At 70.9% G+C, this 50,981-nt stretch carries 49 protein-coding genes (1 of these 49 only partly in view); 27 read left to right on the forward strand and 22 right to left on the reverse strand.

Features of this window, described 5'->3' with window-relative positions; all coding sequences use genetic code 11:
• A protein-coding gene (locus Ato02nite_RS07840) for a VOC family protein (protein ID WP_213005732.1) crosses the window boundary here: on the forward strand, positions 1–73 show its 3' end. 389 nt of this gene lie to the left of the window's left edge; the window shows 73 of its 462 coding nt (coding positions 390–462); its start codon lies beyond the left edge, outside the window; its stop codon occupies positions 71–73.
• Positions 74–110: 37 nt separating this feature from the next.
• Positions 111–419: an STAS domain-containing protein gene (locus Ato02nite_RS07845; RefSeq protein ID WP_213005733.1), complete on the forward strand. Its 309-nt coding sequence runs from the start codon at positions 111–113 to the stop codon at positions 417–419.
• Here Ato02nite_RS07845 and Ato02nite_RS07850 read toward each other — a convergent pair.
• From Ato02nite_RS07850 to Ato02nite_RS07875, 6 genes are all read right to left on the reverse strand, one after another.
• Positions 390–707 carry a DUF3817 domain-containing protein gene (locus tag Ato02nite_RS07850; RefSeq protein WP_213005734.1) on the reverse strand — a complete coding sequence of 106 codons (318 nt, stop codon included), beginning with the start codon at positions 705–707 and terminating at the stop codon, positions 390–392. The two genes, Ato02nite_RS07845 and Ato02nite_RS07850, sit on opposite strands and share 30 nt — an antisense overlap.
• Positions 708–754: 47 nt before the next feature.
• Positions 755–3,490, reverse strand: a complete 2,736-nt coding sequence (locus Ato02nite_RS07855) for a TIR domain-containing protein (protein ID WP_213005735.1) — start codon at positions 3,488–3,490, stop codon at positions 755–757.
• A 112-nt stretch (positions 3,491–3,602) separates the two neighbouring features.
• Positions 3,603–4,427: an RNA polymerase sigma factor SigJ gene (gene sigJ / locus Ato02nite_RS07860; RefSeq protein WP_246606262.1), complete on the reverse strand. Its 825-nt coding sequence runs from the start codon at positions 4,425–4,427 to the stop codon at positions 3,603–3,605.
• Positions 4,424–4,861 (reverse strand): carboxymuconolactone decarboxylase family protein, encoded by a 438-nt coding sequence (locus tag Ato02nite_RS07865; RefSeq protein WP_246606266.1) that lies wholly within the window; start codon positions 4,859–4,861, stop codon positions 4,424–4,426. The genes sigJ and Ato02nite_RS07865 overlap by 4 nt, the downstream gene beginning before the upstream one ends.
• Positions 4,862–4,898: 37 nt before the next feature.
• Positions 4,899–5,873: an adenosine deaminase gene (gene add, locus Ato02nite_RS07870; RefSeq protein ID WP_213005736.1), complete on the reverse strand. Its 975-nt coding sequence runs from the start codon at positions 5,871–5,873 to the stop codon at positions 4,899–4,901.
• The gene (locus Ato02nite_RS07875) at positions 5,866–7,101 is read right to left on the reverse strand and encodes a cytochrome P450 (protein WP_213005737.1); all 1,236 of its coding nucleotides are present in this window, start codon (positions 7,099–7,101) and stop codon (positions 5,866–5,868) included. The genes add and Ato02nite_RS07875 overlap by 8 nt, the downstream gene beginning before the upstream one ends.
• 76 nt (positions 7,102–7,177) lie before the next feature.
• Here Ato02nite_RS07875 and Ato02nite_RS07880 point away from each other — a divergent pair, with 76 nt between their 5' ends.
• Positions 7,178–8,134, forward strand: a complete 957-nt coding sequence (locus Ato02nite_RS07880) for an Lrp/AsnC family transcriptional regulator (RefSeq protein WP_213005738.1) — start codon at positions 7,178–7,180, stop codon at positions 8,132–8,134.
• Positions 8,135–8,305: 171 nt separating this feature from the next.
• Positions 8,306–8,848: a hypothetical protein gene (locus tag Ato02nite_RS51395; protein ID WP_246606268.1), complete on the forward strand. Its 543-nt coding sequence runs from the start codon at positions 8,306–8,308 to the stop codon at positions 8,846–8,848.
• A gap of 117 nt (positions 8,849–8,965) precedes the next feature.
• On the opposite strand, the gene Ato02nite_RS07890 is transcribed toward Ato02nite_RS51395, so the two are convergent.
• Together Ato02nite_RS07890 and Ato02nite_RS07895 are read right to left on the reverse strand one after the other, a co-directional pair.
• A complete protein-coding gene (locus Ato02nite_RS07890) occupies positions 8,966–9,310 on the reverse strand; it encodes a histone-like nucleoid-structuring protein Lsr2 (protein ID WP_213005739.1) in 345 nt (114 codons plus the stop codon).
• A 141-nt stretch (positions 9,311–9,451) separates the two neighbouring features.
• Entirely contained in the window at positions 9,452–9,901 is a 450-nt protein-coding gene (locus tag Ato02nite_RS07895) for a hypothetical protein (protein ID WP_213005740.1), read from the reverse strand.
• Positions 9,902–10,354: 453 nt separating this feature from the next.
• On the opposite strand from Ato02nite_RS07895, the gene Ato02nite_RS07900 reads away from it, so the two are divergent.
• Positions 10,355–10,807, forward strand: coding sequence for a hypothetical protein (locus Ato02nite_RS07900; RefSeq protein ID WP_213005741.1), 453 nt, complete (start codon positions 10,355–10,357; stop codon positions 10,805–10,807).
• A 322-nt stretch (positions 10,808–11,129) separates the two neighbouring features.
• Positions 11,130–12,119, forward strand: a complete 990-nt coding sequence (locus Ato02nite_RS07905; protein ID WP_213005742.1) for a hypothetical protein — start codon at positions 11,130–11,132, stop codon at positions 12,117–12,119.
• Here the strand turns inward: Ato02nite_RS07905 and Ato02nite_RS07910 are convergent.
• Complete coding sequence (locus Ato02nite_RS07910) at positions 12,096–12,725, reverse strand: hypothetical protein (RefSeq protein WP_213005743.1); 630 nt, start codon at positions 12,723–12,725, stop codon at positions 12,096–12,098. The two genes, Ato02nite_RS07905 and Ato02nite_RS07910, sit on opposite strands and share 24 nt — an antisense overlap.
• Positions 12,726–12,936: 211 nt before the next feature.
• Between Ato02nite_RS07910 and Ato02nite_RS07915 the strand changes: the two genes are divergently transcribed.
• Positions 12,937–14,193 carry an MFS transporter gene (locus tag Ato02nite_RS07915; protein ID WP_246606270.1) on the forward strand — a complete coding sequence of 419 codons (1,257 nt, stop codon included), beginning with the start codon at positions 12,937–12,939 and terminating at the stop codon, positions 14,191–14,193.
• Positions 14,194–14,241: 48 nt separating this feature from the next.
• Here the strand turns inward: Ato02nite_RS07915 and Ato02nite_RS07920 are convergent, their stop codons facing one another.
• Genes Ato02nite_RS07920 through Ato02nite_RS07945 form a run of 6 tightly spaced genes read right to left on the reverse strand, consistent with a single transcriptional unit; the run spans position 14,242 to position 19,104 of the window.
• A complete protein-coding gene (locus Ato02nite_RS07920; protein ID WP_213005744.1) occupies positions 14,242–15,198 on the reverse strand; it encodes a TIGR03885 family FMN-dependent LLM class oxidoreductase in 957 nt (318 codons plus the stop codon).
• A 57-nt stretch (positions 15,199–15,255) separates the two neighbouring features.
• Positions 15,256–15,825 carry a peroxiredoxin family protein gene (locus tag Ato02nite_RS07925; RefSeq protein ID WP_213005745.1) on the reverse strand — a complete coding sequence of 190 codons (570 nt, stop codon included), beginning with the start codon at positions 15,823–15,825 and terminating at the stop codon, positions 15,256–15,258.
• Between the two features lie 25 nt (positions 15,826–15,850).
• Entirely contained in the window at positions 15,851–16,462 is a 612-nt protein-coding gene (locus Ato02nite_RS07930; protein ID WP_213005746.1) for a GAF and ANTAR domain-containing protein, read from the reverse strand.
• 37 nt (positions 16,463–16,499) lie between these two features.
• On the reverse strand, positions 16,500–17,183 hold the full coding sequence (locus Ato02nite_RS52445; protein WP_281419705.1) for a DivIVA domain-containing protein: 684 nt from the start codon (positions 17,181–17,183) through the stop codon (positions 16,500–16,502).
• Positions 17,184–17,230: 47 nt separating this feature from the next.
• On the reverse strand, positions 17,231–17,866 hold the full coding sequence (locus tag Ato02nite_RS07940; RefSeq protein WP_213005747.1) for a LuxR C-terminal-related transcriptional regulator: 636 nt from the start codon (positions 17,864–17,866) through the stop codon (positions 17,231–17,233).
• Positions 17,839–19,104 (reverse strand): sensor histidine kinase, encoded by a 1,266-nt coding sequence (locus Ato02nite_RS07945; protein ID WP_213005748.1) that lies wholly within the window; start codon positions 19,102–19,104, stop codon positions 17,839–17,841. Before Ato02nite_RS07945 ends, Ato02nite_RS07940 begins: the two co-directional genes overlap by 28 nt.
• A 92-nt stretch (positions 19,105–19,196) precedes the next feature.
• Here Ato02nite_RS07945 and Ato02nite_RS07950 point away from each other — a divergent pair, with 92 nt between their 5' ends.
• Complete coding sequence (locus tag Ato02nite_RS07950) at positions 19,197–20,210, forward strand: fatty acid desaturase family protein (protein WP_213005749.1); 1,014 nt, start codon at positions 19,197–19,199, stop codon at positions 20,208–20,210.
• 4 nt (positions 20,211–20,214) lie between these two features.
• Here the strand turns inward: Ato02nite_RS07950 and Ato02nite_RS07955 are convergent, their stop codons facing one another.
• Both Ato02nite_RS07955 and Ato02nite_RS07960 read right to left on the reverse strand, forming a co-directional pair.
• Complete coding sequence (locus Ato02nite_RS07955; protein WP_213005750.1) at positions 20,215–21,297, reverse strand: ATP-binding protein; 1,083 nt, start codon at positions 21,295–21,297, stop codon at positions 20,215–20,217.
• A gap of 32 nt (positions 21,298–21,329) precedes the next feature.
• A complete protein-coding gene (locus Ato02nite_RS07960; protein ID WP_213005752.1) occupies positions 21,330–22,046 on the reverse strand; it encodes a GAF and ANTAR domain-containing protein in 717 nt (238 codons plus the stop codon).
• Between the two features lie 215 nt (positions 22,047–22,261).
• Between Ato02nite_RS07960 and Ato02nite_RS07965 the strand changes: the two genes are divergently transcribed.
• Genes Ato02nite_RS07965 through Ato02nite_RS52450 form a run of 3 tightly spaced genes read left to right on the forward strand, consistent with a single transcriptional unit; the run spans position 22,262 to position 27,168 of the window.
• Positions 22,262–23,599, forward strand: a complete 1,338-nt coding sequence (locus Ato02nite_RS07965; protein WP_213005753.1) for a dihydrolipoyl dehydrogenase family protein — start codon at positions 22,262–22,264, stop codon at positions 23,597–23,599.
• Positions 23,596–24,318, forward strand: a complete 723-nt coding sequence (locus Ato02nite_RS07970) for an SDR family oxidoreductase (RefSeq protein ID WP_213005754.1) — start codon at positions 23,596–23,598, stop codon at positions 24,316–24,318. The genes Ato02nite_RS07965 and Ato02nite_RS07970 overlap by 4 nt, the downstream gene beginning before the upstream one ends.
• 57 nt (positions 24,319–24,375) lie before the next feature.
• Positions 24,376–27,168, forward strand: a complete 2,793-nt coding sequence (locus Ato02nite_RS52450) for an AAA family ATPase (protein ID WP_213005755.1) — start codon at positions 24,376–24,378, stop codon at positions 27,166–27,168.
• Here the strand turns inward: Ato02nite_RS52450 and Ato02nite_RS07980 are convergent.
• Positions 27,153–27,947, reverse strand: a complete 795-nt coding sequence (locus Ato02nite_RS07980; RefSeq protein ID WP_213005756.1) for a nuclear transport factor 2 family protein — start codon at positions 27,945–27,947, stop codon at positions 27,153–27,155. The genes Ato02nite_RS52450 and Ato02nite_RS07980 overlap by 16 nt on opposite strands.
• Before the next feature lie 74 nt (positions 27,948–28,021).
• Positions 28,022–29,560, reverse strand: coding sequence for a M4 family metallopeptidase (locus Ato02nite_RS07985; protein ID WP_213005757.1), 1,539 nt, complete (start codon positions 29,558–29,560; stop codon positions 28,022–28,024).
• Between the two features lie 277 nt (positions 29,561–29,837).
• On the opposite strand from Ato02nite_RS07985, the gene Ato02nite_RS07990 reads away from it, so the two are divergent.
• The 15 genes from Ato02nite_RS07990 (at position 29,838) to Ato02nite_RS08060 (ending at position 45,478) form a co-directional block, all read left to right on the forward strand.
• The gene (locus Ato02nite_RS07990; RefSeq protein WP_213005758.1) at positions 29,838–30,590 is read left to right on the forward strand and encodes an SDR family NAD(P)-dependent oxidoreductase; all 753 of its coding nucleotides are present in this window, start codon (positions 29,838–29,840) and stop codon (positions 30,588–30,590) included.
• A 15-nt stretch (positions 30,591–30,605) separates the two neighbouring features.
• On the forward strand, positions 30,606–32,159 hold the full coding sequence (locus Ato02nite_RS07995; protein WP_213005759.1) for a rhodanese-like domain-containing protein: 1,554 nt from the start codon (positions 30,606–30,608) through the stop codon (positions 32,157–32,159).
• Positions 32,156–33,013: an ABC transporter permease gene (locus tag Ato02nite_RS08000; RefSeq protein WP_213005760.1), complete on the forward strand. Its 858-nt coding sequence runs from the start codon at positions 32,156–32,158 to the stop codon at positions 33,011–33,013. The genes Ato02nite_RS07995 and Ato02nite_RS08000 overlap by 4 nt, the downstream gene beginning before the upstream one ends.
• Entirely contained in the window at positions 32,997–33,701 is a 705-nt protein-coding gene (locus Ato02nite_RS08005; RefSeq protein ID WP_213005761.1) for an ABC transporter ATP-binding protein, read from the forward strand. Before Ato02nite_RS08000 ends, Ato02nite_RS08005 begins: the two co-directional genes overlap by 17 nt.
• The gene (locus tag Ato02nite_RS08010) at positions 33,698–34,723 is read left to right on the forward strand and encodes an ABC transporter substrate-binding protein (protein ID WP_213005762.1); all 1,026 of its coding nucleotides are present in this window, start codon (positions 33,698–33,700) and stop codon (positions 34,721–34,723) included. Before Ato02nite_RS08005 ends, Ato02nite_RS08010 begins: the two co-directional genes overlap by 4 nt.
• The gene (locus Ato02nite_RS08015; protein ID WP_213005763.1) at positions 34,720–35,988 is read left to right on the forward strand and encodes an NtaA/DmoA family FMN-dependent monooxygenase; all 1,269 of its coding nucleotides are present in this window, start codon (positions 34,720–34,722) and stop codon (positions 35,986–35,988) included. The genes Ato02nite_RS08010 and Ato02nite_RS08015 overlap by 4 nt, the downstream gene beginning before the upstream one ends.
• On the forward strand, positions 35,985–37,295 hold the full coding sequence (locus Ato02nite_RS08020) for an LLM class flavin-dependent oxidoreductase (RefSeq protein WP_213005764.1): 1,311 nt from the start codon (positions 35,985–35,987) through the stop codon (positions 37,293–37,295). Before Ato02nite_RS08015 ends, Ato02nite_RS08020 begins: the two co-directional genes overlap by 4 nt.
• Positions 37,292–38,269 (forward strand): aldo/keto reductase, encoded by a 978-nt coding sequence (locus tag Ato02nite_RS08025; RefSeq protein WP_246606271.1) that lies wholly within the window; start codon positions 37,292–37,294, stop codon positions 38,267–38,269. Before Ato02nite_RS08020 ends, Ato02nite_RS08025 begins: the two co-directional genes overlap by 4 nt.
• A complete protein-coding gene (locus Ato02nite_RS08030) occupies positions 38,266–39,855 on the forward strand; it encodes a rhodanese-like domain-containing protein (protein WP_213005765.1) in 1,590 nt (529 codons plus the stop codon). Before Ato02nite_RS08025 ends, Ato02nite_RS08030 begins: the two co-directional genes overlap by 4 nt.
• Entirely contained in the window at positions 39,852–41,030 is a 1,179-nt protein-coding gene (locus tag Ato02nite_RS08035) for an acyl-CoA dehydrogenase family protein (protein WP_213005766.1), read from the forward strand. Before Ato02nite_RS08030 ends, Ato02nite_RS08035 begins: the two co-directional genes overlap by 4 nt.
• A gap of 90 nt (positions 41,031–41,120) precedes the next feature.
• The gene (locus Ato02nite_RS08040) at positions 41,121–41,513 is read left to right on the forward strand and encodes a DUF3500 domain-containing protein (RefSeq protein ID WP_213005767.1); all 393 of its coding nucleotides are present in this window, start codon (positions 41,121–41,123) and stop codon (positions 41,511–41,513) included.
• A complete protein-coding gene (locus tag Ato02nite_RS08045) occupies positions 41,510–41,827 on the forward strand; it encodes a hypothetical protein (protein ID WP_213005768.1) in 318 nt (105 codons plus the stop codon). Before Ato02nite_RS08040 ends, Ato02nite_RS08045 begins: the two co-directional genes overlap by 4 nt.
• Entirely contained in the window at positions 41,781–42,137 is a 357-nt protein-coding gene (locus Ato02nite_RS08050; protein WP_213005769.1) for a hypothetical protein, read from the forward strand. The genes Ato02nite_RS08045 and Ato02nite_RS08050 overlap by 47 nt, the downstream gene beginning before the upstream one ends.
• A gap of 55 nt (positions 42,138–42,192) precedes the next feature.
• On the forward strand, positions 42,193–45,117 hold the full coding sequence (locus Ato02nite_RS08055) for an MGH1-like glycoside hydrolase domain-containing protein (protein ID WP_246606274.1): 2,925 nt from the start codon (positions 42,193–42,195) through the stop codon (positions 45,115–45,117).
• Between the two features lie 16 nt (positions 45,118–45,133).
• Positions 45,134–45,478 (forward strand): immunity 53 family protein, encoded by a 345-nt coding sequence (locus Ato02nite_RS08060; RefSeq protein WP_213005770.1) that lies wholly within the window; start codon positions 45,134–45,136, stop codon positions 45,476–45,478.
• Positions 45,479–46,077: 599 nt separating this feature from the next.
• Here Ato02nite_RS08060 and Ato02nite_RS51410 read toward each other — a convergent pair.
• Positions 46,078–48,249 (reverse strand): DUF6055 domain-containing protein, encoded by a 2,172-nt coding sequence (locus Ato02nite_RS51410; RefSeq protein ID WP_246606275.1) that lies wholly within the window; start codon positions 48,247–48,249, stop codon positions 46,078–46,080.
• Between the two features lie 245 nt (positions 48,250–48,494).
• The gene (locus tag Ato02nite_RS08070; RefSeq protein WP_213005771.1) at positions 48,495–49,877 is read right to left on the reverse strand and encodes an APC family permease; all 1,383 of its coding nucleotides are present in this window, start codon (positions 49,875–49,877) and stop codon (positions 48,495–48,497) included.
• Between the two features lie 48 nt (positions 49,878–49,925).
• Here Ato02nite_RS08070 and Ato02nite_RS08075 point away from each other — a divergent pair, with 48 nt between their 5' ends.
• Positions 49,926–50,336, forward strand: coding sequence for a universal stress protein (locus tag Ato02nite_RS08075; protein WP_213005772.1), 411 nt, complete (start codon positions 49,926–49,928; stop codon positions 50,334–50,336).
• Between the two features lie 45 nt (positions 50,337–50,381).
• On the opposite strand, the gene Ato02nite_RS08080 is transcribed toward Ato02nite_RS08075, so the two are convergent.
• On the reverse strand, positions 50,382–50,981 hold a 600-nt coding region (locus Ato02nite_RS08080; RefSeq protein ID WP_213005773.1), incomplete at its 5' end, for a M4 family metallopeptidase.

Consider the following 50,981-nt stretch of genomic DNA (forward strand, 5'->3'; position numbering starts at 1 on the left):
GCCCGCTCCCCCGCTCAGCTTCGGCTTCATCGTGATGGCCGACCCCGAGGGCAACGAGTTCTGCCTGGACTGACGTTTAGCGCCGGCCCGTTCCGGGTACGGCGCCCGCCATGTCTTTGGAGTATCGCATCGAACGCCACGGCGACACGACGACAGTCGTACCGTCCGGCGACATCAGCCTGGAGACGGTGGAGATACTCCGCGGGGTGCTGCGCACCGCGGTGGCGACCCACGACGCCGGAAAGATCGACGTCGACATGACCGCCGTGACCTTCCTCGACTCCTCCGGGATCGGGGTGCTGGTCGCGGCGCAACGGGCCGCCGCCGCGCGCGGCACCGAACTCATGCTGCGCGACCCCGGCCCGATCGTCCGGATGGTCCTCGAGGTGTCACACCTGGACACGGTCCTGGTGCGCTGACACCGGCCGGCGCCCGGCCACCCACCGCTCGAAGATGACGGTGGTGAGCGGCGGGATCGAGGCGGCCAGACCGACCAGCGTGCGCAGCAGCGACCAGCGCTCGGCCCGGGCCACCCAGACGGTCGCCACCAGGTAGGCGACGAACAGCGCACCGTGCAGCCGCCCGAACAGCCACACCCCCGCCTCGGTGGTGTGGCTGACATGCTTGAGGTACATGCCGACCAGCAGCCCGGTCCAGGAGACCGCCTCAGCAACGGCAGCGATCCGGAAAGCTGTTGACGCGCGCATGCCTGACTCCTCCATGATCTTGGCTGGCCAGATTACCCGGCTGTCCGTCAGGAGGAGCAGGACAGGTCGGCAGGCGGGTCGGTTCCGACGAGCTGGCGCCACTCGGTCGGTGCCAGGGTGCGATTCGGCCAGGTGCACGCCGTCGTGGCCCACTCGGCGGGATTGATCGTCCAGCCGGTGGGGCGGGCACCCGGGGCGGCGATCCACCAGCGGTCCCCGGGACCGTTCGCGGTTCCGGCGAAGGCCGGATCGCGGGCCTTGGTGTCGAATCCCTCACTCGGGGTGTCCGGCAGAGCCGCCACCTCGCCGAGCAGCGTACGGCTCGGCATGTCCCAGATGCGCAGGCGATCGCCGTCGGTGAGACCGGCGAGCATCCGGCCGTCGGCCGTGAAGTGCAGCTGGTTCGCGGCGCCGCTGAGGCGGCCCAGCAGGCCCCGGTGCGGATCCCACAGCTCGACGGAGTTCTCGGCGGACACCGCCAGCAGGCCGGTGCCGGGTTGGAACTCGAGCACTCCCGGGGCGATCGTTCCGGTTGCCTCGGCCGTGGCCGTCCGGTTGCCGGACGTCATGTCGAACCAGTGGATGGCACCGGTGTCCGCGGCAACCGCGATCATGTTCAGGGCGGGGTCGACCGCGGCTTTCCTGACCCCGTCCGCCCCCGCCGGCAGCCGCAGCTTCCGAAGAACCTTGCCGGTGGCCACGTCGACCAGGGCCGGCTCGTCCTCGTTGCCGGACCACACCAGCACGATGGAGCCGGTCACCGGACGGACGCCGAACGCGCGAACCTGGATGCTCCGTGGCGACCGGACCCGCGGGGGCGGGCATCCGTTCGGCGCGGGCAGCACCTCCAGAACATCATCGGTCGCGCTGACCAGATACTTCCCGTCGGCGGTGAAAGCCAGATCGATGACGTACCGCAGCGGCACGGCGCGGACACGTCCGTCGGCGGGACGGCAGCGGAGGGTGTTGCCGTCCAGCCAGACCGTCGCGCGGCCGTGCGGGTGGACCGCCAGCTCGACGCCGCACGCCTTGCAGGCGTAATCGCCGACCTGGTCCGGCAGCGCTGTCGTGAGCCGCCCCCACCGGTCCAGATCGAACAGGATCGCCGTGCCGGCTCCGGTGGCCAGCAGGCGGCGGCCGTCGGGGCTGAAGGTCAGCGACGTGGCATCGGCGAAACCGGGCAACTCCTCGGTCGCGCCGCCGGCTTCGACGGTGTAGATCGACCGGCCGAACCGGACGGCGACCCGGCGGCCGGTCTCGTCCACCGCGACCACCTGGCTGGCGAGCACCGGCGAGCGGAACGAGACGGCCGCATCAAGACGGGGAACGTAGCCGTGGCCGGCACCGTAGATCATCCAGTAGAAGCTGCGGCCGCCGGCTGACCAGGCCGACCCGGTGGTGGCGTCCTGGGGCATCGGCCCCTCCCGGACGTCCGTCCGCCGGGGCCGCGCGGCGAGCCGCCAGATCTCCGCCCGGCCCCTCTCGTAGCCGACCTGAACGAGGTCGTCACCGAGGAAACCGACGGCGGCGATCTCCCCGTCGATCCCGAAGCGGGGGTGGCCATCCCCGGCTATCCGGGCACGGCGGTGGCCGGAGTCCATGGCCAGGATGTCGGCCCCGCCGGTCGTCGCGATCGCGATCGTGCGGCGGTCCGGGGCGATGGCCGCGGCCACCGGCGCCGGTTGTCCCGGCACGCTCCACTTCAGGGTGGTGCCCGACCACAACCGGACCGTTCCCGCCTGATCAGCGGCCACCACCGACCCGCCGTCCGCGGACACGGCGACCACCGCGATCGGCGAGGATCCGGCGCCGCCGAGAAACTCTTCGGCGGACGCGGAACGGTCGAGGCGCGACACCGAGCCGTCGGCCCGCCCCATCACGATGTCACCGGTCTCGGCGAACGCCACGCCGGTGACCTCGGCGGGCTGCGGAACGAAACGGACCAGGTGCGGGCTGGCCGTGACGGCGGCGAACAGCGCGGATTGGGTCCGCAGGCTCGGGTCGCGCCGCATCGCCTGCGCGGACAGGAGCATGGCGGTGTCCACTCTCGTGGCCGCCACGCTCTGCGCCGCCATCGCCAGCGTGCGGGACTCGGCCAGCGCGGTCTGTTCGACGGCGGCATCGCGCTGCCGGACTGCCAGCACGCCGCCGGTCGCCGCGGCCACCAGCAGGACGGTGAGGACCGCGATGACCAGGCGGGTCAGCCGCAGCACGCCGCGGTGCCGAGCCAGGTCGAGGCCGACCAGGTCGTCCTTCGGTACGCCGTGCAGCGCGGCGGCGAACGTGGCGGCGGCGTCGAGCAGACGGGAATCGCGGGCCGACAGCACTGGTTCGGTGCGCGCCCAGCGCAGGTCGACCCAGAGCGGCTCGCCCGAGTAGGCGCCGGTGAGAAGGCCGGGCAGCGCGCAGTCCGGCCCCGACTCGACGACGTGGTCCAGGCCCCATCGCAGGTCGCCGCCGGTCAGCGCGATCAGAAGGGTGGCCGGCTCGCGGTTGCTCAGCCACCACGCCACCTCCCGCTGAACCCAGGCGGAGCCCGCCGCTTCGGGCGACGCGAGAAGCACGAAGTAGCGGGATCGGACCAGGGCGGCCTCGATGGCCGGCCACAGCCCCGGCGCCGCGGCGAGGTTCGTGCGGTCGCGGAAAACGCGCAGCGCCCGGCGGCGATACCAGGGTCTGGTCAGGTCTTCCAGCGCCCGCTGCAGCGCAGGCGCCAGTGACCCGTCGACGGCGTGGCTGTAGGAGATGAACGCGTCGAATTCCCCATCGGCGGCTCGTTCCATTGCTCCTCGCCGGGTGTGGTCGGTCCGGGGGCGGAATTGCCCGCGACCAGCATGAACCAACGCCGACTGATTTCGGGGGATCTGGTAGGAATGGCCGATCGTGCCGGACAGGTTACGTCGCACTCAACATCTTGTCGGGGTTGGCCACCACGTAGATGCCGCGGATCAGGCCGTCGGCCGTGTCGAGCAGCAGCAGGTGCCGCGACACCGGGTAGGTGACCAGGAACGCCGGCAACCCATTCAAAACCAAGGATTCAACCGAGAATTGCGGCATACGCGAATAGATGCTGCCGAAGAAGCGGGCCACCTTGGCCGGCGTGTAAATCGGGTTGAGCGCGGTGCGCACCCGGCCGCCGCCGTCCGACCAGGAGACGACGTCGGCGTGCAGGAGGCTGCGCAGCGTGGCCAGGTCACCGTCCCGGGCGGCCGCGACGAAGCTCTTGAGCAGCCGCTCGTGCTCCTGGGGCGCGGGGGTGAACCGCGCGTGGTCGCTGCGCAGGGCCTCCTGCGCGCGGTGCAGCAATTGCCGGCAGTCGGTCTCCGTGCGGCCGACGATCTCCGCGACCTCCTCGTAGGGCACGTCGAACGCGGTGCGCAGCACGTAGACCGCCCGCTGCGGCGGGGTGAGCTGCTCCATCAGGTGCAGTACGGCGTACGACAGATCGGTGGTGTCGACCGCCTCGGCGGGAGCCGGCTCGGGCAGCCATTCCCCCACGTAGCTCTCCCGGCGGGCCTGCCGGGCCCGCAGATGGTCGACGGCGAGCCGCGCCACCACCCGGGTCAGGTAGCGGCGCGGCTGTTCGACATTGCTGCGGTCGGCGCCGGCCCAGCGCAGGTAGGCCTCCTGCAGGACGTCCTCGGCGTCGTGCAGGCTGCCCACCATCCGGTAGGCGAGCCCGAGCAGCATGGGCCGGTGCCGGACGAACTCGTCGGTCACGCCAGCGGCGGCGGAGGCTGTCGCGTCGAGATCACGATCCGGTTCCACACGTTGATGGTGCCAATAGCGATGATGAGGTTGGCGACCTCCTCCTCGGACCACTCCTTCGCGGCCTCGGCCCACACCTCGTCGGAGACCTCGACCCGGGTCACCGCGTCGGTCAGCGCCAGGGCGGCCCGCTCCTTCGGGGTGAAGAAGCCGGCCGCCTCCCGCCAGGCCGCCACTGCGAACAGCCGGCGCTGGTTCTCCCCGTCGGCGAGGGCCTCGGTGGTGTGCATGTCGATGCAGAAGGCACAGCCGTTCAGCACCGACGCCCGGATCTTGATGAGGTGCAGCACGGTGGGTTCGACGTTGGCCCGCCCGTACTTCTCGAGCTGAGCCACCGCCGCGTAGCCGGCCGGAACCACGTCCGCCAGCGCCATTCGTTGAGTCATGCGAACACGACGGAGGCGGCCGGCCCCGGCGTGACAATCACGCGGGTGACGGCGGCCACAGGTCGATCGCGGCCAGGGCGGTCTCCTTGACGGTGGCCGGGGCGGCGCTCGCCTGGACGGACGTGCGGGCACAGGCGGCCAGGAGGGTGTCGTCCAGGCCGAGGTCGTGGCGGGCCACCTCGTACTCGTGCCGGACGCCGACGCCGAACAGGGTCGGGTCGTCGGCGTTGATCGAGCAGCGCACACCCGCCGCGAGCAGGGCCGGCAGCGGGTGGGCGGCCAGGCTCGGCACAACGCCGAGCAGCAGGTTCGAGGTCGGGCAGACGTCCAGGACGGTGCCGGTCGCGGCCAGCTCGGCGACCAGGGCCGGGTCCTCCACCGATCGGACGCCGTGCTGCACGCGGTCGGCGCCGAGCAGGGTCACCGCCTCGCGCACCGACTCCGGGCCGACCAGCTCGCCGGCGTGCGGGACGGCGAGCAGCCCGGCGTCGCGGGCCGTCACGAACGCCTTCTGGAAGTCGCGGGCCGGGAAGCCGCGCTCCTCGGCGTGCAGGCCCAGGCCGACCACGCCCCGGCCGGCGTGCCGGGCCGCGGCCGAGGCCAGCTCGAGGGCGGCGTCGGGACCGGCGGTGCGGTCGATCGCCACGATGACGCCGGTCCACACGCCGTGTTTCGCGGCGGCGTCGGCCGCGAAACCGCACAGTGCCTCGATCGCCGCGTCCAGCGACCCGAACACCGGCGTGTACCAGCTCGGGGTGGTGGCCAGCTCGATCGCGACGACCCCGTCGGCGGCGGCGTCCTCGACCGCCTCCTCGATCAGCCGGGCCAGCCGGGCCGGCGAGTCGAGCAGCGTGGTCAGCCCGTAGTAGGCGGTCACGAACTCGGTGAACCCGGTGTACTCGAAGCTGGATCGGGCCGGCCGGCCGGAGAACTCGGCCATGGTGGCCGGCCGCATCGTCGCCTCCAGATGGATGTGCAGGTGGGCCTTGGGCAGGGCGCGCAGGTCACGCACGGTTTTCCTCCGGGATGCGTACGGGTAGGGAGGCCAGCGACATGAGCACCTCGCTCTGGATCCAGCCGGGTGGGCCGGCCGGGCGGAGCCCGGGGTAACGGGCCGCCAGGTAGCGCAGCGCCTCCTCGATCTCGACCTGGGCGAGGCCGGCGCCGATGCAGTAGTGCGGGCCGCCGCCGAAGACGAGCGATCGGCGCTGGTCGGCCCGGCCCGGGTCGAAGTCGAGCGGCGAGGCGAAGACGGTTTCGTCGTGGTGGCCGGAGAGCACCGAGCAGCGCACCCAGGTGCCGGCCGGCACCGCGAGACCGTCGATCACCGTGTCGGTCAGGGCCTTGCGGTTGATGTAGCCGACCCGCGGCGTGAGCCGCTCGGCCTCGACCGCGGCGCCGGCCGCCAGGGCCGGGTCGGCGGCCAGCCGCTGCCAGCGGGCCGGGTCGGCCAGCGTGTGCATGAGGGTGACGCCGAGCTGGCTGGCGGTGTTGTCGGTGCTGGCCGACAGCAGTTCGGCGGCCACTCCGGTCAGCTCCTCGTCGGTCAGGGCGCCCGCCTCGTGCCGGCCGAGCATCGCCGACAGAAGGTCGTCACCCGGGTCGGCCCGGCGCTCTTCGATGAGGCTCAGGACGTACGCCTCAAGCCCTCGACCTGCCTCGATGATCTCGTCGCGGTGGGCCGGATCCTGCAAGAAGACCTTGAGGAGGGAATCGGACCAGGCGCACAGCCGGGCCGCGTCCGCGGCCGGCGCGCCCACCATCCGGGTGAAAACCAGGCCCGGCAGGGGTACGCACAGGGCCGTGACCAGGTCGATCACTGTTCCGGGGGCGGGGTCGCCGATCAGCTCCCGGCACGTGTCCCGGATGAACGGGAGCCACTGCTCCACCCGGGCCGGCGCGAACCAGGCGGCGGCCGCTCCCCGCAGCCGGGTGTGGTCGCGGCCGTGCACGGAGAGCATGCCGCTCAGGCCGGTCGCTCCCGGTGCCGTGTCGCCGAGGCCGGCGACGGCCTTGAGGTCGGCGACGTCCGGGACCAGGCGGCGGTCGGTAAGGAACCGCCAGACCTGGTCGTAACGCAGGATCTCGAGGCCGCGACGGCTGCGGAACGCCCAGTCGGCCGCGCGGTGGGCGGCGAGGAAGGCCGCCGGGTCCTCAGCGAGGAGCGGATCGTCCACGTCCATCCAGGCAAGGTCGTCCACGCCGCGCGGGGCCGCCGATTCTTTGGTTCCGAGCGCCATGACAACAAAAAACACGGGATTAGTGTCGCCCGACCGCCATTGATGTTTCGGATTTGTAACATGCCACCATTGCGGCGTGGACGATCTGGACGAACGGCTCATCGGCGAACTGGCCCACGACGGCCGCGCGTCGTTCCGCACCCTCGCCGACCGCACCGGCATCTCCCCCAGCGCCGCCCGGACCCGGGTCACCCGGCTGATCGACTCGGGCGTCGTCGGCGTCTTCGCCCAGGCCCACCCGGCCGTCCTCGGCCAGCCGGTGATCCACCTGCTCACCCTCACCGGCCGCACCGGCGACCTGCCCGACCCCGACACGGTGCCGGCCCTGGACGGCTCCGCGTGGATCGCGCGGGTCACCACCGCCCCGGCCCTGCTCGTCCAGATGTCCACCCCCGACCTGGACACCGTGCGCGCCGAGATGGCCCACCTGGGCACGCTGCCCTGGGTCGAGCACGTGCGGGCCGACATCTACGTACGCCTGCACGCCGGTCCCGGCGCGGGCGGCCTCACCCACACCCAGCCGGGCCCGTGGACCGCCGAGGCCCGCCCGCTGGACGACACCGACCTGGCCCTGGTGGCCCGGTTGCGCACCGACGGCCGAGCCGCGTACACCGATCTCGCGGCCGCCGTCGGCCGGTCGGTCGCCGCTACCCGGGCCCGGGTCCTGCACCTGCTGGCCGGCGGAGCGGTCCGGCTGACCACCGTCGTGCGGCACCCGGCCGGGCCGGCCGAACAGGCCCAGCTGGCCCTGCGCGCCGACGCACACCGGCGCGCCTCGCTCCTGACCACGCTGACCGGCACGCCTGGCGTCGACTACATCGCCGAGTCCACCGGCGATCACGACCTGCACTGCTCGATCGGCGCCCCGACGGTGCCGGAGCTGGCCGCCCTGACCACGACGCTGGCCGCGCTGCCCGGCGTGCTGTCCCACACGGTCCAGCCGGTCCGCGTTCTGCGGCACCGTCTGGCCTGGACGTCCGGCGTCGTCGAGCAGCGCCTGCCACCACCGCACGCCCGCGTGGCCCACGCCTGATCCAACGGTCGTCCGCATCGGAGGACTGCCACCGCAGGCTGGTCGATCTCGACGGAGCCCGCCTGCGGGACTTCCCCGACGACGTGGCCGCACTGCTCGACGACCGCGGTCGGCGAGGACAACTACCCCGGCGACAGCAAGCCGGCCAACAGCGGGCCGGGTGACCGGGGTGTGCTCAACGCCATGGCGTCCAACCACTTCAACGTCGCTGACGCCCTGGTCGGCGCCGCGCGGAAGCCACCGATCGTCTGGGTGCGCGGCGACCGGGACGTGATCGTGTCGGACACGTCGCTGTTCGACCGGGCGTACCTGGGTTCGCTCGGCGAAGTGCCGGAGTGGCCCGGCGCCGACGCATGCCCACCGCAACCGATGGTCGCCAGACCCGTGCGGTGCTGCGGCGATACGCGGGCGACGGTGGCAGCCTCCGTGAGGTCGTCTACGACAACTGCGGCCCCTCACCACACATCGAACGCCCGGCCGAGCTGCTCCGCCGCTTTTGCCGTGGACGCGCAACCGGCCTCGCCGGACGGAACTTTATCGCCTTCGGCGCCTCTGACGCGGACGCCTGCGCCGCTCGTGGGTGACATCAACTTCGGTCCGTGTCAGCACCGCAGAAGCGCTGAGATCATCTGTGGGCCGAGCAGCAAGGCCGGCGGCTACCAACGCAGCGGCATGGCAGTCGGCATTTTTCGAACGATTCCGTTTCCCGCGTGATTTGCCCGCAGTGCGGTTTGGTCCGTGTAACGCTCTTCGTTACACCTGCGCACGATCGGCGGCGGATCCGGATGCGACGGATGCCGGGCGGTTCCCCGGCAGTCCCGCGTCAGCCTGTCAGCGCTTGGCGTGGAAGGCCTCGACGATCGAAGCTGGAATACGCCCTCGCTCCGACACCTCGTGCCCGTTCTTGATGGCCCATCGGCGGATGGCCTGGTTCTGCTCGCGGCTTGTCCGGCTGGGCATCACCGCGGCGCGGGACCCGATCCGGCCATTCGAAGCGGCACGACCGACACGGGAAGCGACCGTGAGGTACGGGTCGAGTGCCTTGCGAAGCTTGCCGGCGTTCTTGTCCGACAGATCGATGGTGTAGTTGATGCCATCGAGTCCGAAATCGATCGTGCGGTCGGCGTCTCCGCCGTCGATGTCGTCGGTGAGTACCGTGATGATTTGCTTGGCCATAGTCTCTTACTCCCCGAAGTACGAAGGCGCGGTCAAATACGCCGATGCAGTCACCATAGCCGCTGCGGCCGTTTTTACGTTCGGCGCGTCGGCAATTCCGGGACTTGTACGCCTACTGTGCCCCGCTCACCACAGTCCGCGTTACTCCCACTGCCGGTTTCCGGCAGCAGGCACTGCAGAGGAGAGCAGTGCGGAAAGGCGGTCCAGTTCGCTGGCAGTGCCCAATTCGGTGCGGTTTTCAGGGTGTGTCACATACTCGCGGATCGCGGCCGCGAGGTAGGACGGCTCCGTGGTCAGCCTGATCCTGCGATTTCCTGGCTGTAACACCGCAGTGGCCGTGCCGGCACCCCGTCGATGAGACACAAGGTCGGGCGCGGCCTGCCACGGGGTGAGGTGGGTGCGTATCTGCCGGTAGCGCACACCGCCGGGTTCCAGGCGCACCGTGAAGCGATAGGGCGAACCGAGAATGAACAGCACGGCGGCACCGGCCACCGAGACCGGCAGGAATGCCCATCGAAACCTGGTCGCCACCCCGATCCAACCATCCAGGGCGGCGACAAGGCGGCCACGCCGACTCCCGATGTTGATCATGGTCACCGACCCTAGAGGCACCGGCAAGCCCAGCGGATCGGCGCTTCGGTCCGGCCACGCGCCAGCGATCAAGTGATCTGGCGTACGCCCCGCGCCGTCGTCATGCCGTCGTGTGGCGACCGAATGCGGCCATCGGCTCGCCGGTGGCCTTCTCGTAGCGCATGACCAATCGCAGTCCTGGGTGCTCGACAGCGCGCAGCGTCGCACTCGAGTCCAGGTCCACCCCGGTCTCGTCGCCCTTCGTCGGTGGGTCTTCAGGCGATGCCGCCACATCGACGATCCGACAATGCGCTCGGCGGGCGTGGTTTCTCCACAGGGCCGTCCAGGAAGAGTATCCCCCGCTCAACGGGATGCCTCCGGTCAGCGTGACATGAGAGAAGGCGATCGTAGGCTTGGAAGCGCCGATGCCCTACGGTCGAGCACATCGACACAATTTCGGCGGGGGCATTTCACATGGTCTTCAACCGGCCGCTGGTGAAGTGGGGTTTGCTTGGCGCGGTTGTCTTCGGGCTGCTGGCGGCCGGCGTCTTCTTCGTCGACGACAAGCTCCGCCAAGACATCGTTGAGCACGGCACCCGCACGCGGGCGGTCATCATCAGCGACCACGACGACGAGATCGACCACTGGTTCATGGTCAGCTACACCGTCCAGGGCAAGCAGCACAGCGCGAACCTCCGCCACCCCTGGGTCATGGACAAGGTCCGCGAGGGCCAGGAGTTGACCGTCTACGCCGACCGGGCGAATCCGGAACTGATCGCCACCGAGGACGGCTACGCAACGCCAGTGTGGACCTCTGCTCCTGGCGCACTCGCTGTCTTGGCGCTGCTCGGCGTCTTTGTGGCCGCCGTCGAAGGCTGGCGTTCCCTCCGCCGCGGAGGCCGAGCCGCTCCACGAGACACTCCCTGATCGAGGAACTATCTGGTTGTGCAGGACGATCTCCCGTCGGAGCGGCAGAATCGCTGGTCGGTATCGCGGCGTTTCGTCAACGTGGACTGGCGTATGCGGTGCGGCGCACCACAGTCGCACACGGCCGCATCGGTGCCACGCTATCGAGATCGGAAGTCCACCCTGCTCGGCCTCGTCACCGCCGCGGACGGACAGCGGGCGGCCCGTCGCATCACCTGGCGGCAAGGCCGCGCCGGCGTGGCGGACGGCCGCAGAAGATGTCCTCGCGGTTCGCGATCCTGCAGATCCGTCCGGCCGGGCGGGTGCTGGATATTCTCCCGCCGTGTCCCAGCTTCCCCGCAACGGATCCGGCGTCGACGTCGGCGCGATTGATCTCGATGTTGCGTCCGACGGAGGACCGGCGCGGCCCGGGCGGCAGTTCCGGCGAATGTTCCTGACCACTCTGCTGGCGGTCGCAGTGGGGCTGGTCGCGGTCGTCGGTTGGTTCGGCTGGCAGGTGGCGTCGCAGAAGGACGCGCGGCTCTCCACGCCCGGCACGGTCGGCTCGTTGCGGTTGGACGGTTCGGACGACGGGCGGTCGAAGGCCGCTCGACTGGGTGCGGAGTTGTCCAGCATCGTCGACCTCGACGCGACCGTGGGCGCGGTCTACCTGGACGGCACCGGCAAGGACGTGCTCTTCCTCGGCGGCACCAGAACGCTGTGGGCGCCGGGCAGCGTCTTGGACTCGGTGCTTGCCACGCTTGCCGACCACGACGGCTCCGCGCCGATGAACCTACATTCGGTCAATGCCGGCTCTCTCGGCGGAGTCATGAAATGCGGGTCGCTGAGCCGCGACGACGTGACCATCTGCGGCTGGCCGATCATGGGTGTCTGGCGCTGGCCAGGTTCAGCGGCCGCGGTGAACCCGAGTCCGCGCAACTCCTCCGCCAGATCAGAAACGCGAGCCAGACCCGTTCCTGACGGCATGCGTCCGGGCCGCGCTCAGCGGCGCCGGCCGGTCGAGGTCCGTCGGATCCGGCGCCGGCGGAACGTGACGATGGCGGTCGGTGTCGCGGCCGCCAGGAGTGCCCGGTGGCGACGGCGAGCAGCCGGCCCCTCTCCGGCGTGGGGCGAGGGCGGGATGCTCGGCCTCGTAGGCCGGGCAGGCGTACCGGATGAGCTGGTGGCCGCAGGTCACGCGTGCGCGGTAGGCCAGCGTGACTCATCCGCGTGGGCGATCCGGAAACCGGCTGACTCTGACTTACCGGCCGTCACCTTACGTAGGGAGCGGCGGCCCAAATTCGCTCGGTCAAACACGTTCCATTACTGTTGAGGCCGTAGCAGCAGCAACCAGATCGAGCAGGTAGCTGCTGGAATCCCCGGTGTGGCGGACCGCCTCTACCTGTTGCGGATATGCGCGCCGGTTGCCGCTTCTATAGTCGGTAGGCATCAGCCGTTCGATACGCTGTACCCGCCAGAGTCGTTGCACACTCCGTTGCGACGCCCGCTCCACCTCGTCAACCACGTAGCCGTCGGCAACGCTGACGCTGCCGCGCACTCGCACCCACGCGCCTCGGTCTGGAAGTGGCTCTTCCGGGTCCGAATCGGGATCGCGGTCGTTGACGCCTGCGATAACGCCCGGCCCGGCCGTAGCTTCGGTGACATAGACGGGGATGCCGACCACCTCGAGCAACCATCCGCCCAGCCGGCATGTGCTCGCGAACGGAACCGCGACGCCGGTAAGGATCAACTCGTCGGCTGTCCCGGCGTCGGCAGAACGGCGTACCGGCGCTTGGCGGCCCTCTTGATTCGAGACACGCGCTCGGTGGCGGCAATAGATTTCCAGAGCCAAAGGCACTTCAGTGCCCACTTCGGTGCGGAAATCAGAACTCTCGACCAACCCGGGTGCAACTAAGACACCGGGCAGAATCAATGACATCCACCCATTATCTGTCACCCGACGTGCGCGTTCTTATGGGGATGATGAGTGCACTCGTCAATGTCGAGCGCGAACCCGGGCTCCACCGGAGGACCAAACCCCCGGTACAAACATGCGAAGCCGACGCCCGGCAGTCGTGTTGCCGGCCGTGACGCACTCTACAGCCGGGTGGGACTGCGCCTACCCGGATGTCTTGCTTAGGCTGTGGGCCATGGCGGGGAGTTCATCGATGGGCGTCCTGCTTCCTCTGCGTTACGGGCCGTTCCGGTTGCTCGTCACCGGGCGCACGGTGTCGATGCTGGGCAACGCGATCGCGCCGATCGCGCTGGCGTTTGCCGTGCTCGACCTGACCGGCTCGGCCCGTGACCTCGGCCTGGTGGTTGGTGCTCGGTCGCTGACGAATGTGTTGTTCCTGCTCGTCGGGGGTGTCGTCGCCGACCGGCTGCCACGGAACCTGGTCATGGTCATCTCCAGTGTGGTCGCCGCGGCTACCCAGGCGTCGGTCGCCGCCACGGTGCTCACCGGGAGCGCCACCGTTCCGTTGCTGATGGCGCTCTCCGCCCTCAACGGCCTGTCGTCGGCGCTCGCCTGGCCCGCGGTGTCGGCGCTGCTGCCGCAAACCGTGCCTGAGGCGATCCGTAAGCAGGCCAACGCGCTCAATCGGCTCAGCGGCAACGCCGCGGCGATCGTCGGTGCGCCGGTCGGTGGCCTGCTGGTCGCCACGATCGGCCCCGGTTGGGGCCTCGCCGCCGACGCGGCGACGTTCGCCGTCAGCGGCCTCTGCTTCGCGGTGATCAAAGTTCCTGGTGTACGGGATACTGCCGCGCCCCGGCCCGGGGTGTTCGCCGGACTACGGGAGGGGTGGAGTGAGTTCATCGCACACACCTGGCTGTGGGTCGTGGTCATCGGTTTCATGTTTCTCAACGCCGCCACCGCCGCCAGCATGGGCGTACTCGGCCCGCTGGTCGCCGACGACTCGTTCGGGCGGCGTTCCTGGGGTTTCGTGCTCGCTGCTCAGACCGCCGGGCTGATCCTCGGTGCGGTCATCGCGATGCGCCTGCGCGTGCGCCGGCTGCTCGCCTTCGGCGTGCTCGCGATGACGGTCGAGGCTCTGCTCCCGGCGGCGATGGCGGTCGCCCCGAAGGTCGGGCTGCTGGTGGTCTGCGCCTTCATCGGGGGTCTCGGGCTCGAACAGTTCGGCATCGCCTGGGAGACCACGATGCAGGAGTACATTCCGGCGGAGAAACTTGCCCGGGTGTACTCGTACGACATGCTCGGTTCTGTCGTGGCGATCCCGATCGGCCAGGTGGTGATAGGCCCGGCCGCGCTCGCCTTCGGCACCGAGCCGACCCTGCTGATCGCCGCCGGCGTCATCCTGCTCTCCGTGCTCGGCATGCTGGCCAGCCGCGACGTTCGCAGCTTGCAACATCGGCCCGCCATACCGGCGATCGAGAATCAGCCGAACTGATCGAGGCGAACACGGCGGTCGCGGCCGGAGGTACGGCTGCGGCGCCCGTCAACGCAGGGCCGGCAGCACCTTGGCGCCGAAGGTCTCGATGAACGGCATCAGGTCCTGGCCGACGTGGTGCAGGTAGATGCGGTCGAAGCCGAGCGACGAATACCCGCGCAGCCACTCGATGTGCGCCTCGAGGTCGGCCGAGACGTTGACCACCTGGCGTACCTGTTCGAGTGTCACGTTCTCACTGATCACGTCGAACTGCTCGACCGTCTCGAGGTCCCAGCACACCGGCGGCCGGAAGACGTTGCTGCGCCACTGGTCGTGGGCGGTCGTCTCGGCCTCGTCCTCGGTCGGCGCCCAGCTCAGATGCACCTGCAGGCAGACCGGTCCGCGGCCGCCGGCGTCCCGGTACGAAGCGATCATCGCGCGCAGATGTTCGGTCGGGGCGTTGACGGTGACCAGCCCGTCGGCCCAGCCCGCGCACCAGGCGGCGGTCTTCGTGCTCACCGCGGCCCCGATCAGCGGGGGCGCCTCGGCCGGCCGGGTCCACAAGCGGGCCCGGTCCACGGTGATCAGACCGTCCCGGGTGACCTCGTCGCCGGCCAGCAGTGCGCGGATGACGTCCACCGACTCGAGCAGCCGGGCCTCCCGGATCTCTTTGCGCGGCCACGGGCCGCCGGTGATGTGCTCGTTGCTGTATTCGCCGCTGCCCAGCGCCGCCCAGAACCGGCCGGGGTACATGGCACCGAGGGTGCCGATCGCCTGCGCGATGATCGCCGGGTGGTAGCGCTGGCCCGGCGCGTTGACCACGCCGAACGAGAGGTTCGTGGCCTGCAGTGCCGCGCCCAGCCACGACCAGGCGAAGGCGGACTCCCCCTGCCGGCTGCTCCAGGGCGCGAAGTGGTCGGAACACATCGCGGCTTCGAAGCCGTGCCGTTCGGCCGCGATCACGGCGGCCAGGAGGTCGGCGGGCGGGATCTGCTCGTGCGAGGCATGGATTCCGTACTCCGTCATACGGGTCGCGTTACCCCGGCTCCGGCTCTTGCAACCAACCGGCGCCCCGAACGTGGCTCAGCGGGTGTCCCAGCCGTGGAAGTGGGAGCGGTCGCCGGCCTCCCACGCCTCGCGCAGGCCGGGGGTGCTCAGGTCCCAGTCGGGGCGGCTCTCGCGGGTGGCGTCGCGCAGGTCGCGCCACAGGTCGGGGACCGACGGGCGGCCCCAGAACCAGTAGCCGTTGTAGACGCTGTGCACGATCAGGCCGGGGCGCAGCACCAGGGTGTGCGGGATCATCGGGTTGTTGTCGGGGTCGGTGTACTCCTGGATGTCCAGGTCCTGCTGGACGGTGCGGCCGGGGTCGGAGAGGAACGGCCACTGGGCGCCCACCGACGCTCGGAACTCCTGCAGCGTGTGGTGTTCGTCGGTGGCGATGGTGACGATCTGGGTGTAGGCCACGGCGATCTTGGGGTAGAGGGCGGCCAGCTCCAGGTGCTGCTGGTGTTCCTTCGGGCAGTAGTGGCCGCGGGCCAGGGTGAGGATCATCGGGTCGCGGCCCTGCAGCTCGCTGAGGCTGCGGACCGTGCCGGTGTGGTCGGGAAGTGCGTAGTCGGGGAACACGCCGCCGGGGACGATGTCGGAACGCATACCTGACAGCCAAGCACTCCGCGGGTCAGCGGTGCGAGTCGAATCTCAGGTCGCCGGTCAGGACGTCCTCGACGATGTCGCCGAGTGGGCGGTTCTGGCCGGAGGCGTGCCGGCGCAGTCGGCGGGAGGCCGAGGCGGCGTTCGCGCCCATCTGGCCCATCACGATGCCGGTGGCTCGCTGGAGGCGGAAGTCGCCGCCGGCCGCGGGAGCGCCGTCGCCGATCAGCAGTGCGGCCGCCGCCGCGTACCTGGTCATCTCGATGCGGGCGGGCTCGGACAGCGGGCCGGGCGTGCTGCGGCACAGGTCGAGCACGGCCAGCGGGAAGCCGTCGAGCGGCACCGGGAAGGAGAACAGGGCCGCGGCGCCGTGCCGGCGGGCGAGGACCGTGAAGGCCGCCCAGCGCAGGGTCGCGGTGGTCGCGGCCAGGTCGTCGACGAGGACCGGGCGGGCTGTCCACGCCGCCTCGAACAGGGGCCCCTGACCGAGGCTGACCTGGAGTTGCTCGACGAAGTCGATGAACGGGCCGTCGACGCACACGACGCGGGCGTTGCCCAGCTCGTTCAGGATCGTCAGCCCGACGCCGGAGGAGAGGCCGACGGCGTTACGGGCTTGGCGACAGATGTCGTCGATGCTCACGGGCCCTCCGATCATGGGCGGCGCCGTGGGCTAAACGCTACACCCGAACCTGTTCGACCGCTGTGCCGTCGAGCAGCTGACCCTGCCGGGTGACGTGGTCGCGCAGGGCGTGCCGGTAGTTCTCGATGAACTCGGTCATCTCGTCGATCTCGCGGAGCAGGCCGGCCCGCTTGGTGCCCAGCTCGGCGGCCGCCTCCTGGTGGTGCCGGCGGGCGTTCTGCTCGATGTCGCCGGCCAGTTTCCGGGCCTCGTCGGTGGTGCGTTCGGAGCGTTCCCGCGCCTCGGTGATCAGCGCGTTCGACTCCTCGTGGGCGTGCCGCAGGTGATCGTCGGCGGTCCGCTGCGCCATCGAGAGCATCGCCTCGGAGTTGTCGGCGGGGTGCGCGGGGGCGGGGCGCGCCGCGGCGGCCCGGCGGGCCTCGTCGAGCAGGCCGTGCATGCGGCGGGCGTTCGACTCGGCCTGGGCGCAGGCCCGGCGGGCCCGGTCGAGCTCGGCGTTCAGCGCGGAGAACTCGGCGGTCGCCGCCGAATTGTCGACCTCGGGCGGCGCCGAGACCGATGGGAGGTGGCGCTGAAGCCGGTCGTTCTCCTCCAGCAGCCGGATCATCTCGGTGCTGACCTCGTCGAGGAGGGCGTCGACCTGCTCCTCGTCGTAGCCGCGCTTCCCGAGGGAGGCCTTGGCGAACTCGATGTTGTGGATCTCGGCTGGTGTCAGCGGCACGGTGCTCCTCGGTCGGGGCGGGTGGAGCAAGGCAACTGTACGCGCGATCAAGCGTCGAGGAACTTGAGCACGGCCAGAACCCGTCGGTTGTCGTCGTCCGACGGCGGCATGCCCAGTTTCGCGAAGATGTTGTTGATGTACTTGCTGACCACCTTCTCGGTGATGAACAGCCGGGACGCGATGGCCGCGTTGGAGCGCCCCTCGGCGATGTGTTTGAGAACATCATGTTCGCGCGGGGTGAGCACGGCGAGCGGTTCGCGGCGGGCCAGCAGTTGCGCGACCACCTCCGGGTCGAAGGCGGTGCCGCCGGCGGCCACCCGGTGCACCGCCTGGACGAACTGTTCGACGTCGGAGACCCGCTCCTTGAGCAGGTAACCGACGCCGCCGTCGCGGTCGGACAGCAGCTCCCGCGCGTACAGCGGCTCGACGTGCTGGGAGAGCACGAGAACCGGGAACCCGGGCATCTCGGTGCGGGCCGCGATGGCCGCCTTCAGCCCCTCGTCGGTCTGGGTCGGCGGTAGCCGTACGTCGATGATGGCGACGTCCGGACGGTGACCGAGCAGCGCCGGGAGCAGGTCGGGGCCGTTGTCGACGGCCTCGACGACCTCGAAGTCGAACGCCTCGAGCAGGCGGGTCAGCCCGTCGCGCAGCAGCGTCAGATCTTCGGCGATGACAACGCGCACGGCACCTCCATGGTCACGATGGTCGGGCCGCCCGGCGGTGACGAGACCGCCATCGTCCCATCGAACGCGTTCAGCCGGCGCTCCAGCCCATGCAGTCCGGTGCCGCGGTCCGGGTCGGCGCAGCCCACGCCGTCGTCGCCGACCGCGACCCGCAGCACCCCGCCGGTGTGCCCGATGGTCACCCAGGCGGACCGGGCGTGGCTGTGCCGCACGACGTTGGCGAAGGCTTCGGCGACCGCGAAGTAGACCGCCGACTCGACCGGGGTGTCGAGCCGGCCGGGCAGGTGCGAGATCACCTCGGTGGGCACCGGCAGGCTCAGCGCGAGGGCCTGGACGGCGCCTTCCAGGCCACGTTCGGCCAGCACCGGCGGGTGGATGCCGCGGACCAGGTGCCGCAGGTCGACGAGGGCGGCGGTGCTGGTGGCGCGGGCCTCGGCGAGCAGTTTGAGGGCGGCGGCCGGGTCGCGGCGGACCAGCCGCTCGGCCAGCCCGATGGTCATTCCCACCGCCACCATCCGGGCCTGGGCGCCGTCGTGCAGGTCTCGCTCTATCCGCCGCAGCTCGGCGGCCTGGGCGTCGATCGCGTCGGCCCGGGTGGTGGTCAGGTGGGCGACGCGTAGTCGCAGCTCGGCGGCGTTGGTCGGGGCCAGGAACAGGCGGGCGAACAGGACGTCGGTGGTGCGCAGCAGCGGCGCCACGGTCAGCCCGGCCACCAGGATCACCAGGCCCTGCGGGAGGGACAGCCACGCCTCGCCGTAGTCGGAGGTGGGCCAGTACAGGCCGTACCCGAACCAGATGTCGCCCAGGTGCAGCCACAGGGGCAGGAGCCCGACCCCGACCAGGCCGTACACCGTGATCGCGATGATGATCAGGCCGAGACCGATGCTGACCAGCGCGCCGGGCAGCAGCCAGGCCATGTCGCGCCAGGTCGCCGGGTCGGTGATGATCCACCGGAACCAGGTGCGGGTGCCCTGCTCGGCCCGGTCCGGCGGCGGGAGGTACGGGCGGCGGATCGGGATGCCGGCCCGGGCGCCGAGGCGCCGCTCGAGGTTGGCCCGCCAGCGGACGACGGTGGTGGCCACGGCGAGCAGGTCGGTGCCGAGCAGCGGCATCGGGCTGAGCACCAGCCCGGCCAGCCACAGCATGAGCACCGGCACGTTCAGCAACGCGAGGCCGGTCGCGAAGAGGCCGTCGACCATCGCGCGCACGCCGGTGCGGAGCCAGGCTCGGATCCTCATACCCCCATCATCCGGCACAAGGGTGCTGACACCCCAAACCGCTGGGGTCCTGCACTCCTGACCTGCGGCTCCGGCCGGCGAAGAATGGTCGAATGACGGCAACCACAGTTCGACAAACCGGCAGCGACTTCGCTGAGCTGAACCGGCGGATCAACGCGCTGGGCCTGATGAGGCGACGGCCGGCCTATTACCTCGTACGGCTGACGCTTGTTGCTTTGCTTGTCGTCGGCGGCTGGGCCGCCTTCTTCGTGGTCGGCTCGTCCTGGTGGACGCTCGCCGTGGCCGCCTTCCTCGCGGTGGCGTTCGCCCAGCTGGCGCTGGTCGCCCATGACCTCGCCCACCGTCAGGTGTTCCGGACGAAACGCCCGAGCGAGATCTTCGGACGCGTCGCCGGCAATGTCGGTATCGGTATGAGTTACGGCTGGTGGATGGACAAGCACACCCGCCACCACAACAACCCGAACCACGACGACCTCGACCCGGACGTGGCGCCCGAGGTGCTGATCTGGGCGACCGAGTCGGCGTGGGGGCGGCGCGGGCTGAAGGGCTTCATCACCCGGCACCAGGCCGGACTGTTCTTCCCGCTGCTCACCCTGCTCGGCATCGACCTGAAGGTGTCCAGCGTCAAGGCGATCCGGGCCGGCACGGTCAAGCGCCCGGGCCTGGAGGCCGCGCTGCTGATCCTGCACGCGGTCGTCTACCTGAGCACGTTGTTCATCGTGCTCTCGCCGCTGCAGGCGCTGGCCTTCATCGTGGTGCACCAGGCGCTGTTCGGCGTCTACCTGGGCATGACGTTCGCGCCGAACCACAAGGGCATGCCGCACCCGACCGGCGATGAGGACTTCCTGCGCAAGCAGGTGCTGACGTCGCGGAACGTGAAGGGCGGCCGGTTCGTCGACATCGCGCTCGGCGGCCTCAACTACCAGATCGAGCACCACCTGTTCACCGGCATGCCGAGCCCGAACCTGCGCAAGGCGCAGCCGGTCGTGCAGGCGTACTGCGCCGAGATCGGGGTGCCCTACGAGCAGACCGGGCTGATCGAGTCGTACCGGCAGGCGCTTCGCCACCTGCACGAGGTCGGGGCGCCGCTGCGGGACGCACGCTGACCCCCTACAGCGGGTAACGCATCGTCAGGTGAGTGCCGGCGGGACTGCTCTCGATGTCCACGCCGGCACAGATCCGGTTGATCAGCCACAGTCCGCGCGGAATGTCGGGCCGGGTGTCGGGCGCCTCGGTGGGAATCCGGTAGCCGCCCGGCATGCCACGGCCGTGGTCGCCGACCTCGGCGTAGAGGCTGCCGGCGTACCGCCACAGGATGAGCTGCCGGGCACCGTCGCCGTGTTCGATGGCGTTGGCCATGGCCTCGTGCACCGCCAGCGTGAAGGCCGCCACCTGGGATGAGGTCAGGCCGTGCCGGGTGACCGCGGTCTGGATCTCGGCCCGCAGCTTCGACAGACCGGCCTGGCTGATCGTGCGGATCAGCAGCACCCGGCTGCGCCCCGCGGGCGGCTCGGGCGGATCCGGCGGGAAGTCGCCGCCGCCGATGTCGGCCGCGACGTCACTCAACCGCCGCCCGGTGCTCCGGGCGAAGCGGCGCAGCTCGGTGAAGGCGGCCGCCATGTCCAGGCCGAGCAGTTCGGCCAGGACACCCTTGGCCTGCTCCACCACCACCCGGCTGGTCAGGCTGTGATGCAGCTGCTCGGCCAGCAGCTGCCGGTAGTCCACGGCCCGGTGCTGCACCAGCGCCAGCCCGGTCACGTCGGCCACCGCTCGCGCGGTGCGTGCGTCAGCCTCGGGCAGGGCACCGGGGACGGTGGTGAACAGGCTGAGCACCCCGACCACCTCGTCACGCAGCCGCACCGGCACGGCGTGCACCGCCCGGAACCCCTCCACGCGGGCCCGGGCGGAGGGGTCGGTGGTCGGCCGGCCGGCGGTGTAGCAGTCGACGCACGGTCCTTCGTCGGCTTCCAGCTCGAACAACTCCAGCAGGTGCGCCTGCTCCGAGGAGGACGCCATCACCCGCAGTCCGCCGCGCTGGTCGGCGAGCATCACGCCGGCCGCCTGCACCCCGGTCAGCTCGACACACCGCACCGCGAGAGTGTGCAGGAATTCCACCACGTCGAAGTCGACCACCAGGGTGTCCGAGAACTCGGCGAACGCGTCCGCGACAGCCCGCTCCCGTGATGTGCTCACTGCCGCCTCCCTGTCATCGTCATAGCCGCTGATCAACTTTCGCCGTCGGTGTCCGCGGCGGTGAACCGCAGCCGCCGCTCCACCACCTCACGGGCGAGCTCGTCCAGGCCGATCTCGTCGGCGTAGGCCCGGGCGCGCAGGCGCAGGAACACCTGCGCCATGGGTATCCCCAGCTGGGCGCTGACCATGCCGGTGGCCTGGTGCACCACCGCACGGTGGGCGAACGGCTGGTCGCCGCCCGGAACTGCGCCGGGCAACTGCTCGGCCAGCATCAGCTCGATGGCCGCGTCGGCGAATGCCAGGGCCTCGGACAGCTCGTCACCGGCGAGCACACCGGGGTCGGTGCGGTACAGATCGATGACGCCCAGCCGGACCACCCCGACGTGCAGAGGCAGAGCGAACACCGCGCCCGCGCCCGCCTTGAGGGCCTCCCCGGAGAACACCGGCCAGTGTCGCTGCCATCGCACGTCGCCGAGATCGGCGGCGAGGATCGGCTGCCCGGTGGTGTGGGCGTCCTGGCAGGGCCCCTCACCCAGGGTGAGCTGCAGTTCCTCGATCTGGGCGCTGATCGGGTCGCTGGTGTAGCGAACGTGCTGTCCGGGCTGTGCCGTCATCACCGTCAACCCGGCCCCGTCCACGCCGGGCAGCACGGCCACGCAGGCGTCACACAATCGGGCGACGTCCGGCCCGAACGCCGCGACCAGCCGGACCACCCGGTCGCGGTGCGCGCCGTTAACCACGACGGCCACCTGCGAGCCTTGCGACCTGCCACGTCCTGGACGCCTCGGTGCCGGCCATGAAGGGAGCCCCCACCCTGCCGTCGTGGCACCGCAGCGAACTCGGACCCGGCATCGGAAACACCGGCGTCCCACCGAAACAGTGTCAGCAGGAATTACCGTACGCGCGGGAATGGCCAGGGTGTCTCCCTGGGGCGAAGCGACCCGCGAAGCGCGAGGCTCGACACATGAACTTCGACGTGATCGTGCTGGGCGGCGGCGCGCCCGGCGAGCACTGTGCCGCGGCCATCGCCGCGGGTGGGCTGCGGGTCGCCATCGTGGAGCGCTACCTGCTGGGCGGCGAGTGCTCCTACTGGGGCTGCATCCCCTCCAAGACCCTGCTGCGGCCGGGCGAGGCGATCTCCGCGGCCCGCCAGGTGCCGGGCGCGCGCGAGGCCGTCACCGGCGAGATCGACGTGGCCCAGGTGCTCGCCTGGCGCGACTTCGAGGTGTCGAGCTACGACGACTCCGGCGCGGTGAAGTGGGCGAACGGCGCGGGCATCGAGGTGATCCGCGGCCACGGCCGGCTCGCCGGGCCGCACACAGTCAACGTGGACGGCGTCGACCACACCGCCGAGCACGTCGTGGTCGCCACCGGCGCCGACGCGGCCGTCCCACCCGTCCCCGGCCTGCGCGACCTGGCCGGCATCTGGACCGACCGCGAGGTCACCGGCCTCAAGGAGGTGCCGGAACGGCTGGTCGTGCTGGGCGGCGGCCCGATCGGCGTCGAGATGGCCCAGGCCCTCACCCGCCTCGGCGCCCGGGTCACCATCGTCCAGCGTGGGGATCGCCTCCTCCCCCGCGAGGCGCCCGCCCTCTCCGAGGGCGTAGCCGAGGCCCTGCGGGCCGACGGCATCGAACTGAGGTTCGGCGCCGGGCCGGTTGCGGCTTCGGTCAACAGCGACGGGTACGGGCTGGAGCTGGCCGACGGCACGACCGTTCGCGGTGACCGCCTCCTCGTCGCCACCGGCCGCAACCCCCGGGTCGCCGACATCGGGCTGGAGACCGTCGGTATCGAGGCGAACCCGCGGGGCATCAAGGTCGACACCCGGCTGTCGGCCGCCGAGAACGTCTGGGCCATCGGCGACGTCACCGGCCTGTGGCAGCTCACCCATGTGGGCGAATACCAGGGCCGGGTGGTGGCCGACAACATCCTCGGCCGACCCCGCGAGGCGCACTACGAGGCGACCCCGCGGGTCATCTTCTGCGATCCGCAGGCCGCCGCGGTCGGTGCGGCCGACGGCCCGTACACCGCGACCATTCCGCTGGCCGGCGTGCCGCGCACCTCGACCTACACCCGGGCCTACGACACCCGGCCGGGCTTCCTGACCCTGGTCTCCGACGGCGAGCGGCTGACCGGCGGCTACGCGCTCGGCCCAGAGGCCGGCGAGTGGCTGCAGCAGGTGACCCTCGCCGTCCGCGCCCGGATCCCGCTGTCCGTCCTGATCGACGTGATCCAACCGTTCCCCACCTTCTCCGAGTCGATCTTCCAGGCACTGCGTGACCTCGTTGGGAGGACGTCATGACCGGTCTCGACGGCCAGACCGTGGTGGTGATCGGCGGAAGCGCCGGCATCGGCCTGGAAACCGCCCGGCTCGCCCGCAACTCCGGTGCCGAGGTCGTGCTGACCGGCCGCGACAAGGATCGACTCGACCGGGCCGCCGCCGACGTGGACGCCACCAGCATCGCCGCGTTCGACGCCAACGACCCGGACCGCCTCGACGCCTTCCTCACCGGCCTGCCGGGCCCGATCGACCACATCCTGGTCACCGCGGGCCGCCCCTACTACGGCCGGCTGGCCGACATGGACATCAACGCGGCGGCCCGCCATCTCGGCGACCACGTCGCGCTCCCGCTGCGGCTGGCCCGCGCGGCCGTCGGCCGGGTCCGGCCCGGCGGCACCCTGCTCTTCATGGGCGGTACGGGCGGACGCCGCCCCGCGCCGGGCCTGGCCGTCACCGGCGCGATGACCGCGGCGCTGCCCGCCCTCGTCGCCAACCTGGCCCTGGAGATCGCCCCGATCCGGGTCAATCTGATCGCGGCCGGCTTCGTCGACACGCCGCTCTCGGCCGAACTGCTCGGCGACGCCCTCGACCAGCGCCGCGAACAACTGCGGACCACCCTGCCGATCGGCCGCGTCGTCGGCCCGGCCGACGTCGCCGCCCTGGCTGTGCACCTGATGGTGAACACCGCGCTCACCGGCGCCACCTACGACATCGACGGGGGCCAGCAGTTCGTGAAGTGAACCACGTTGCCCCTCCACTTCGCCCGGTGCCAGACTGGCCAGCGCGGGGGTGGGCGCATGTCCTTTACCGAAGCATGGCCCGGTCTCCGGGGCCGACAACGCGAACGCGATGCCCTGAGCCGGTTGCTCACGGCCGCGAAGGGCGGCCGTGGCCAGGCTCTGGTGCTGCGCGGCGAGGCCGGCATCGGCAAGTCGGCCCTGCTGGGGTTCCTGGCCGAACAGGCCGCGGGCTGCCGGATCGGCCGCGCCACCGGCAGCGAGGCCGAGCGGGAGCTGGCCTTCGCCGGCCTGCATCAGCTGTGCGGGCCCTACCTGGATCGGCTCGACCGGCTGCCGGGCCCGCAGCGGGACGCCCTCGGCTCGACGTTCGGGCTGGCCCCCGGAAACGCGCCCGACCCGTTCCTGGTCGGCCTGGCCGTGCTCACCCTGCTCGGCGAGGTGGCCCGGGAGCGGCCCCTGATCCTCCTGGTGGAGGACGTCCACCAGCTCGATCGGGTGTCGGCCGAGACGTTGCGCTTCGTCGCCCGCCGGCTCACCACCGAGCCGCTCGGCCTGCTCCTCGCCACCCGCACCACGTTCCCCGGGCTCCCGGAGCTGCTCGTCCCCGGCCTGAGCGACGGCGACGGCGCCGATCTGCTGGCGGCCGCCCTGACCGGCCCGCTCGACCCACGCGTCCGCGACCGCATCCTGGCCGAGGCCCGCGGCAACCCCCGGGCGATCCTCGATGTCCCCCGCACGCTGACCCCGACCGAGCTGGCCTACGGCGGCGACCCCGGCCCGGCCGCCCCGATCCAGGCAACTTTGCCGGCGACCCGCCTGCCGCAGACCCGGCCGCTGTTGCTGGTCGCGGCGGCCGACCCGACGGGTGACGTTCCGCTGCTCTGGCGCGCGGCCCGCCGGCTCGGCCTCGGCACCGGCGCGGCGGCCTCGGCCGAGGAGGCCGGGCTGATCGAGCTGGGCGACCGGGTCCGGTTCCGGGATCCGCTGCTGCGGGCGGCCGTCTACCGCACGGCGGCGCTCGGCGAGCGGCGGGCCGCCCACCGGGCCCTCGCCGACGCGACCGACCCGGGCGCCGATCCGGACCGGCGCGCCTGGCACCGCGCCCACGCGGCCGCCGGGCCGGACGAGACCATCGCCGGCGACCTCGAGCGATCCGCCGGGCGGGCACTGCTCCGCGGCGGGATGGCCGCCTCGGCGTCCTTCCTGGCCACGGCCGCGGCGCTGACTCCCGATCCGGCGCGCCGGGCCCGGCGATCCCTGGACGCCGCCCGCGCCAAGGCCGGGGCGGGCGCGTTCGCGGAGGCGTTGTCGCTGCTCGCGCTGGCCGAATCGGGGCCGCTCGACGAGGCCGGCCGGGCCCGGGCCGGGCTGGTGCGCGCCCGCGTCGCCTACCGGTCGGGCGGCGGTGACACGCTCCCGCTGCTGCTGACCGCGGCGCGACAGCTCGACCTGATCGACCCCATGCCGGCCCGGGAGGCCTATCTGGACGCCCTGTCCGCCGCCCTCCTCGCCGGACATCAGGCGTCGGCTCTCCCCGACCCAGCGCACCAGGTGGCGCGGATCGTGCGGGAGGTGCCCGGACCGGACCGCTATCCGCGGCCGACCGATCTGCTGCTGGACGGCCTGGCCGTGCTCGGCGCCGACGGGTACCCGGCGGCGGTGCCGCTGTTGCACCGTGCGGTTCGGGCTCTCGGCGGGGACGCTCTGACCATGCGGGAGGCGTTCCGCAGCTCCGGGGTGGCGGCGGCAGTGGCCGCCGACCTGTGGGACGACGAGCACTGGGACGTGCTGAGCCGGCGCTGCCTCGACGCGATCCGCCGGGCGGGAGCCTTCGGCCTGCTGCCGGCCGCCCTCGCCGGCCGGGCCGTCTTCCAGATCCACAGCGGAGATCTCCCCGGCGCCGCGACGCTGGTCGCGCAGGTCCGGTGGCTGACCGGGCCGGCCGCCGGTGAGCACCCCGACGTCCGGACCGATGACGCGGCCGGCCGCGGGACCGAGGGCCGCGGACGGGCCGAGGTGCTGCTGCCCGCCGCGTGGCTGGCCGCGGTTCGCGGGGACGAACAACCGGCCGAGCGGCTGATCGCCGAGGCCCTGGACGACGCCAAGGCCCGCGGCGCCGGTGTTGCCGCGATCCACGCCGCACGGGCGGTGCTGTGCAACGGGCTGGGCCGCTACGAGGAGGCGGCGAGTGCGGCGAGCGACGCGGTGGCCGCGCCGCTCGAACTCGGCGCGCCGAAGTGGGCGCTCGCCGAACTCGTCGAGGCCGGGGTCCGCAGCGGAAACCAGAAGGCGGCGGGGCGGGCGTTCGAGCAGTTGTCGGCGATGACCAGGGCGGCCGGCACCGAGCTGGCGCTCGGGGTCGAGGCGGGCCGGCGGGCGTTGCTGCGCAATGACCGGGCCGCCGAGGACCTCTACCGGGAGGCGATCGAACGGCTCGGGAGGACCAGGATCCGCGTCGAGCGGGCCCGGGCGAAGCTGCTGTACGGCGAGTGGTTGCGCCGGGTGGGGCGGCGGGCCGACGCGCGGGTTCAACTGCGGGAGGCGTACGAGGAACTGGCCTTGATGGGGGTGGCGGCGTTCGCCGATCGGGCGCGCCGCGAATTGCTGGCCACCGGCGAGACCGTACGCAAAAGGACCGTCGCCGCCGAGGGTGACCTGACCGCCCAGGAGGAGCAGATCGCCGGCCTGGCCGTGCAGGGCCTGACCAACCCGGAGATCGCCGCGACCCTGTTCATCAGCCCCCGCACGGTCGAGTGGCACCTGCGCAAGGTCTTCGCCAAGGTCGGCGTCGGCACCCGTCGCGAGCTGCGCCGGGCACTCTCCCGACGGCAGGCTCAGAGGCCGGCCTGAGCGGGTCGCTCGATGTCATCGTAGACGCGGACCGCGGCCAGCCGGCCGTTGCCGTCGCGCTCGTGGACGGCCAGGCCGGCCTGCGGGCGCAGGTCGTGGCCCCAGCGCAGGCAGTTGTACTCCACCGCGCACCGCACCCCGTCGTCGGTCACCGCGCAGGGTTCGAGGCCGATGCCGCGAGCCAGGTAGGCCTCCAGATCGGCGCCCTGGTGCGTGCCGCCGGTGGGTTCACGCAGGTAGCCGCCGGGGGCGAAGGTGCCGGCCGCGGTGGCCGGGTCGCCGGCGGCCAGGGCGGCCTGGAAGCGGCCGACGACGTCGGCGGGGTGGATCGGTGCGCCCGGCAGGATCGGCGGGCGCAGATGGTGACGGCCGTCGAGGGGGTGCCGGCTGAAGTAGGAGCGGAACACCACGGTGCGCTCGTCGGGGGACTCGGCGACCACCGCCACCGGCCAGATCACGTCGTCGTCGAGGTGGGCGACCAGCTCGACCACGGCCCGGCCGCCGGCCACCGTGGAGGACGCGGTCGACGTGCGGGTGTGCCGCCCGGCCAGCAGGTCGCGGCTGAGCCGGACGAACGCGCGCAGCTCGTGATGCCCGCGGACCTCGCCGGCTTTGGGGTCGAAGATGACCACCTCGCCGGGCCACACGTCCTCGAGCGGGTGGGTGTCCCCCTCGGTGAGCGCGGCGAGGTAGCGGCCGACCGGATCGGCACGGCCCGACGCGCGGGTCTCCTGCCGCATCATCTCGGCTGCTGCGGCGAAGTCGGGGAACCATGGCATGCGTCGACCTTCGCGCCCGGAACGGGGCCGTCGCACCAGGGAGAGTCCCTGGTGCGACGGCTGGGATACGGAGATCAGCAGGTCGGCTCGCCGGACTGGGCGGGCACGCTGACCGCGGCCCACGCGGCCTTGACGGTGTTGAACTGGGTGCAGCTGCCGGGGAAGAGGGTCTTCGCGGCCTGCAGGGTCCACACCCGGTACTTCAGGTAGGACGAGGCTGAGGTCTTCAGCAGCATCGCGTTGTACAGGATCTTGATGGCGTTCTGGATGCCGAGACCGGTCACCGTGCTGCTGTTGCAGGTGGAGCTGGCCGGCTGGCCGTTGCCGCTGGTGCCCTGCGCCAGCAGGTAGAACCAGTGGTTACCCGGACCGGCCGCCGCGTGCACCTCGGCGTTCGGGGTGCTCGACGAGTAGCAGTTCGAGTGGCCCAGGGCCGACGGGTTGTACATGTTGCGGATCGGGCCGGAGCCGACCAGGTTGACCTCTTCACCCACGAGGTAGTCGGGGGCGTCGTTAGGGCTGTTGATGTACCACTCGGTGGCCGCGCCGAACGTGTCGGCGACGAACTCCTGGGTGCCGCGGGCGGAGATGCCGCCGGGCGTCCTGTCGTCGATGCCGTGGCCGAGTTCGTGGCCGACCACGTCGGCCGAGGCGATCCAGTTGCCGGCGGTGTTCTTGCCGATCTGCACCTGGGTGCCGTCGTAGTACGCGTTCTGCTGGTTCAGGCCGATCCGGATCGGCCAGGCCCCGCCGGAGCCGTTCTGGCCGTTGCGGCCGAGCCACGACGACAGCATCGCGAACTGCTTCTCCGCCACGTAGAGAGCGTCGACGCCACCGGTCTCCCGGTTGGTGCCCACGCCGTTGCCCCACACGTTGTCGGTCCCGGAGAAGGTCGCGTTGCCGGAGGCGTTCTGCGCCCGGATGGTCGTGTGCGACGGGTCCTGCAGCAGGTAGGTCGAGCCGGACTGGGTGGTGTTCAGCGTGACGTTGCCGTAAACCCAGCCGTTGCCGGTGCCGGTCGCGTTCATGACGTGTTCCTGGGTGCCGAGCACGGCACCGGTGAGCGCGTCCACGTTCACCGTGAGCCGGCTGACGCCCTCGGCGCCGGTGCCGTTGATCGTGGACTGCCAGGCCAGCCGGGCGGCCTTGCCCTCGGCCGCGACCACGACGAGCCTGGTGCCCTCGACCGACGTGACCGTGGTCAGCTGCTTCGAGGCGACGGCGAGAGCGGCCCTGTCGGTGATCTTCGGGGTGACGGCGAGGTCGCCGATCGCGCTGGTCTGGGCCACCGACGTGTAGGTGACCTTGCCGCTCGCGTCGGTGGCCACGACCAGGTCGCCACCGACGACCTGCAAGCCCTTGTACGCCCGGGTGAACGGCGTGTAGACCTGCCCGGCCGACGAGATCGCCGCCTGCCGCTGGAACGTGTCCAGGCTGCTCGCGTGCAGGTAGGAGGGCTTCGAGGCGACCAGGGCGTCGGCTCCGGCGGCGGCAGCGGCCAGCGGCTCGACGGCGGATTGCGCCGACGGCTGAGCGCTGGCCGGCCCGGCGGTCAGCGCCGCGGCAACCGCGGTCGCGGTCCCGACGGCGATGGCCAAGTGGGTTCGGAACATCGCGTACTCCTTCTCGGATCCGGCGCGGCGAACGTCGCCGCGTCCGGTGGCACAGGCGAGACGCTATCGACTGCCATCGATCGATGTAACAGGGAAAACCCTTGTCTGTGATTTTCCTGTGCCATTTGAAATGACCGATATCGCGGTCATGCCGTTCGGGTCATCGCACCGGCGTGACGTAACAGGGCGGAAACCGTTGTCAACGCCGGCACCGTGGACACCTGCAATTCCTATAGGCAAGATAGGTGTTGCCCACGGCTACGGAACGGATGTCCACATGGCTCACGAACTCGACGGAAAGCGCGCCATCGTCACCGGCGGCGGCACCGGGATCGGCTACGCCGTCGCCCTCGAACTCGCGCGTCAGGGCGCCCAGGTCGCGATCACCTCGCGGCGCACCGAGGTGCTGTCCGAGGCGGCCGCACGGATCAAGGACGAGATCGGAGCCGATGTCCTGCCGGTCACCGCCGACACCGGCGACGACGAGTCGGTCAGGGCTCTGGTCGACACGGTGAACAGGGCCTTCGGCGGCGTGGACATCCTCGTCAACAACGCCGCCGAGCAGCCCGCCCAGCACGGCCCGAGCTACACCGACGCCACCGACGAGTGGTTCCGGCGCCAGCTCAACGTCAAGGTCATCGGCTACCTGCGCACGATTCGCGCGGTCGCGCCGCTGCTCATCGAGAACGGCTGGGGCCGGATCATCAACATCAGCGGGACCGGCTCGCGGCAGACCGTCTCGGTCATCGGCTCGGTCCGCAACGCGAGCGTCACCGCCCTCACCAAGAACATCGCCGACGAGCTCGGCCCGCACGGCATCAACGTCACCGTCGTGCACCCCGGGCCCACGCGCACCGAGCGCTATCAGGAGCTGCGGGGAGATCAGAAGGTCGACAACGTCATCGGCCGGGTCGTCGAGCCGGAGGAGGTCGCCTGGGTGGTGGCCTTCCTGGCCTCACCGCGCAGCGTCGCGATCACCGGCGACGGCATCGTCGCGGGCGGCGGCATCCCCGGCTTCATCTACTACTGAACCGAAGGGCGAAAAATGCCGATCAACGCCGTTGAACTGCACAAAATCATTGAAAAAGCCGATGAGTACGCGCTGGTGGACGTCCGCGAGGCGCGGGTCACGGCGGAACAGGGCTCGATCCTGCTCGGTGTCCCGATCCCGCTCAGCGTGCTCGAGCTGAAGGTCGACGCGCTCATCCCCCGCCGCAATACCCCGGTCATCGTCTACGACGGCGGCGACGAGGACCTGGCCGCCCGGGCCGCGGCCCGGCTGGAAACCCTCGGCTACACCGACGTCGAGGTGCTCGACGGTGGACTCGAGGGCTGGGCCGCGGCCGGCTACAAGGTGCAGACCGGCGGCGACCACGTCATCGGCCAGGCCTTCGGCGAGTGGATCGAGGAGGTCTACGCGACCCCGCACCTGAGCGTCCCGGACTACCTCGCAAAGATCGAGAACGGCGAGGACATCGTCCTGCTCGACAGCCGCCCGATCGGCGAGTTCGAGAACCACAGCCTGCCCGGCGGCACCTCCGTCCCGGGCGCCGAGCTGGTCTACCGCGCGGCCGAGGTGGTGAAGTCACCCGATTCGCTGGTCGTCGTCAACTGCGCCGGGCGTACCCGCAGCATCCTCGGCGCCCAACTGCTGATCAACGCGGGCCTGCCCAACCGGGTCGTCTCGCTCGAGCGCGGCACCCAGTCGTGGGTCCTCGAAGGACACCCGCTCGACCACGGCAAGCACGAGGTGGCGCCGCTGCCGACCGGCGCCGCGCTGGACGCGGCCCGGGCCGCCGCCGACCGCTTCCGCGCCCGGTTCGGCATCCGGACGGTCGACCAGGACACGCTGCGCCGCTTCCACGACGAAGCCGGCGAACGCTCGCTCTACGTGCTCGACGTGCGCACCCCGGAGGAGTACGCGGCGGGGCACCTGCCCGGCACCACCTCCGCGCCGAGCTGGGACGTCGCGCCCTGGGTGTTCCGCTACATCGCCACCCACCACGCCCGGATCGTGCTGGTCGACAACGACGAGGTGCGCGCGACCGTGGCCGCGTCGTGGATCGAGCAGTTCGGCTGGGGCGAGGTCTTCGTGCTGGCGAACCCGCTCGACGGCCAGGAGTTGGAGACCGGCCCGGTCCCAACCACCGCCCTCGATGTGCCTTCGGACATCGCGACGACCACGGAGGCCGCCGGCACCGTCATCGACCTGCGGCCGAGTCACCAGTACCGCAAGGGGCACATCCCGGGGGCCGCGTTCGCGATCCGCGCCCGGCTGACCGGCGATCTCCCGGGCACCGGCCCGATCGTGCTGGTCAGCGAGGACGGGCTGCTGGCCCGCTATGCGGCGCGGGACCTGGCCGCACTGACCGACCGCCCGGTCCGGGTGCTGGAGGGCCGGCCGGAAACGCTGGTGGAGGGCGACGAGATCTGGCTGCACGAGCCGGACGACGTGGTCGCGTCCGGCTGGCGGGAGACCGACCCGGAGCTGCGCAAGGCCGGCTTCCGCCGCTACCTGTCCTGGGAGCTGGGCCTGGTCGAGGAGCTGAACGCCGACGACACCGTGCCGTTCCGGAGCTTCGCCGAGGACCGGCCGTGACGACCAGCGAGCTGGCCCCGCCACCGGTCAAGGAGGCCGGTCGAGCATTGGAGAGCCTCGCGGTCCGCGGACGGCAGGGCCGGCTGAGAAGCGCGTGGCGCGGGCGGTTCCTGCGGATCGTCGTGCCCGCCGTGCTCATCGTGCTCTGGCAGCTCTCCTCGGTGCTGGGCTGGGCCGACGAGTTCACCCTCCCGCCGCCCAGCCGGATCATCGCCGCTTACCAGGAGCTGTGGGCCAACGGCGACATCCAGGCCGCGCTGCCGATCTCGCTGAAGCGGGCCGGCACCGGGCTGGCCATCGGCGTCAGCCTCGGCCTGGTGCTCGGGCTCTTCGCCGGACTGTGGAAGATCGGCGAGGAGATCTTCGACGCGCCGCTGCAGATGCTGCGCACGATCCCGTTCATCGCCGTGGTCCCGCTGTTCATCACCTGGTTCGGCATCGGCGAGACGCCGAAACTGGTGCTGATCGCGGCGGCCACCGTCTTCCCGATGTATCTGAACACCTACCACGGCGTACGCGGGGTCGATAAGAAGCTGATCGAGTCCGGCCAGACCTTCGGCCTGCGGGGTTGGCGGCTGGCCGCCCGGGTCATCCTCCCGACCGCCCTGCCCGCCGCCCTGACCGGCCTGCGCTACGCCGCCGGGGTCTCACTGCTGGCGCTGGTGCTGGCCGAGCAGATCAACGCCCGCGAGGGCATCGGTTACCTGGTCAACAACGCGAACCAGAACCAGCGGCCGGACATCGTGATCGCCGGAATCCTCATCTACGCGCTGCTCGGCATCGTCGTCGACGTGCTGATGCGCCTCGCCGAGCACTTCGCCCTTCCCTGGAGGCCCCGTGTCGCCATCGGCTGAAACCGTCGTCGACGCCCGCGGTGTGCGGCGGGTGTTCGACCGGGCCGTCCTGGACGGCGTCGACCTGCAGCTCAGGCAGGGCGATTTCGTGGCCCTGCTGGGCCCGTCCGGCACCGGCAAGACCACCCTGCTGCGCATCCTGGCCGGCCTGGACGCCGCCGACGACGGCCAGGTCACGGTGCCACGGCAGCGGTCGGTGGTCTTCCAGGAACCGCGGCTCATCCCGGCCCGGCGGGTCTGGCGCAACGTCGTACTCGGCAGTCGCAACCCCCGGCGGGACCGCAAGAAGGCGATCGCCGCGCTCACCGAGGTCGGCCTGGCCGCGAAGAGCGACGCCTGGCCGCTCACCCTCTCCGGCGGCGAGGCCCAGCGGGTCGCGCTGGCCCGCGCCCTGGCCACCGAGCCCGGGTTGCTGCTGCTCGACGAGCCGTTCGCCGCGCTCGACGCGCTGACCCGGATCAAGATGCACGACCTGGTCGCCGAGCTTATCCAGCGGCACAACCCGGCCGTCCTGCTGGTCACCCACGACGTCGACGAGGCCATCCTGCTCGCCGACCGAATCCTCATCCTCGCCGACGGCTCGATCGACGTGGACGTCGCCGTCGACCTCGAAAAGCCCCGCCGGCGCAGCGACCCCGGTTTCCCGGAGTTGCGCGCCCACCTGCTCGAACGCCTAGGAGTGTCGTGAAACGCATCGCCCTCATAACGTCCGCCCTGCTGCTCGGGGCCACCCTGTCGGCCTGCGGCGACTCCGCGTCGGCCGCCGACGACGACGCGGCCGGCCAGGTCACCCTGACCTTCGGTTTCCAGACCGCCGACTACCCCGCCCTGCTCGAAGCATCCGGCCTGTTCAAGGACCTGCCGTACAAGCTGGAGACGCCGGTCATCGCCGGTCCGGCCGCGCAGATCTCGGCGCTCTACTCCAAGGCCACCGACGTCGGCCTGGTCGGCGAGAACACCGCCGCGTTCGAGGCGGCCAACGCGGCCGACGACTGGTCCAAGAGCAAGCCGAAGGTCTACACGATCGCCGGGGTCACCGCCAAGGACGCCCCCTACCCGGCGCCGTCGCTGTTCGTCCGCAAGTCGGCGAACATCAACTCGCTGGCCGAACTACGCGGCAAGTCGATCGCCTACAACTTCGGCGGCAACATCTACGCCGGGTACGTGAAGGTGCTCGCCAACGCTGGGCTGACCGTCAAGGACATCAAGCCGGTGCAGCTGCCCGACAACCAGGCCGCCGCCGCGTCGTTCGTGGCCGGTCAGGTCGACGCGGTCGTCACCGGTTACGCCAACGTCAAGCGGGTCGTCGACTCGGGCGAGGCGGTGCGCCTGGCCACCAACGCCGACCTCGGCGTGATCGGCGGCGCCGGCTTCATCAGCCGGCCCGACGTGCTCGAGGACGAGGCGAGACTGGCCGCGGTCAAGGACTTCTTCAGCCGGTTCAGCAAGTTCTACTCCGAGTGGTACCCGAACAACGAGGCCGCGGTGGAGAAGGTCTACCAGACCGTACTCAAGCAGACCCCGGAGCTCTCGAAGATCAACTGGGAGAACGGGGCCAAGAGCCGCCTCTACAAGATCGGTGACCCGGCGTTCCAGAAGACCCAGCAGGAGATCGTCGACGCCGCGTTCAAGGCCGGCGGGGTGAAGAACGAGCGGGACATCTCGTCGGTCTTCAACCCGGTGATCGACGCCTCGGCGGTCCCGCAATGAGGCAGCTCCACCTCAACACCAACATCCTGAACGCCGGCAAGCACGAGGCCGCCTGGCGGATCCAGGACGACCCGCGCGGCATCATCGACATCGAGTACTACCGGAACATCGCCCGGATCGCCGAGCGCGGCACGTTCGACGCGGTGTTCCTGGCCGACGGGCCGGCCCTGCCCGACAACTACGGGCGGGCCGCGTGGAACTCGCTGGAACCGTCGGTGCTGCTGGCCGCCGTCGGGGCGGCCGTCGAGAACATCGGCCTGATCGGCACGATCTCGACCACGTTCAACGACCCCTACAACGTGGCGCGGCGTTGGGCGACCCTCGACCACGTGACCCACGGCCGGGCCGCGCTGAACTTCGTGACCAGCCAGAACCCGTCGACCGCCGCGAACTTCGGCCTCGGCGAACTGCCCTCTCGCGACGAACGGTATGCCCGCGCCGAGGAGTTCGTCGACGTTCTCGTCCAGCTCTGGGACTCGTGGGAGGACGGCGCGCTGGTCGCCGACCGGGAGACCGGGGTCTTCGCCGACACCGAGCGGGTCCACGCGATCAACTACGAGAGCGATCGGTTCTCGGTGCGCGGGCCGCTCAACGTACCCCGTACGCCTCAGGGCCGGCCTGTTCTGGTCCAGGCCGGTGACGGCGGCACCCACCTCGCCGCCCGCTTCGCCGACGCGGTTTTCACCGCGCAGACGGTGTTCGAGGAATCGCGGAGTTTCTCCCGTTCGTTGCAGACCGCTGCCGGAAAGCGGGAGGTCCTGGTGCTGCCCGGACTGTTCCCGATCGTCGGCAGCACCGAGAAGGAGGCGTGGGACCGCAAGGAGTTGCTCGACTCCTTCCTCGACCTGGACGACGAGAAAGCGAAGCTGGCGGCGAAGCTGGGCCTGCCGCCGGAGACGCTCGACCTCGACCGGCCGCTCCCCTACGACCGGCTGGAATCCGCGAGCGGAGGATCTTCGCGCGGTTTCTTCAAGTCGACGATCGCCCTGGCCCGCGCGGAAGACCTGACGGTCCGCGGCATTCTCGCCCGTAACCCGGGGGCGCACCGGCAGATCGTCGGCACCCCGGAACAGATCGCCGACGACATCGAACGATGGTTCCTCGGCGGCGCGGCCGACGGCTTCAACCTCAACGCCGACTCCTTCCCCACCGGCCTCGAACCGTTCGTCGACCACGTCGTGCCCGAGCTGCGCCGGCGCGGCATCTTCCGCACGGAGTACACCGGCACCACCCTGCGCGAGCACCTGGGCCTGGAGCGGGCATGAGCGAACGCGAACTGCACCTCAACGTCAACATCACCAGCATCGGGCGGCACCCGGCCGCCTGGCGCTTCCTCGACGACCCGGCCGCCTTCGTCGACGTCGACTTCTTCCGGAAGATCGCCGAGGTGGCCGAGCGCGGCACGTTCGACGCCGTCTTCCTCTCCGACGGCGTGGCCCTGCACCGGGAACCGCCGACCGAGCCGTACCAGGCGCTCGAACCGACGATCCTGCTCACCACGCTGGGCGCTGCAACATCACGGGTCGGCCTGATCGGGACGGCGTCCACCACCTTCAACGACCCGTTCAACCTCGCCCGCCGCTTCGCCTCGCTCGACCACGTGAGCCGGGGACGCGTCGCGCTGAACGTGGTCACGACGTACTCGCCGCGGGCCGCGGCCAACTTCGGGCTCGCCGAGGCACCGGACCACGACGCGCGGTACGCCCGCGCCGAGGAGTTCGTCGACGTCGTCTTCGACCTGTGGGACTCGTGGGAGGACGGTGCCATCACCGGCGACCGGTTCACCGACCCGGCCCGCATCCACCCCATCGACCACAAAGGACACCACTTTTCCGTACGCGGACCGTCGCTCGTGCCGCGGTCGCCGCAGGGCCGCCCGGTGCTCGTGCAGGCCGGTTCGTCGGAGGCCGGCAAGTCGCTGGGGGCGCGGGTCGGTGACCTGATCTTCACGGCGCAGACCACGCACGCGGCGGCGCGGGAGTTCTACACCGACATGCGCGCCCGGGCCGCCGCGTTCGGCCGCGACCCCGACCATCTGGTGATCCTGCCGGGCCTGTGGCCGATCGTCGGCTCGACGGAGTCCGCGGCCCGGGAGCGCAAGGCGACGTTCGACGCGCTGTTCGACTTCGACCGGGAACTACCGCGCCTGGCCGACCAGCTGGGCCTCGATCCATCCGATCTGAAGCTGGACGAGGAACTGCCCTACGACAAGCTGAGCGACGTCACCGAGATCCGGGGCTCGCGCGGCTTCTTCGAGGCCACCGTCAGGCTGTCCCGCGAACGCGGCTACACCGTGCGGGAACTGCTGCTGTCCAACGGCGGCGCGCACCGGCAGATCGTCGGCGCACCGGAACAGATCGCCGACTCGATCGAGCACTGGTTCCGCACCCGGGCCGCCGACGGCTTCAACCTCAACTTCGACCTGTTCCCGACCGGCCTGGAGCTGTTCGTCGACCACGTCGTCCCGCTGCTGCGCCGGCGCGGCATCTTCCGCCGCGAGTACACCGGCCGCACCCTGCGCGACCATCTCGGCCTTCCCCGTCCCCGCAGTCGTTTCGAGGAGACACCGTGACCCGCAAACTCGGCGACCTCGAGGTCTCCACCATCGGCCTCGGCTTCATGAGCTTCGTCAACCCGCCCGACGCCGACGAGGAGAAGCAGGCCACCGCGGTGGTCGACGAGGCGATCGACCTCGGTATCACGTTCTTCGACACCGCCGACGTGTACGGGCCGGAACACAGCGAGATCCTGCTCGGCCGCGCGATCCGCGGCCGCCGGGACAACCTCGTCATCGCCACCAAGTTCGGCAACACCCTGGACCGGACCGGCCTCGACAGCAGCCCCGCCTACATCCGCTCGGCGGTCGAGGCGTCGCTGCGCCGGCTCGGCACCGACCACATCGACCTTTACTACCAGCACCGCGTCGACCCGGCCGTGCCGATCGAGGACACCGTCGGGGCGCTTGCGGAGTTGGTCGCGGCGGGGAAGATCCGGCACATCGGGCTGTCCGAGCCGGGACCGCAGACCCTGCGCCGGGCCCACGCGGTCCACCCGATCACCGCGATCCAGAACGAGTGGTCGCTGTTCAGCCGGCAGATCGAGGAGTCGACGCTGCCGATCGCCCGGGAACTCGGCATCGGGATCGTGCCGTACTCGCCGCTCGGCCGGGGCTGGCTCACCGGCGGGGTGCGCAGCCGCGCCGACCTGTCCGGGCGCCGGCTCGCCCATCCCCGGTTCGCCGAGGAGGTCTTCGCGACCAACCGGCGGCTGGCCGACGAGGTGGCCGAGATCGCCGCCACGGTCGGCGCCGAGCCCGGCCAGGTGGCGCTGGCCTGGGTGCTCTCCCGCGGCGACGACGTGGTGCCGATCCCCGGCACCCGGCACCCCGCCTACCTGCGTTCCAACGTGAGGGCGCGGGATGTCTCGCTGAGCCCGGAACACCTCGGACGGCTGGAGGCCATCGCACCGCGGGTCGCCGGGGAACGGGCCCTGCGCCCGCAGAACATCGGCGTCGAGGCGCCGCTGCCGGCCGGGGTGACGGCATGAGCCGGGGAATCACGCCGGGTGAGCTGCGGGCCGCGCTCACCGACGGCGGCGAGATCGCCGTCGTGGACACCCGCGAGGGCGACGCGTACGCCGAGGGGCACATCTCGGTCGCCGTGCCCGTCCCGGACAGCTCGCTCGAGCTGGAGATCGGCACCCGGGTGCCGCGCCGGAGCACCCGGGTCGTGATCGTCGGCGACGGCGCCGACCGGCTCGCCGCGCTCGGCTACACCGATGTGCGGGTGCTCGACGGCGGCGTGCGGGCCTGGGCCGACGCCGGCTTCGAGCTGATCACCGGGCTCAACTCGCTCAGCAAGGCCCTCGGCGAGTTCGTCGAACGCCGCTACCAGACCCCGCGGATCACGGTCGAGGAGCTGAAGCGAAAGCAGGACGCGGGCGAGGACCTGATCGTGCTGGACACCCGCCCGCTGCCCGAATACCGGCACATCGCCATCCCGGGCGGCCGGCCCGCCCCCGGCGCCGAGCTGCTCTACCGGGTCTTCGACCAGATCCCGTCGCCGGCCACCCAGATCGTGGTCAACTGCGCCGGCCGCACCCGGGCCATCATCGGTGCGCAGGCGCTGATCAACGCCGGCGTCCCGAATCCGGTGGTCTCGCTGGAGAACGGCACCTCGGCGTGGCTGTTCGCCGGCTTCGAACCGGTGGCGGGGGCGGCCGAACTGCTGGACGCGCCCTCCCCCGACGCCCTGGACCGTTCCGGGCAGGCCGCCGGCCGGATCCGGGAGCGCTTCGGCATCGCCGTCCTCGGCGAACTGCCCCCGGACGACCCGGCGCGGACGACCTATCTCTTCGACATCCGCACCCCCGACGAGTACGCCGCGGGACACCTGCCCGGTTCCGTGTCGGCGCCGGGCGGTCAGCTCGTCCAGGCGACCGACCTCTACATCGGCGTCCGCCCGGCCCGGATCATCCTGGTGGACACGCCGGACCTGGTGCGCTCCTCGATCACCGCGTCCTGGCTGCGCCAACTCGGCCTGGACTCGGTGGCCGTCCACCCGGCTCCGGCCTCGGCCCGAACGGCCGGCGAGGAGAGCGCCGAGCCGGTCGGCGGCAAGGTGGCCGCCGCCGAGGACAGCGCCGAGCCCGGGGCCGGCGTTCTGACCGTCGCCGAGCTGAGCGCGAAGCTCGCCGCCGGCGAACCGGTCACCGTTGTCGACCTGCAGCCGCCGGCCGCCTACTTCGAGACCCGCCACCACATTCCGGGTTCACTCGTCACGCGACGGTCGACGCTGTTGCGCGACCCCGGTCTGCTCTCCGACGCCGTACGCGAAGGGTCGGTGGTCCTGGTTTCGGCCGACGGCCGGCTCGCCCGCCTCGCGGCGAGCGAGATCCCGGGCGCACTCGCGCTGGCCGGCGGGGTCGCCGCCTGGTCGGCGGCCGGGCTGTCGACCGCGACGGGTACGGATCAGAAGCCGCTCACCGACACCGACGCCCTGCCGCCGACGCCCGATCTCGACGCCCGCAAGGCCGCGTTCGCCGAGTACGTGGCCTGGGGCGATCGCATCATCGACCAGCTCGACCGGGACGGTCTGGTGTCGTTCCGCCAATTCGAGGAGGTGCCCGCATGACCGGCACACTGATCGACCTACGGCATCTGATCGCCGAGGTCGGCGCCGGGGTGGTCGAGCGCGACCAGGAGTCGCGGCCGCCGTTCGCCGAGTTCGAACTGCTCAAGCGGGCCCGGATCGGCGCGCTGCGGCTGCCGGTCGAGGACGGGGGTGGCGGCGCCTCGCTGACCGACCTGTTCGCCAGCGTGATCGACCTGGCCGAGGCCGACCCGAACGTCGCGCACAGCCTGCGCAACCACTACCAGTTCGTGGAGACGCTGCTGCGCCGGCCGCGCACCGAGGACGAACGCTGGCTGTCCCTGGTGCGCGAAGGCCGGCTGTTCGGGCTGGCCGCCACCGAGCTGAGCCGCAAGAAGGCCGGGCTGCGCGAGCCGGGCTTCGAGACCGTGGTGACCGCGACCGGCGACGGGTTGCGGCTGAGCGGGACGAAGTTCTACAGCACCGGCAACCTCTACGCCGACCTGCTGGTGGTGGCCGCGCAGGGTCCGGACGGCGAACCGGCCCGGATCATCGTGCCGGTCGACCGGCCCGGTGTGGTGGTGGAACGGGACTGGGACGGCATCGGCCAGCGGTTCACCGGCAGCGGCACCACCCGCTTCGAGAACACGCCGGTCCACGCCGACGACTTCGTCAAGCCCGGCACCTGGTACGGCGACGTGCCCTACCTCGCCACCTTCCCGCAGCTCTACCTGACCGCGATCATCGCGGGCATCCTGCGGCGGGTGGCCACCGACGCCACCGAGCTGGTGCGCGCCAAGCAGCGCACGTTCTATCACGCGGCCGCCGACCAGCCGGTCGACGACCCGATCCTGCAGCAGACCGTCGGCTATCTGGCCAGCCAGGCGTTCGTGGCCGAGGCGGCCGTGCTCGCGGCCGCGGCGGCGCTGCAGCAGGCCACCGAGTCGCGAGGCGGGCCGGACGAGGCTTCTCTTGCTCTGCGGGCCTCGCTGCGGGCGGCCAAGGCCAAAGTGGTCGTCGACGAGCAGGCGCTGCGGGCCGCGTCCGAACTGTTCGACGTGGGCGGTGGCACCGCTGTCCGGCAGATCAACCACCTGGACCGGCACTGGCGCAACATCCGCACGCTGGCCTCGCACAACCCGCGAACCTACAAGGCCAAGGCGATCGGAGCGTACGAGATCAGCGGTACACCCCTACCAAATGGTGGTTTCTTCTAAAACTGCCCGAATGTTCCTTTTTGACCCCTAATGTTGATCATGTGACACGCAACCTGTCGGCCCGGCGCTGGCACCTCCTGCTCCGGGCCGGTGCATCCGTCGTCGTCCTTCCTGGCGACCGGTGCGGTCGAGGGCGCGTCGCCGTTCTTCGTCGGCGTCGAACCGACCAGCTGGGAATCGAGCGGGACCACGCACCAACCGCTGCAGGACATGAAGGCGGCCATGCCGGCCATGACCACCGGCCTCAGCACCGCCGAGAAGCTGGTCCTCGCGGCGATCAAGCGGTGGGTGGCGAACGCCGACGACGCCACGGCCACGTCGCTGATGAGCACCTACGAGTCCGACTACGTACGCATCGACGGTCCCAGCGTGTGGGTGGAGTTCGTCTGCCAGAACGGTGTCGTCCTGCAGAACCAGATCCACTACCACACGGTGTACCGCGACCACACCCGCGACAACGGCGGTGAGTTCACCTTCTCATGATCCGCCCGTTGGTCGTGGCGGCGGCCGGGCTGCTGGCAGCGTTGCTGCCGGCGGCACCGGCCGTCGCGCATCCCATGCCCCACACGGTCGTCACGCTCGACGTGCACGACCGGTCGATCACCGCCTCACTCCAGCTGCCGGCCGAGGACTTCACCCTGGCCGGCGGCGCCGATCCGGCCTCACCCACCGCCGTACGCGCCTATCTGCTCGCGCATTTTCCGTCCGCGCACCCTGACCGGTACGCCGTGGCGGTTCGAGATCGGCTCGGTGTCGCTGGCCGGCGCCGAGCAGACCGGCACCGGCCCGTACCGTGAACTGATCGTCGCGGCCTCGCTGACGCCGCCGCCCGGCGGCAACGTCCGGCACTTCCGACTCGGGTACGACGCCGTGGTGCACCAGGTCGTCACCCACACCGTGCTGGTGTCCGCACGGGACGACGGCACCGAGACCCAGGTCGGAGTGATCGGGATCGAGCGCCGTTCGATGTCAGTCCCCGATCTGACCGTCGACCTCGGCCCTCGGTCCGCCGATTTCTTCCGGCCGGCCGGGGTGGCCGTCCTGCTGGCCGCCGGCCTGGCGAGCGCGATCGGGCTGAGAAGGAGGAACAGCCGGGCAATCGGTTGACCGCCGTCGATCCCTCCTGTTTGGATCTGTGCATACCCGATCGCGGAGGCGTGCGATGGCGTTTGCTCAGGTGGGAATTCTTGCGATTACTGCGGTGATGGCGGCCGTTCCGGTCTACCCCCCGGTCGGCCCCACCACGGCGATCCTGGACCACGCCGCCCTGCTCGGGTCGGTGCCCGAACCGGAGTGGTACGAGGCCAACATCCCGTTCGTCGACGTGCCCGACACCACCATCCGGGACACGTACTACTACCGGTGGCGCACCTTCAAGGAGGCGCTCAAGTACACCGGACCTCAGGACGGGTGGATCGTCTCGGAGTTCCTCGGACCGGTGGGCTATTCGGCGCCGTCCGGTGGCATCGACGCCGCGGCCGGTCACCACCTCTACGAGGGCCGCTGGCTGCGCGACCGCCGCTACCTCGACGACTACCTCGACTACTGGCTCACCGGTTCGGGTGCCGGGCCGAAGCCGGCCACCGACGCGCTGAACGACAACGCCACCGACTGGGCCCACCAGTACTCGTTCTGGGCCGTCGACGCCGCGGTGGCCCGCGCCTCGGTGACCGGGGACTGGCGCTTCCTGACCGACCGCCTGCCGGCCCTGTCCCGGCAGTACGAGGGGTGGAAGGCCACCAACTTCGACACCGCCCGCGGCCTGTACTGGCAGACGCCGGTCTGGGACGCGATGGAGTTCACCGCCGGTTCGTACCAGAGCGACGACCCCTACCACGGCGGCGACGGCTTCCGCCCCACCATCAACGCCTACCAGTACGGCGATGCCCGCGCCCTGGCCCTGCTGTCCCGCCGGGCCGGCGACAACGCGGCCGCCACCCGATACGACACCGAGGCCGCACAGCTGCAGAAGGCCTCGGAAACCGTTCTGTGGGACCGGTCGGCATCGTTCTACAAGCATGTGACCAAAGAGGGCCAGCGCATCGCCGACCGCGAGCTCATCGGCTACCTCCCGTGGTATTTCCACATGGCACCGGCGCAGAACTCGGCCGCCTGGGCGCAACTGAAAGACCCGCAGGGTTTTGCCGCGGCCTACGGCCCGACGACCACCGAGCGGCGCAGTCCGTGGTTCATGCACGACGCCCTGGCCGGCTGCTGCCGGTGGGACGGCCCGAGCTGGCCGTTCGCCACCAGCCAGACCCTCACGGCACTGGCCAACCAGCTCCTCGACTACCCGGCGCAGTCCACCATCGGCGTCGGCGACTACGTCACCCTGCTGCACAACTACGCCGCGACGCAGCGCAAGAACGGCGTGCCGTACGTCGCCGAGGCGCACCACCCCGACGAGGACCGCTGGATCTACGACGGCGCCGGCCACAGCGAGGACTACAACCACTCCACCTACACCGACCTGGTCCTGTCCGGCCTGCTCGGCATCCGCCCGCAGCCGGACGACACGGTCCGGATCGCCCCGCTGGTGCCCGCGAGCTGGTCGCACTTCGCCGTGGAGAACGTGGCCTACCACGGCCACAACCTCTCGGTGGTGTGGGACCGCGACGGCACCACGTACGGCCGGGGCGCCGGCCTGCGGGTGTGGATCGACGGCGTACAGCGGTTGCAGCGCGCGACGCTGGGCGACGTGACCCTGGCCGTCCCCGCCGCGGTCGTTCCCGCACAGCCCGAGGTGATCGACGACGCCGCGAACGTCAGCGAGACCGGCTACCCGGCCGCGAACGCCTCCTACACCTGGCACGGCGACACCGCCACCAACGCCATTGACGGCCAGGACTTCCACCTGGACATCCCGTCCACCCGGTGGACCACCTACGGCTCCCCGAACCGCACCGACTGGCTGGCCGTGGACCTGGGCGCCGCGACCGTGGTGGACGACGTACGCCTCGACTTCTACGACGACGGCGGCGGAGTGCGCGTCCCCGATTCCTACGCCCTGCAGTACCAGGACACGGCCGGCACCTGGCGCGACATACCCGGCCAGACCCGCACCCCCACCGCCCCCGCCGCCCGCCGCATCAACCGCATCCTGATCAGCCCACCGATAACCACGGACCGCCTGCGAGTCGTGGCGTCCCGCACCGACGGTGGCGCCACCGGCCTGACCGCCCTGCAACTGATCCGCCGGCCCGACCCGGGGGTGTCGGTCGCCTTCACCGAGTCCTCGCTGCCGATCGACGCCGGACGAACGGTCACCGTCCACACCCGGGTGACGGCCCCGGTCGCGGCGGACGTCCGGACCAGCCTCGAGCTGCCGCGCGGCTGGACGGCCCGCGCCGTGGCCACCCGGCGGTTCGGCCCGGCCGCCACGACCACCTGGCAGGTCACCGTGCCGGCCGGCGCCGACCCCGCGGCCGGCCTGCCGATCCGCGCGATCACCCGGTCGAGCACCGGCGTCAACAGCGCCCTGTTGCCGACCCGCTACCAGTTCGACCCGGCCGACTACCCGACGATCGCCTGGGACGACGACTTCACCACCGACCGCCTGGCCGCCTACCGCGTCGACCACCCGGCGGCCGAGCCGTCACCCCGCCTGACCGCCGGCACCGGCCTGCTGACGGCCGCCGCCGACGCCCGGGCGTTCGCCGTCCTGGCCGCACCCGTCACCGCCGCACCCGCCGGCACCGCGATCATCGTCGAGCCGTCCCGGTTCGCCGGTTCGTCGCCTGAGGACAGCCTCTTCCTGGGCCTCTCCGCCGGCGACAGCAGCAACGCCCTGGCCTGGTACAACAACCACTTCGCCAGCTCCGGCGCCGACGTGCGGGTGAACGGAACCGCCTACCCCGACGCGACCGGCGGCTGCTGCGCCGCGGTCCGCTGGACCCCGGGCGACCGCTTCGCGGTAGTGTCCCGAGCCGGCAAGCTGACCACCTGGCTGGAACACGACGCCCAGTGGACCCTGATCCACACCGCCCCGACCGGCACCGTGGTCCCCGCCGGCTGGTCCCCCGCAGTCGGCCTACGCCTGGACGCCGGCTCCATAGCCCTGGACCGAGTGACGGTCCGCACCCGCTGACCGGCATCATGATCGGGTGGCCGGAACGGAGACGCAGTTCTACGACTATGAGCCCGACCCGTTGACCTGGCTCCAGGCCTGGTACGCCACCCAGTGTGACGGCGACTGGGAGCACGAGTACGGCGTGTCGATCGAGACGCTCGACAACCCCGGGTGGTTCCTCAAGCTGGACCTGCGGGAAACCCCGATGGACGGCTTGGCGTTCCCCGCCCACGAGGTTCGCCGTAGCCAGAACGACTGGCTCATCGCTCGCGTCGTCGATCACCGGTTCGAAGCTTCCTGCGGCCCGCTCAACCTCGGTGAAGCCCTCCACCAGTTCCGGCTTTGGGTGACCGGCCGGCACCGGGACGAAGCCCGGTGAACTACCTCCGGGTCGTAGCGGTGCGCTGGGTCGACGATGATCACCCAGGCTGGGCACTTCGATATCGAAGATCAGCACGGTCGTGACGTCTTCCGCATTCCTGCGGAGGATGTCACCGGGTGACGCCCCCCTCGGCCTACGTCTGGCGCGGGTTCCTCGGCCCTCGACCGAGTGACGGGTCCGCACCCGCTGACCGTCAGGCAGTGGCCGCGATCTTGAGGGTCTGCTGCTCGGTCTGAACAGGAAGTCGACATGAGTGGGGTTCTGGGCGCTCCGGGCGTGGCGATATGCCTGGTATCGGAGGTTGACGTGGGCCTTGGCCCAGCCGGTGGACGCGGCTTCCAGCAGGTGGAAGCCGGCGGGACTGGCGTGCTCAGAGGACGGGGCTCGGCCGGCGAAGGCGGCCTTCCAGGGTGCGCCGGTCGTAAGGGATGCGCGGCGGCCGGAGGACGCCCTGTGCTACATCGGCCAGGTCATCGCCGACCTGGAAGGGTGCTGACGACTGGGCCGCCGGATCGCTTCGGCGGCCCGAGTCGTGCAGGTCGGTCGCGACTGTGTCACGACCGCCGGCGAGGGTCCGGTCGGCCAGGCCGTTGGTATCAGGTGGCGGAGCAGTTGAGGGTTGGGGTGCTGGCGGTGCCGCTGGCCAGGAAGCCGAACGTTGTCGTCGCGCCGGCCGCCAGCGCGCCGTTCCAGCCGGCGTTCGTGGCGGTGGCCGCGGTGCCGGAGGTGGTCACGTTGGCGCTCCACGACTGGGTGATCTGCTGGCCCGAGGCCAGCTGCCAGCCGACCGTCCACGACTTCGTGCCGGCCGCGCCGGCCGCCACCGTGATCTCGCCCTGGAAACCGCCGCTCCAACTGCCCACTATCGCCAGCCGCGCCGAGCACGCCCCGACGGCCGGCGAAGCCGTCGTGGTCGAGGTGGGCGAAGAGGTCGGGGAAGCGGTCGGGGAAGACGTCGGCGAAGAGGTCGGGGAAGAGGTCGGGGAGGACGTGGCGGTGGGGGTCGGGGTCGGCGTGGTGGTGCCGCCGTCGGTTATGGCCAGTTCCGCGTCGGTGAAGCGGGAGTAACCGGGGTTGATGTCGGTCTCGCCGGTTCGGCCGTCGCAGCCCCGGTCCGGGTTGAACAGCAGGTAGGTGCCGGCGCTGCAGGCCGACGCCAGTTCGGCATCGCCGCCCACCACGATCGAGCCGGACAGGTTCGCGCCGCCCTGGACCAGCGCGTTGTCCTTCACGACCGCGTTTCCGCTGATCGTGGCGCCGGAGTTCACCCAGGCCAGACCCTCGATGCGGGCGTTGCCGGAGACCGTGCTGTTGCCGTAGACGGCTGCTCGCGGGCCCACGTAGGCGGTGGACGCGACCGTGGCGCTGTTGGACACCCAGCCGCCGCCGTTGGTGTGCCAGTGGCCGCCGCCGGTCGCGGCCGGCTTCGTGTAGCCGGGCTCGTAGCCGGACGGCACCGCGCCGGACACCGTGAACTCGTACGGGTATCGGTAGTTCTTGGTGTACCCGTCGAGGAATCCGTAGTGGTGCACCGACGACGGCGCGCCCAGCACGACCAGATAGACCTCGGTCTCGCCGGTCTGGAGCTGGAAGGAGATCTGCCCGTCGGCGGCCGTCGACACCGTGCCGTAGCGCGGGGTGCCGTTCTTCACCGCGACGAAACCGTAGCTCCAGCCGGAGCCGGCCGCGCTGTTCACGTGCCCCTTGAAGTGCACGCGGACGAGGGCACCGGACGACGACGGCACCAGTTTGATCTTGTTGTAGCCGTAGTCGGACGGGGCCAGCGCGTCGGGGATCGCGTAGTGGCCGGCGGCCTGGTTGACCGCGTCCACGGGCACCCCGTTGTAGGCGTTGATGAAGCCCGCCCCGTACACCGAATTGATGAACGGCTGGAAGTGGGCCTTGTTGCTGTAGTCGTACGTCACCTGGTGTTGGGCGTAGCCCGCCAGATCAGCGTTCAGCTGATCTTGCGAAAGGCCCATGAGCCGCCGGTAGGTCTCCAGCGGATGCTCGGTGTTCCGCGCCTCGTTCCAGAGCCGGTTGAAGATCGAGATGCCGCCGGAGCGATCGACCAGGTACTGGATCAGCATCCAGGCGCCGTAGTGGTGCCGGCTCGACGAGTACGCCAGATTCTCGGTGCGCAGGAACCGGGTCAGGTCGCCGGCCCCGCCGTCCGGATAGACCTGCATCGCCATGTATTCGGCGCTGGACTCCCAGAACGTGCCGGCCGACGCGTCGGTGAAGCCGTACCCGGATCGGCCGAGGAAGGTCAGGTTCTGGAAGACGTGGCCCAGCTCGTGGGCGAGTCCCCACGATCCGGGCAGCGCGGCCGCGGGCGCGATGTTGATGACGCCGACCTTGCCGTCCGCGCTGCCGCCGGTGGCCCAGGCGTCGAGTTCGGTGCGGTTCCAGGTCTGGGTGACGATCACGTCGATCTTGTACTGGGCCAGGGCGCCGGTCTCGGTGGTGAACTTCATCGTGTTCACGTAGTACGAGTACAGCGACTCCAGCTGGGACAGGATGTTGTCCGGGTCGAACTTGTAGGGCGACGGAGCGCTCGACGGGTTCGTGCCGGACTTCTCGCCCCAGAGGAGGATGAAGTTGGCCGATTCCTTGCTGCGATCGGTGCTCCACGGCACCTCGCCGGTCCTCTGCCAGGACGCGGGGATGTAGACGGTTTTGGTGGCGGCGAATGCGGTCTTCGCGAGGGTCGGCCCGGCGACCAGGCCGAGTGCGAGGACCGCGAGAACCGCCAGGAGGCGACGCATGTGAGATGTCCTTCGGAGGTGGGTGCGCCGCCGCGCGAGGCCACTGCCGGAGGAGTGCGAACGAGGGTGGGGTCACATCATCGACTCCCCACAAAGTCGTGAACCACCCACGATCGGCCGGCAAAGCCACCACACGGCCGCGTGGACCGAGCCATCATCGGCCGCCCGCACCGCCGCCGTCAAGTCATGGTCGTCGATGCCAGGCGGGACTCCTCGCAGGTGAGCAGGTCGCCGACTCAGCGTGGTTACTCCTTCAGGTTGGCCGGGTCGATCGTGGTGTCCTCGTGCCGGACGTTCCGGTTGTAGAGGTAGGTGATCAGCCAGAGGATCACGCCGATGACCAGCAGCACCCCGGCCACCCGGTAGTCGTCGGCGGCGCGCCCGGACAGCGGGCTGGCCAGGTAGGCGCAGGCCACCGCGCCGAGCACCGGGATCGCCGTGGGCGCCTTGAAGTGCTCGTGATCGACCGGGTCGCGCCGCAGCACCAGCACCGCGATGTTGACCACGGTGAAGACGCAGAGCAGCAGCAGCGACGTCGTCCCGCCCAGCGCGGTCAGGTCGGCGAACCAGATCAGCCCGAAAGCGATCGCCGTGGTGAAGAGAATTCCGACCCATGGCGTACGCCGAGTGCGATGCACCCGCCCCAGGACCTTGGGCAGCACCCGTTCGTTGGCCATGCCGTAGAGCAGCCGGCTGGCCATCAGCATGTTGATCAGCGCCGAGTTGGCGACCGCGAACATGGTGATGAACGCGAAGATCCACAACGGGAAACCGGCCGCGCCCGCCTCGACCACCTTGAGCAGCGGAGCGTCGCCCTCCCCCAGGTCGGCCGGTGCGACCAGGGCCACCGACGAGATCGACACGAGGATGTAGATGACGCCGGTGATGCACAGGCCGGTGAGCATGACCTTGGGGAAGATCCGCACCGGGTCCTTGGTCTCCTCGGCCATGTTGACCGAGTCCTCGAAGCCGACCATGGCGAAGAAGGCGAGCGCGGTCGCCGCCGTGACCGAGAAGAACGCGCTCTCGCCCTCGGCCGCGGTGAAGTCGGTGAGCCGGGACAGGTCGCCGTTGCCGCCGCCGAGCGCCCACGCGCCGATGCCGATCACGATCAGCAGGCCGGAGAGCTCCACACAGGTCAGCAGCACGTTGAGCTTGACGCTCTCGCCGACCCCGCGGAAGTTGATCAGGGCGACCAGGGTCATGAAGCCGAGCGCGACCGCGGTCAGCGCGAAGCCGTCGCCGAGGGTCAGGTCGAACGCCTCGGCGAAGTTGCTGGCGAACGCCTTGGACGCGCTGGACGCCGAGGTCAGCCCGGAGCACATCACCGCGAACGTGACGATGAACGTCAGGAAGTGGATGCCGAACGCCTTGTGCGTGTAGAGCGCCGCACCGGCCGCCCGCGGATATTTGGTGACCAGCTCCAGATAGCTGAACGCGGTGAGCAGCGCGACCACGAACGCGATCAGGAACGGCAGCCACACCGCACCGCCCACCTCGCTGGCGACCCGCCCGGTCAGCGCGTAGACGCCGGTGCCGAGGATGTCGCCGACCACGAAAAGCAGCAGAAGGCCCGGTCCCATGACCCGCTTGAGGGTCGGTTCGCTGAGTGTTCCGGTGTCGGCCATGCGGAGAGCGTATCGACGGATCGCAGTCGGACGGTAATACTGCGTCACATGCATATCGTCGTCGCCGCGAAACCGGAAGCCGATCAGCCGTGGGTGGCCGACGCGGTGAGCAGTCTGGTCAAGCAGACCGGAGCGACCGTGACGGTGGTCGCGGCCGACGAGGTCGAGCTGGAGCGCCTGGCAGCCGTACCCCGATCGGTGTTTTCCGGAAAGGCCCGCGAAGCGGCCGACCGGATGGCGCAGTACCTCGCGGCGGCGTCCATCCTGGCCGAGACCGCGGTGGTCCCGGGCCGCCCGGTGCCGGCCATCATCGACTTCGCCGAGCAGCAGCAGGCCGATCTGATCGTGGTCGGGTCGAGCAGCCGGCCCGCGGTGGCCGAACGCCTGCTCGGCAGCGTCCCGATCGACCTGCTCAAGCTTTCGTCCCGCCCGGTGCTGGTGGTGACCCACCCACGCTGAAAGGGCCGGCGCATCTCGCGCCGGCCCCTCCGATCGAAACGGCGATCAGCAGGTGGGCTCGCCGGACTGGGCCGGCACGCTCACCGCGGTCCACGCGGCCTTGACGGTGTTGAACTCGGTGCAGCTGCCGGGGAAGAGAGTCTTCGCCGCCTGCAGCGTCCACACCCGGTACTTCAGGTAGGACGACGCCGAGGTCTTCAGCAGCATCGCGTTGTACATGATCTTGATGGCCTTCTGGATGCCGAGACCGGTGATCGCGGTGCTGTTGCAGGTCGTCGAGGCCGGCTGGCCGTTGCCGCCGGTGCCCTGCGCCAGCAGGTAGAACCAGTGGTTACCCGGACCGGCCGCCGCGTGCACCTCGCCGTTGGGCGTGCTCGACGAGTAGCAGTTCGAGTCGCCCAGCGCCGACGGGTTGTACATGTTGCGGATCGGGCCGGAGCCGACCAGGTTGACCTCTTCACCCACGAGGTAGTCGGGGGCGTCGGCCGGGCTGTTGATGTACCACTCGGTCGCCGCGCCGAACGTGTCGGCCACGAACTCCTGGGTGCCCTTGGCCGAGATGCCGCCCGGGGTGTAGTCGTCGATGCCGTGGCCCAGCTCGTGGCCCACGACGTCGGCCGACGCGATCCACTGACCGGCGGTGTT

This window comes from Paractinoplanes toevensis, from assembly GCF_018332695.1.
GTDB lineage: Bacteria > Actinomycetota > Actinomycetes > Mycobacteriales > Micromonosporaceae > Actinoplanes > Actinoplanes toevensis.

Bases quoted from the DNA above. Each gene is read 5' to 3' on its own strand.
- Ato02nite_RS07985 (WP_213005757.1), bottom strand. From the start codon at position 29,560: ATGTTCCGAACCCACTTGGCCATCGCCGTCGGGACCGCGACCGCGGTT.
- Ato02nite_RS07845 (WP_213005733.1), top strand. From the start codon at position 111: ATGTCTTTGGAGTATCGCATCGAACGCCACGGCGACACGACGACAGTC.
- Ato02nite_RS07980 (WP_213005756.1), bottom strand. From the start codon at position 27,947: ATGCCATGGTTCCCCGACTTCGCCGCAGCAGCCGAGATGATGCGGCAG.
- Ato02nite_RS08070 (WP_213005771.1), bottom strand. From the start codon at position 49,877: ATGGCCGACACCGGAACACTCAGCGAACCGACCCTCAAGCGGGTCATG.
- Ato02nite_RS07915 (WP_246606270.1), top strand. From the start codon at position 12,937: ATGGCGGGGAGTTCATCGATGGGCGTCCTGCTTCCTCTGCGTTACGGG.
- Ato02nite_RS07850 (WP_213005734.1), bottom strand. From the start codon at position 707: ATGCGCGCGTCAACAGCTTTCCGGATCGCTGCCGTTGCTGAGGCGGTC.
- Ato02nite_RS08020 (WP_213005764.1), top strand. From the start codon at position 35,985: ATGAGCGAACGCGAACTGCACCTCAACGTCAACATCACCAGCATCGGG.
- Ato02nite_RS07855 (WP_213005735.1), bottom strand. From the start codon at position 3,490: ATGGAACGAGCCGCCGATGGGGAATTCGACGCGTTCATCTCCTACAGC.
- Ato02nite_RS08055 (WP_246606274.1), top strand. From the start codon at position 42,193: ATGGCGTTTGCTCAGGTGGGAATTCTTGCGATTACTGCGGTGATGGCG.
- Ato02nite_RS07925 (WP_213005745.1), bottom strand. From the start codon at position 15,825: ATGCGTTCCGACATCGTCCCCGGCGGCGTGTTCCCCGACTACGCACTT.
- Ato02nite_RS08075 (WP_213005772.1), top strand. From the start codon at position 49,926: ATGCATATCGTCGTCGCCGCGAAACCGGAAGCCGATCAGCCGTGGGTG.
- Ato02nite_RS07890 (WP_213005739.1), bottom strand. From the start codon at position 9,310: ATGGCCAAGCAAATCATCACGGTACTCACCGACGACATCGACGGCGGA.
- Ato02nite_RS07970 (WP_213005754.1), top strand. From the start codon at position 23,596: ATGACCGGTCTCGACGGCCAGACCGTGGTGGTGATCGGCGGAAGCGCC.
- Ato02nite_RS07965 (WP_213005753.1), top strand. From the start codon at position 22,262: ATGAACTTCGACGTGATCGTGCTGGGCGGCGGCGCGCCCGGCGAGCAC.
- Ato02nite_RS52450 (WP_213005755.1), top strand. From the start codon at position 24,376: ATGTCCTTTACCGAAGCATGGCCCGGTCTCCGGGGCCGACAACGCGAA.
- Ato02nite_RS07875 (WP_213005737.1), bottom strand. From the start codon at position 7,101: ATGGCGCTCGGAACCAAAGAATCGGCGGCCCCGCGCGGCGTGGACGAC.
- Ato02nite_RS07950 (WP_213005749.1), top strand. From the start codon at position 19,197: ATGACGGCAACCACAGTTCGACAAACCGGCAGCGACTTCGCTGAGCTG.
- Ato02nite_RS07990 (WP_213005758.1), top strand. From the start codon at position 29,838: ATGGCTCACGAACTCGACGGAAAGCGCGCCATCGTCACCGGCGGCGGC.
- Ato02nite_RS07910 (WP_213005743.1), bottom strand. From the start codon at position 12,725: ATGTCATTGATTCTGCCCGGTGTCTTAGTTGCACCCGGGTTGGTCGAG.
- Ato02nite_RS08015 (WP_213005763.1), top strand. From the start codon at position 34,720: ATGAGGCAGCTCCACCTCAACACCAACATCCTGAACGCCGGCAAGCAC.
- Ato02nite_RS51410 (WP_246606275.1), bottom strand. From the start codon at position 48,249: ATGCGTCGCCTCCTGGCGGTTCTCGCGGTCCTCGCACTCGGCCTGGTC.
- Ato02nite_RS07920 (WP_213005744.1), bottom strand. From the start codon at position 15,198: ATGACGGAGTACGGAATCCATGCCTCGCACGAGCAGATCCCGCCCGCC.
- Ato02nite_RS08035 (WP_213005766.1), top strand. From the start codon at position 39,852: ATGACCGGCACACTGATCGACCTACGGCATCTGATCGCCGAGGTCGGC.
- Ato02nite_RS07895 (WP_213005740.1), bottom strand. From the start codon at position 9,901: ATGATCAACATCGGGAGTCGGCGTGGCCGCCTTGTCGCCGCCCTGGAT.
- Ato02nite_RS08045 (WP_213005768.1), top strand. From the start codon at position 41,510: ATGATCCGCCCGTTGGTCGTGGCGGCGGCCGGGCTGCTGGCAGCGTTG.
- Ato02nite_RS07995 (WP_213005759.1), top strand. From the start codon at position 30,606: ATGCCGATCAACGCCGTTGAACTGCACAAAATCATTGAAAAAGCCGAT.
- Ato02nite_RS07900 (WP_213005741.1), top strand. From the start codon at position 10,355: ATGGTCTTCAACCGGCCGCTGGTGAAGTGGGGTTTGCTTGGCGCGGTT.
- Ato02nite_RS07945 (WP_213005748.1), bottom strand. From the start codon at position 19,104: ATGAGGATCCGAGCCTGGCTCCGCACCGGCGTGCGCGCGATGGTCGAC.
- Ato02nite_RS08030 (WP_213005765.1), top strand. From the start codon at position 38,266: ATGAGCCGGGGAATCACGCCGGGTGAGCTGCGGGCCGCGCTCACCGAC.
- Ato02nite_RS07865 (WP_246606266.1), bottom strand. From the start codon at position 4,861: ATGACTCAACGAATGGCGCTGGCGGACGTGGTTCCGGCCGGCTACGCG.